Annotated in this window: 54 protein-coding genes and 2 tRNA genes (1 of these 56 running past the window's edge); 22 read left to right on the plus strand and 34 right to left on the minus strand. The window is 39.1% G+C overall.

Annotated features, from left to right (window positions below; all coding sequences use genetic code 11):
• Positions 1 to 632: 632 nt before the first annotated feature.
• The 3 genes from AAFN64_RS11945 to ffh all read right to left on the minus strand — a co-directional run bounded on the left by AAFN64_RS11945 (position 633) and on the right by ffh (position 3416).
• Positions 633 to 1127: a GNAT family N-acetyltransferase gene (locus AAFN64_RS11945; RefSeq protein ID WP_347760608.1), complete on the minus strand. Its 495-nt coding sequence runs from the start codon at positions 1125 to 1127 to the stop codon at positions 633 to 635.
• 1 nt (position 1128) lies between these two features.
• Complete coding sequence (locus AAFN64_RS11950) at positions 1129 to 2016, minus strand: tetrahydrofolate dehydrogenase/cyclohydrolase catalytic domain-containing protein (protein WP_300486204.1); 888 nt, start codon at positions 2014 to 2016, stop codon at positions 1129 to 1131.
• Between the two features lie 62 nt (positions 2017 to 2078).
• Positions 2079 to 3416 (minus strand): signal recognition particle protein, encoded by a 1338-nt coding sequence (gene ffh, locus AAFN64_RS11955; protein ID WP_300486202.1) that lies wholly within the window; start codon positions 3414 to 3416, stop codon positions 2079 to 2081.
• A 396-nt stretch (positions 3417 to 3812) separates the two neighbouring features.
• Between ffh and AAFN64_RS11960 the strand changes: the two genes are divergently transcribed.
• Both AAFN64_RS11960 and AAFN64_RS11965 read left to right on the plus strand, forming a co-directional pair.
• Entirely contained in the window at positions 3813 to 5084 is a 1272-nt protein-coding gene (locus tag AAFN64_RS11960) for an NAD(P)/FAD-dependent oxidoreductase (protein ID WP_347760609.1), read from the plus strand.
• 178 nt (positions 5085 to 5262) lie between these two features.
• Positions 5263 to 5712: a GNAT family N-acetyltransferase gene (locus tag AAFN64_RS11965; RefSeq protein WP_300486196.1), complete on the plus strand. Its 450-nt coding sequence runs from the start codon at positions 5263 to 5265 to the stop codon at positions 5710 to 5712.
• Between the two features lie 104 nt (positions 5713 to 5816).
• Here AAFN64_RS11965 and AAFN64_RS11970 read toward each other — a convergent pair whose 3' ends face one another.
• Entirely contained in the window at positions 5817 to 6689 is an 873-nt protein-coding gene (locus AAFN64_RS11970; protein ID WP_300486194.1) for a Dam family site-specific DNA-(adenine-N6)-methyltransferase, read from the minus strand.
• Positions 6690 to 7010: 321 nt separating this feature from the next.
• Here AAFN64_RS11970 and AAFN64_RS11975 point away from each other — a divergent pair, with 321 nt between their 5' ends.
• Positions 7011 to 7907 (plus strand): hypothetical protein, encoded by an 897-nt coding sequence (locus tag AAFN64_RS11975; RefSeq protein WP_300486192.1) that lies wholly within the window; start codon positions 7011 to 7013, stop codon positions 7905 to 7907.
• A gap of 93 nt (positions 7908 to 8000) precedes the next feature.
• On the opposite strand, the gene AAFN64_RS11980 is transcribed toward AAFN64_RS11975, so the two are convergent.
• From AAFN64_RS11980 to argS, 5 genes are all read right to left on the minus strand, one after another.
• The gene (locus AAFN64_RS11980) at positions 8001 to 8207 is read right to left on the minus strand and encodes a hypothetical protein (protein ID WP_300486190.1); all 207 of its coding nucleotides are present in this window, start codon (positions 8205 to 8207) and stop codon (positions 8001 to 8003) included.
• Between the two features lie 123 nt (positions 8208 to 8330).
• A complete protein-coding gene (locus tag AAFN64_RS11985; protein WP_347760610.1) occupies positions 8331 to 10016 on the minus strand; it encodes an MBOAT family O-acyltransferase in 1686 nt (561 codons plus the stop codon).
• 14 nt (positions 10017 to 10030) lie between these two features.
• Positions 10031 to 11452: a GDSL-type esterase/lipase family protein gene (locus AAFN64_RS11990; RefSeq protein WP_347760611.1), complete on the minus strand. Its 1422-nt coding sequence runs from the start codon at positions 11450 to 11452 to the stop codon at positions 10031 to 10033.
• Complete coding sequence (locus AAFN64_RS11995; RefSeq protein WP_300486186.1) at positions 11442 to 12905, minus strand: hypothetical protein; 1464 nt, start codon at positions 12903 to 12905, stop codon at positions 11442 to 11444. The genes AAFN64_RS11990 and AAFN64_RS11995 overlap by 11 nt, the downstream gene beginning before the upstream one ends.
• A gap of 29 nt (positions 12906 to 12934) precedes the next feature.
• A complete protein-coding gene (gene argS / locus AAFN64_RS12000) occupies positions 12935 to 14710 on the minus strand; it encodes an arginine--tRNA ligase (RefSeq protein ID WP_347760612.1) in 1776 nt (591 codons plus the stop codon).
• Positions 14711 to 15010: 300 nt separating this feature from the next.
• Here argS and AAFN64_RS12005 point away from each other — a divergent pair, with 300 nt between their 5' ends.
• Positions 15011 to 17401 (plus strand): TonB-dependent receptor, encoded by a 2391-nt coding sequence (locus tag AAFN64_RS12005; RefSeq protein ID WP_347760613.1) that lies wholly within the window; start codon positions 15011 to 15013, stop codon positions 17399 to 17401.
• A gap of 67 nt (positions 17402 to 17468) precedes the next feature.
• On the opposite strand, the gene AAFN64_RS12010 is transcribed toward AAFN64_RS12005, so the two are convergent.
• Both AAFN64_RS12010 and AAFN64_RS12015 read right to left on the minus strand, forming a co-directional pair.
• A complete protein-coding gene (locus AAFN64_RS12010) occupies positions 17469 to 18143 on the minus strand; it encodes a sterol desaturase family protein (protein WP_347760614.1) in 675 nt (224 codons plus the stop codon).
• Positions 18144 to 18227: 84 nt separating this feature from the next.
• Complete coding sequence (locus AAFN64_RS12015; RefSeq protein ID WP_300486181.1) at positions 18228 to 19235, minus strand: beta-ketoacyl-ACP synthase III; 1008 nt, start codon at positions 19233 to 19235, stop codon at positions 18228 to 18230.
• Positions 19236 to 19457: 222 nt separating this feature from the next.
• Here AAFN64_RS12015 and AAFN64_RS12020 point away from each other — a divergent pair, with 222 nt between their 5' ends.
• Positions 19458 to 21875, plus strand: coding sequence for a prolyl oligopeptidase family serine peptidase (locus AAFN64_RS12020; RefSeq protein WP_347760615.1), 2418 nt, complete (start codon positions 19458 to 19460; stop codon positions 21873 to 21875).
• A gap of 55 nt (positions 21876 to 21930) precedes the next feature.
• On the opposite strand, the gene AAFN64_RS12025 is transcribed toward AAFN64_RS12020, so the two are convergent.
• From AAFN64_RS12025 to AAFN64_RS12055, 7 genes are all read right to left on the minus strand, one after another.
• Positions 21931 to 22413 carry a hypothetical protein gene (locus AAFN64_RS12025; protein ID WP_347760616.1) on the minus strand — a complete coding sequence of 161 codons (483 nt, stop codon included), beginning with the start codon at positions 22411 to 22413 and terminating at the stop codon, positions 21931 to 21933.
• A complete protein-coding gene (locus AAFN64_RS12030; RefSeq protein WP_347760617.1) occupies positions 22397 to 22618 on the minus strand; it encodes a hypothetical protein in 222 nt (73 codons plus the stop codon). The genes AAFN64_RS12025 and AAFN64_RS12030 overlap by 17 nt, the downstream gene beginning before the upstream one ends.
• Before the next feature lie 154 nt (positions 22619 to 22772).
• Positions 22773 to 23174, minus strand: coding sequence for a hypothetical protein (locus AAFN64_RS12035; protein ID WP_347760618.1), 402 nt, complete (start codon positions 23172 to 23174; stop codon positions 22773 to 22775).
• A 10-nt stretch (positions 23175 to 23184) separates the two neighbouring features.
• The gene (locus AAFN64_RS12040) at positions 23185 to 24129 is read right to left on the minus strand and encodes an ABC transporter ATP-binding protein (RefSeq protein WP_347760619.1); all 945 of its coding nucleotides are present in this window, start codon (positions 24127 to 24129) and stop codon (positions 23185 to 23187) included.
• A 69-nt stretch (positions 24130 to 24198) separates the two neighbouring features.
• Positions 24199 to 25512 carry an AarF/UbiB family protein gene (locus AAFN64_RS12045; RefSeq protein WP_300486169.1) on the minus strand — a complete coding sequence of 438 codons (1314 nt, stop codon included), beginning with the start codon at positions 25510 to 25512 and terminating at the stop codon, positions 24199 to 24201.
• Positions 25513 to 25538: 26 nt separating this feature from the next.
• Positions 25539 to 26210, minus strand: a complete 672-nt coding sequence (locus tag AAFN64_RS12050) for a TetR family transcriptional regulator C-terminal domain-containing protein (RefSeq protein WP_300486167.1) — start codon at positions 26208 to 26210, stop codon at positions 25539 to 25541.
• Positions 26211 to 26385: 175 nt separating this feature from the next.
• On the minus strand, positions 26386 to 27264 hold the full coding sequence (locus AAFN64_RS12055) for an NAD(P)H-binding protein (protein ID WP_347760620.1): 879 nt from the start codon (positions 27262 to 27264) through the stop codon (positions 26386 to 26388).
• Positions 27265 to 27344: 80 nt separating this feature from the next.
• Here AAFN64_RS12055 and AAFN64_RS12060 point away from each other — a divergent pair, with 80 nt between their 5' ends.
• Together AAFN64_RS12060 and AAFN64_RS12065 are read left to right on the plus strand one after the other, a co-directional pair.
• Complete coding sequence (locus AAFN64_RS12060) at positions 27345 to 27704, plus strand: helix-turn-helix domain-containing protein (RefSeq protein WP_347760621.1); 360 nt, start codon at positions 27345 to 27347, stop codon at positions 27702 to 27704.
• Between the two features lie 25 nt (positions 27705 to 27729).
• Entirely contained in the window at positions 27730 to 28509 is a 780-nt protein-coding gene (locus tag AAFN64_RS12065; protein WP_347760622.1) for an alpha/beta hydrolase, read from the plus strand.
• A 65-nt stretch (positions 28510 to 28574) separates the two neighbouring features.
• Here the strand turns inward: AAFN64_RS12065 and AAFN64_RS12070 are convergent, their stop codons facing one another.
• The gene (locus AAFN64_RS12070; protein ID WP_136403155.1) at positions 28575 to 29270 is read right to left on the minus strand and encodes an OmpA family protein; all 696 of its coding nucleotides are present in this window, start codon (positions 29268 to 29270) and stop codon (positions 28575 to 28577) included.
• Positions 29271 to 29291: 21 nt separating this feature from the next.
• Positions 29292 to 29768 carry a lipocalin family protein gene (locus AAFN64_RS12075; RefSeq protein ID WP_136403154.1) on the minus strand — a complete coding sequence of 159 codons (477 nt, stop codon included), beginning with the start codon at positions 29766 to 29768 and terminating at the stop codon, positions 29292 to 29294.
• Between the two features lie 177 nt (positions 29769 to 29945).
• Here AAFN64_RS12075 and htpG point away from each other — a divergent pair, with 177 nt between their 5' ends.
• On the plus strand, positions 29946 to 31826 hold the full coding sequence (htpG, locus tag AAFN64_RS12080; RefSeq protein WP_347760623.1) for a molecular chaperone HtpG: 1881 nt from the start codon (positions 29946 to 29948) through the stop codon (positions 31824 to 31826).
• A 69-nt stretch (positions 31827 to 31895) separates the two neighbouring features.
• Here the strand turns inward: htpG and AAFN64_RS12085 are convergent, their stop codons facing one another.
• Both AAFN64_RS12085 and AAFN64_RS12090 read right to left on the minus strand, forming a co-directional pair.
• Positions 31896 to 32681: a hypothetical protein gene (locus AAFN64_RS12085; RefSeq protein WP_300486153.1), complete on the minus strand. Its 786-nt coding sequence runs from the start codon at positions 32679 to 32681 to the stop codon at positions 31896 to 31898.
• A gap of 4 nt (positions 32682 to 32685) precedes the next feature.
• Entirely contained in the window at positions 32686 to 32847 is a 162-nt protein-coding gene (locus AAFN64_RS12090; protein ID WP_300486152.1) for a hypothetical protein, read from the minus strand.
• 299 nt (positions 32848 to 33146) lie between these two features.
• On the opposite strand from AAFN64_RS12090, the gene AAFN64_RS12095 reads away from it, so the two are divergent.
• From AAFN64_RS12095 to AAFN64_RS12125, 7 genes are all read left to right on the plus strand, one after another.
• Complete coding sequence (locus AAFN64_RS12095) at positions 33147 to 33935, plus strand: hypothetical protein (RefSeq protein WP_347760624.1); 789 nt, start codon at positions 33147 to 33149, stop codon at positions 33933 to 33935.
• Between the two features lie 174 nt (positions 33936 to 34109).
• Positions 34110 to 35006 carry a DMT family transporter gene (locus tag AAFN64_RS12100; protein ID WP_300486146.1) on the plus strand — a complete coding sequence of 299 codons (897 nt, stop codon included), beginning with the start codon at positions 34110 to 34112 and terminating at the stop codon, positions 35004 to 35006.
• 381 nt (positions 35007 to 35387) lie between these two features.
• Positions 35388 to 36068 (plus strand): aquaporin Z, encoded by a 681-nt coding sequence (gene aqpZ / locus AAFN64_RS12105; protein ID WP_300486144.1) that lies wholly within the window; start codon positions 35388 to 35390, stop codon positions 36066 to 36068.
• 432 nt (positions 36069 to 36500) lie between these two features.
• A complete protein-coding gene (locus AAFN64_RS12110; RefSeq protein ID WP_300486143.1) occupies positions 36501 to 36782 on the plus strand; it encodes a TIGR03643 family protein in 282 nt (93 codons plus the stop codon).
• A 58-nt stretch (positions 36783 to 36840) separates the two neighbouring features.
• Positions 36841 to 37788 (plus strand): alpha/beta hydrolase, encoded by a 948-nt coding sequence (locus AAFN64_RS12115; protein ID WP_347760625.1) that lies wholly within the window; start codon positions 36841 to 36843, stop codon positions 37786 to 37788.
• 45 nt (positions 37789 to 37833) lie between these two features.
• Complete coding sequence (locus AAFN64_RS12120) at positions 37834 to 39678, plus strand: peptidase M61 (protein ID WP_347760626.1); 1845 nt, start codon at positions 37834 to 37836, stop codon at positions 39676 to 39678.
• A 153-nt stretch (positions 39679 to 39831) separates the two neighbouring features.
• Positions 39832 to 40569: a DUF4369 domain-containing protein gene (locus tag AAFN64_RS12125; RefSeq protein WP_347760627.1), complete on the plus strand. Its 738-nt coding sequence runs from the start codon at positions 39832 to 39834 to the stop codon at positions 40567 to 40569.
• Positions 40570 to 40688: 119 nt separating this feature from the next.
• On the opposite strand, the gene AAFN64_RS12130 is transcribed toward AAFN64_RS12125, so the two are convergent.
• The 9 genes from AAFN64_RS12130 to idi form a co-directional block, all read right to left on the minus strand.
• Entirely contained in the window at positions 40689 to 43181 is a 2493-nt protein-coding gene (locus tag AAFN64_RS12130) for a M43 family zinc metalloprotease (RefSeq protein WP_347760628.1), read from the minus strand.
• A 4-nt stretch (positions 43182 to 43185) separates the two neighbouring features.
• Entirely contained in the window at positions 43186 to 44493 is a 1308-nt protein-coding gene (locus AAFN64_RS12135; protein WP_347760629.1) for a hypothetical protein, read from the minus strand.
• A 577-nt stretch (positions 44494 to 45070) separates the two neighbouring features.
• Positions 45071 to 45144, minus strand: a tRNA-Thr gene (locus AAFN64_RS12140).
• Positions 45145 to 45232: 88 nt separating this feature from the next.
• Positions 45233 to 45306 (minus strand) — tRNA-Thr (locus tag AAFN64_RS12145).
• 79 nt (positions 45307 to 45385) lie between these two features.
• On the minus strand, positions 45386 to 45652 hold the full coding sequence (locus AAFN64_RS12150) for a hypothetical protein (protein WP_300486244.1): 267 nt from the start codon (positions 45650 to 45652) through the stop codon (positions 45386 to 45388).
• Positions 45653 to 45708: 56 nt separating this feature from the next.
• Positions 45709 to 46677: a type I phosphomannose isomerase catalytic subunit gene (locus AAFN64_RS12155; RefSeq protein ID WP_347760630.1), complete on the minus strand. Its 969-nt coding sequence runs from the start codon at positions 46675 to 46677 to the stop codon at positions 45709 to 45711.
• 92 nt (positions 46678 to 46769) lie between these two features.
• Positions 46770 to 47225 carry a peroxiredoxin gene (locus AAFN64_RS12160; protein WP_347760631.1) on the minus strand — a complete coding sequence of 152 codons (456 nt, stop codon included), beginning with the start codon at positions 47223 to 47225 and terminating at the stop codon, positions 46770 to 46772.
• 1 nt (position 47226) lies between these two features.
• Positions 47227 to 47637: a 6-carboxytetrahydropterin synthase gene (locus AAFN64_RS12165; RefSeq protein WP_300486249.1), complete on the minus strand. Its 411-nt coding sequence runs from the start codon at positions 47635 to 47637 to the stop codon at positions 47227 to 47229.
• 9 nt (positions 47638 to 47646) lie between these two features.
• On the minus strand, positions 47647 to 48174 hold the full coding sequence (idi, locus tag AAFN64_RS12170; RefSeq protein WP_347760632.1) for an isopentenyl-diphosphate Delta-isomerase: 528 nt from the start codon (positions 48172 to 48174) through the stop codon (positions 47647 to 47649).
• 149 nt (positions 48175 to 48323) lie between these two features.
• Here idi and AAFN64_RS12175 point away from each other — a divergent pair, with 149 nt between their 5' ends.
• Complete coding sequence (locus AAFN64_RS12175) at positions 48324 to 48803, plus strand: GNAT family N-acetyltransferase (RefSeq protein WP_347760633.1); 480 nt, start codon at positions 48324 to 48326, stop codon at positions 48801 to 48803.
• Positions 48804 to 48868: 65 nt separating this feature from the next.
• Positions 48869 to 49807: a S41 family peptidase gene (locus AAFN64_RS12180; protein ID WP_347760634.1), complete on the plus strand. Its 939-nt coding sequence runs from the start codon at positions 48869 to 48871 to the stop codon at positions 49805 to 49807.
• 3 nt (positions 49808 to 49810) lie between these two features.
• Here the strand turns inward: AAFN64_RS12180 and AAFN64_RS12185 are convergent, their stop codons facing one another.
• The gene (locus AAFN64_RS12185; RefSeq protein ID WP_347760635.1) at positions 49811 to 51373 is read right to left on the minus strand and encodes an FAD-dependent protein; all 1563 of its coding nucleotides are present in this window, start codon (positions 51371 to 51373) and stop codon (positions 49811 to 49813) included.
• Between the two features lie 129 nt (positions 51374 to 51502).
• Between AAFN64_RS12185 and AAFN64_RS12190 the strand changes: the two genes are divergently transcribed.
• Entirely contained in the window at positions 51503 to 51742 is a 240-nt protein-coding gene (locus AAFN64_RS12190) for a hypothetical protein (protein ID WP_300486259.1), read from the plus strand.
• A gap of 81 nt (positions 51743 to 51823) precedes the next feature.
• Here the strand turns inward: AAFN64_RS12190 and recQ are convergent, their stop codons facing one another.
• Positions 51824 to 54019 (minus strand): DNA helicase RecQ, encoded by a 2196-nt coding sequence (gene recQ / locus AAFN64_RS12195; RefSeq protein WP_347760636.1) that lies wholly within the window; start codon positions 54017 to 54019, stop codon positions 51824 to 51826.
• Positions 54020 to 54106: 87 nt separating this feature from the next.
• Between recQ and AAFN64_RS12200 the strand changes: the two genes are divergently transcribed.
• From AAFN64_RS12200 to lptB, 4 genes are all read left to right on the plus strand, one after another.
• A complete protein-coding gene (locus AAFN64_RS12200; protein ID WP_347760637.1) occupies positions 54107 to 55072 on the plus strand; it encodes a KpsF/GutQ family sugar-phosphate isomerase in 966 nt (321 codons plus the stop codon).
• Positions 55072 to 55890, plus strand: a complete 819-nt coding sequence (gene tatC, locus AAFN64_RS12205) for a twin-arginine translocase subunit TatC (protein WP_300486266.1) — start codon at positions 55072 to 55074, stop codon at positions 55888 to 55890. Before AAFN64_RS12200 ends, tatC begins: the two co-directional genes overlap by 1 nt.
• A gap of 2 nt (positions 55891 to 55892) precedes the next feature.
• Positions 55893 to 56237 (plus strand): carboxymuconolactone decarboxylase family protein, encoded by a 345-nt coding sequence (locus tag AAFN64_RS12210; protein WP_300486268.1) that lies wholly within the window; start codon positions 55893 to 55895, stop codon positions 56235 to 56237.
• A 98-nt stretch (positions 56238 to 56335) separates the two neighbouring features.
• Positions 56336 to 57076, plus strand: coding sequence for an LPS export ABC transporter ATP-binding protein (lptB, locus tag AAFN64_RS12215; protein WP_300486270.1), 741 nt, complete (start codon positions 56336 to 56338; stop codon positions 57074 to 57076).
• A 36-nt stretch (positions 57077 to 57112) separates the two neighbouring features.
• Here the strand turns inward: lptB and AAFN64_RS12220 are convergent, their stop codons facing one another.
• Positions 57113 to 57671 carry the 3' portion of a glycoside hydrolase family 25 protein gene (locus AAFN64_RS12220; protein WP_347760638.1) on the minus strand. The gene runs 326 nt beyond the window's last position, so 559 of the gene's 885 nt are visible here — the last part of the coding sequence; its start codon lies off the right edge, out of view — the gene reads right to left on this strand; it ends in the stop codon at positions 57113 to 57115.

Below are 57671 nucleotides of genomic sequence, written 5' to 3' on the forward strand. Positions count from 1 at the left end.
AAGTTTTTTTTGAAAAAATTTTCTTCGTTTTTCTTACTCAATAACTCAAGGAACTTCCCTGTTTTGCGGGTGGCAAAGGTAAATCACTTTTTTATTTCTCGCAAATCTTTTTTGACTTTTTTTTCTAACCTTAGTCAATCCCAATCTGCTGTACTTTACATTCAATGAACTCCCTTATTGCGGCTGCAAAACTAGAACCTTTTTCCGGTTTCGCAAACTTTATATAACCTTTTTTTAAATCTTTTTCTTAATGCTCTCATTACAAAGACTTAACAATACCGATTTTTTTAGCTTTATTTGGTGTCTTTGGTGTGATTACGCGGTTTTAGCGGGGTTTGGACTTTTTTTATTCCTGAAATACCAGACCTGACAGGTTGCAAAAACCTGTCAGGTCATCACAAATTAGTATAATCACCACTTATATATAGGTGCATTTTCTAAAAATAATATCTGATCCGTTGTGAAAAATCGGTTATCTGTAAATAAAAAAGCTACTACTATATATAGGTAGTGCTAAATCCCAACCAAAAATTCTTTTGATCAAGATACTCTATATAATAAAAATACCAGACAGCTTTCGGAAACCTGTCTGGTATAAAAACAAAAAACCGCAGGAAATCCTGCGGCTTGTTTTATTTTATTTTCTTCTCCATTATATAATCTTCCATCAGATAACCTTCACCGATAGCAATATCCTCTTCACCAATCACCTCGAACCCCTGTTTTTTGTAAAAATCGATCGCTTTATTAAAACGGTTTACATTTAACAACAAGGAGGAATTGTTATTTTGATTAACTGCAGCCTCTACATAGTGCAAAAGGGACTTTCCAACACCCTTACCCTGTGTTTGCGGTAGTACATATATTTTATGCAATTTGGTTTTCCCTTCCTTATAATTAATCTGAAAAGAAGCAAATCCATAATATACTCCCTCTTCTTCCGCCAAAACAAATTGTTGTCCGTTTTGCTGTTGCTGTTCCAATGCCGGAATCGCATATATTTTATCGAGCATATACTCCAATTGCGTTTCCGATAAAATAGCACCGTAAGCATCCGGCCAAATGGTATAGGCCAAAGACTTTACAATTTCCAATTGATTTTGTGAAGTTACCTCGGTAATGATCATTTTATTCTGCTTTTAATCTTTTTTGTTCTCTTGCCAATAATGTGTTTTTCATCAGCATGGCGATAGTCATCGGACCAACACCTCCCGGTACCGGTGTAATAAAGGATGCTTTTTTGCTCACATTATCAAAATCCACATCTCCGGTAATCACATATCCTTTTTCCGATTTTTCATCTGCCACACGGGTAATCCCAACATCAATGATCACTACATCATCCTTAACCATTTCGGCCTTCAGATAATTTGGAACTCCCAATGCTGTGATAATAATATCCGCCTGACTTGTAATCTGCGTAATATTCTTTGTATGACTATGCGTTAAAGTAACTGTTGAGTTTCCTGGAAAACCTTTTCTTCCCATCAAAATACTCATCGGACGTCCAACAATATGACTTCTTCCGATTACTACCGTGTGCTTTCCTTTTGTTTCCACATTGTAGCGCTCTAACAATTCCAGGATTCCAAATGGTGTTGCCGGAATAAACGTTGACATATCCAATGCCATTTTTCCAAAATTTTCCGGATGGAAACCATCCACATCTTTACTCGGATCAATCGCCATTAATACTTTTTGCGTGTCAATCTGATCCGGTAACGGCAATTGCACGATAAAACCATCGATAGCATCGTCTTCGTTTAATTCTTTGATTTTTTTCAGTAATTCCGTTTCCGAAGTCGTACTTGGCAATTTTACCAAAGTCGATTCGAAGCCTACTCTTTCGCAAGCCTTTACTTTACTACCTACATAAGTAAGACTCGCACCGTCGTTTCCAACGATTACGGCTGCCAGGTGTGGTACCTTTTCTCCGTTTTCTTTCATTTTCTGCACTTCGGCAGCAATTTCATTTTTGATTTCCTCCGAAATCTTTTTTCCGTCTAGTAGTTGCATTCGTGTGTATTTGTGTGTTGTTTTTATCTAAAAAAGAAGACGCGACTAATCGCGTCTTTATTTTATCTCATTCCTTTCATTCCTCCCATCATTCGCATCAGGTTTTTTCCGCCTGCTCCCTGCATCATCTTCATCATTTTGCTCATCTGGTCGAATTGTTTCAGCAATTGATTTACCTGCTGAATATTGGTTCCGGATCCTTTCGCAACCCTTGCTTTACGTTTCGCATCCAATAGCGCCGGTTTTTTTCGTTCGTCCGGTGTCATCGAATGAATAATCGCTTCAATATGTTTAAACGCATCGTCTTCGATTTCTACGTCTTTCAACGCTTTTCCGGCTCCGGGAATCATTCCGACAAGGTCTTTCATGTTACCCATTTTCTTAACCTGCTGAATTTGCGTCAGGAAGTCGTCAAATCCGAATTCGTTTTTCGCGATTTTCTTTTGTAATTTTCGCGCTTCTTCTTCGTCATATTGTTCCTGAGCTCTTTCTACTAAGGACACTACGTCTCCCATACCTAAAATACGGTCGGCCATACGTGACGGATAGAAAACGTCAATCGCTTCCATCTTTTCTCCGGTTCCGATAAATTTAATCGGTTTGTTCACCACCGATTTAATCGAAATCGCCGCTCCACCACGGGTATCCCCGTCTAATTTTGTCAGAACAACTCCATCAAAATTCAAACGATCGTTAAACGCTTTTGCCGTATTTACCGCATCCTGACCCGTCATGGAATCCACTACAAAAAGGGTTTCCTGTGGCTCGATTGCTTTGTGAACATTGGCAATTTCGGTCATCATCTCTTCATCAACTGCCAAACGTCCGGCCGTATCGACAATCACCACATTATAACCGTTGGCTTTCGCGTGTTTAATTGCATTTTGTGCAATTTCAACCGGGTTTTTATTTTCCGGTTCGGAATATACTTCCACACCGATTTGATCACCAACTACGTGCAACTGATTGATCGCTGCCGGTCGGTAAATATCACAGGCTACCAATAAAGGTTTTTTGTTTTTCTTTGTTTTCAGGAAATTCGCCAGCTTTCCGGAGAAAGTGGTTTTACCAGATCCCTGTAAACCGGACATCAAAATCACAGATGGATTTCCAGACAAATTCACTCCGGCTACATCCCCACCCATCAACTCGGTTAATTCATCTTTAACGATTTTCACCATTAATTGCCCCGGTTGTAAGGTTGTTAATACATCCTCACCGATGGCTTTTTCTTTTACACGTGTGGTAAAATCTTTGGCAATTTTAAAGTTAACGTCGGCATCCAGTAACGCTCTACGCACTTCCTTTAAGGTATCGGCAACGTTTACTTCCGTAATTTTTCCATGACCTTTTAATATATGAAAGGCTTTATCGAGTTTATCACTTAAATTATCAAACATGATTCTGTGTTTCGTTTAATGAGGTGCAAATTTAAGAATTTGATTTTGAAGTTCCACAGAATCGTTCCACAAAAAAACAGGAATTGCAGCCGCAAGTCAATCCTTTTGCGAATTACGCAGCATTATAGTCGATTCTGATCCAAAAAACGATGCTTTCAGGTCGGTTCTGTTTTATTTTTTCAAAAAACATAGGATCTGATTTTGGCGACTCAATTTTATTTTATCGCTTTTTTTATTGTATCGATGAAAATAGTGTTTAAAAGTTAATGCTTTGTTATATTTTATATGAAATAGTGTTTTCCAATTGGTTATCCGTTTATAAATGGGTAAATTTATAGTGTTGATTTAACACGAATACTACTGTAAAAACACTCCGTTTTTTAAAACACTACGCGTATGAAAATAGTCATAATAGGAGGTGGTTTTGCTGGTATCAATCTGGCAAAAGCGTTGGGTAACAATCCCGATTTTCAGGTGACACTGGTAGACAAAAACAATTATAATTTTTTCCCTCCGCTCATCTATCAGGTAGCGACCGCTTTTCTGGAACCTTCCAGTATTAGCTATCCGTTCCGGAAGTTATTTTCGGGCAAAAAAAACATTACATTCCGATTGGCAGAACTACTTCGGGTAGATGCTAAAAATAATAAAGTGATACTTTCGAATGGCGAATTAAAATATGATCAACTGGTATTTGCTACCGGTGCCGAAAGCAATTATTTCGGAATGGATAATGTTCGCAAAAATGCCATTCCGATGAAAACGTTAAACGATGCTGTCGAAATGCGAAACCGTTTATTGCAACAAATGGAAAAAGCGGCTATTTGCGAAGATCCGCGCAGAAGACGTCAGTTGCTAACCATAGTCGTTGCCGGCGGCGGACCAACCGGAGTGGAATTATCCGGGATGTTTGCCGAAATGCGCAACGGAATTATGCGAAAAGAATATCCCGAGCTTGCCAATACCTTAAGCGACATTTATCTGGTTGATGGCGGAAAGGCCGTTTTGGCCCCGATGAGTGTCAATTCACAACAAAACACCTATAAAGCGTTAACGAAACTTGGTGTTAAAGTGCGTTTAAATTCACAGGTTAAAGATTATGTAGATGGTACGGTTTATTTTGCCGATGGAAAAACCATTAAAACGGAAACCCTGATCTGGGCAGCCGGAGTCAGTGCCAAACTATTTGACGGAATACCGGAAACCGTTTACGGTCGTGGGAAACGAATGCAGGTGGACGAACACAACAAACTTAAAGATTTCCCGAATATCTATGCCGTAGGCGATACCTGTATACAGGTTACCGATCCGAAATTTCCGAACGGACATCCACAGTTGGCACAGGTTGCCATACAACAGGCACGTCATCTGGCGAAAAACTTTAAGGCCATGGTGGCCCAAAAACCGCTAACACCTTTTAGTTATAACGACAAAGGTTCGATGGCCATTATAGGAAAAAACAAGGCCGTTGTTGATCTGGAAAAACCAAAAGTCCATTTTAACGGATTCTTTGCCTGGTTGGTTTGGTTGTTTATTCACCTGATGTCGTTGGTTACCTATCGCAATCGATTACAGACTTTATATAACTGGACGGTTGCCTATTTTTCGAAAGACCAGCCATTGCGAATGATCATTCGACCAGGTAAAAATGATGATACGTCATCTTAAATCAATATCATAAACAGCTTCGGCTGTTTTTTTTATGATCATAATTATAATTTCGACGTTACTCTTGTTTTGTTTTACTATTATATTTCCTTAATTTGTAAGATTAATCATAAATTAGTTTACCGGAATATTTCGTTTATCTATTCCTAATTATAAATTCCTTTTATATATAATCGCAATGAAAATACTATCCGTTCGGGAAAACCCGGAATATAAAGACACCGCAATACGCTATTTACAACAAAGCTGGCCCGAAGTTCCGGCTATCATTTATGAAGATTGCATCCGTAATTGTATCGATGCGCCGCAACCTTTGCCACAATGGTATCTTTTGGAAAAAGACTCCGAAATCATCGGATGCGCCGGTTTGATCACTAATGACTTTATCAGTCGGATGGATCTCTATCCGTGGGTTTGTGCCATGTATATTGCCGAAGCACACCGCGGTCATGCCTATGGCTCCCTGTTATTGGATCGGGCAAAAAAAGACACCCGGGCGGCCGGTTTTAAACACCTGAACCTTTGTACGGATCATATCGGTTATTACGAAAAATACGGTTTCCAATATATCGGAGACGGGTATCATCCGTGGGAAGAGACTTCCCGAATTTATCAGATTGAAGTGTAATGTGCTATACATTTACCAACCGGATACTTTATTCACGATTCTTCCAAAGTCAATAAAATACAAATACCGGACAAACTTGTCGGGAATCGTAAATCCCGACCGGTTTAATAGGTTAGCAATAGCCTGTCTTTTATGATTCGCTCCTTCTCCAGATTCAATCCTTCCATATGAAATCGTTTTAACATTGAATTTCCCAACGGAAGCGAAATATCTTCCTTAAATAAATCGCTTGTAGCCGATATAGCCTGCAAATAGCTCCCCGATTTTGAGAATCCGTTTAAACTTAATGCCACGCGTACTCCTTTTTGTTTTGCTGATTCAATACAATCGAATAATTCCGTTAGTTTAAAACTATGCGCCCCATACAGAATATTCTGACTATTTGGATAGGGAGGATCACAATAAATCAGATCGCCTTTTCTGGCCTGATCAAAGATTACCCTATAGTCACATTGTCGGAATTCGACATGCTTCAAGCGATTGTACCATTCGTAAACCCGCTTTTGGAATGTTTCCGTTGTAATAGGATTATGCACGCCGCAAGGTGTACTCATCCAACCATCTGCTTTTCGGAACCGAATCACACCGCCATAACAAACTCGTATCAGAAAAATAAAATCCGCCGGGTTGTTATATCGATTAAAAGATTCGCGGATTTGATTATACACGGTAACTTTATCTGAAACCTTAATGCGGTCAATTCTCTCCCTATACCAGTCAATTAATTTCTCCGGATCTTCTTTGAGTGCTTCCCAAAGTGCTATTAAAGGCGAATAGATATCCGATCCGACACCCTTTTTAGGACACAAAGTTGCCATTATTGCACCACTCCCAAAGAAAGGTTCATAAAAAGTATTATACTTCACCGGGAAATACTGTATGATCTGTCCTGCGATTCGCTGTTTGTTTCCTATCCATTTCAGCAATTGGAACTGAGGAGGCTGCTTTTTTACAGCATTCTTATTTTCAATTGACATAGCTATTTTATTTGCTCAAATATAATCTGTACATATTGGTATCCTGATTTGGGATATGCCCTGACAATAAATACCTTAGTTTAATGAATAAAAGCCTTTATAGCAAAGAATATCGAATTTTACGGGAAATTCTATATAATTCGAGAGTTAGTAATAATATGCGACAACATGATCTGGCAACTCGGCTATGTGTTCCTCAATCATTAGTCAGTAAAGTAGAAAACGGTGAAAGAAGAATTGATCTTATCGAATTAAAATCTTTTGTCGAAGTAATGGATATGACATTAATAGAATTTATAACAAAATTTGAACAGAAATTAAATGAAACCAAACGATAGATTTAAAAACCAGCCGCTGGAATTCTGGGCCAATATTAAAATATTAAATCAAAGGCTTGGTTTTACAAAAAAACCGAGTGCGTCCAATCCACAGACCAATTTGGTCGTTCCAACCGTTCAGCAGATCATTGAAGCCTTTAAAAATGATCACTTTAACTATAATAAGTTAATCAACGAAGATGGCTTAACAGAACTCGGCTTAAAAATCATTTCTTATATGAAATACCGAAGGGAACTATTAACGGATTCTATTTTACCACTTTTGATGAATCGGGATCAGGCACAGGAATTATTTTATTCTCTAAAAAAGGAGTTAAATCCCGATTGCCCGTTACCGCTTAACAAACAAAAAAAAGAAAAAAAGGATTATGCCTATTTAAAGGGAATTGTTAATATGCTTATTTCGAAATATAAAGGAGATTATAGTTGTGATTTTGCTCCAAAAGAATTAACAGTCATAACGGAAAACAATTTTCCTGTACGAGTGTTACCACGCAGAGCAAACGGAGTTTTCCCATCGGCTACAAACCCAAGGGCAATATGGGAAATCAAAGAATACTATTATACCACTACTTTTGGCAGCCGTGTTTCCGATAGTGTTTATGCGGCACAACTGGACGGCTGGGAACTATGTGAAGCACAATATCAAACCGGAAAATTGGTTAAAAACTATCTGATCATAGATGATTATTATACATGGTGGGCTAAAGGAAAATCATACTTATGTCGACTGGTCGACCTGATGCATATTGGCTTGGTCGATGAAGTGATCTTTGGTCGTGAGGTTATAACCCGTATTCCTGAATTAGTGGAAGAATGGAAAAAAGACATGGAATCGGATCACAAGCAACCCGGAAAAACAAGTATTATGATGAAATAAACTATAAAAAACTTTTTAGATATTCTATGTTTATCTCTTATCAACATAAAAAAAGCCGCTTCTATAAAGCGGCTTTTGTATTGTGTGATATCCTTATGCTTTTTTAGCATCTTTAGAACAACATGCTTTTTTTTCAGTGCTTGCTGTTGCTTTATCAGCTGAACAACATGCTTTTTTAGCTTCCGTTTTTCCTTTTGCTGAGCAGCACTCTTTTTTATCTTTTGGTTTTTGCTCCTGTGCATTAACATTCATCGATACTGTGAAAAGCGCTACCGCTGCAATTGCCATTAATTTTTTCATTGTCTTCTTATTTTTGATTAATTATTAGATTGTTTTTCAAACTTCTGTTTTAGCAGAATCATTCCAAAATTAGCAAAAAAACAAAATGATCCTTATAATATCTTCTTAATATTTCCTTATATTTTAAAATTGGAAATAAATAAACGGTTGTGGTCCTGCCGATGCGGTGGCATAAACCAGCCAATATGCCAATCCCAAAATAATCGCTTTCCCTACAATTGGCAAAGCGCGGAAACTTCCCTGCATGGCATTTACAATTCTTTCCGGTAGGAAATGCCAGATAAAACCTATCGTCATTAGTATAAATACATTTTTATATCCCATGGCGATTACTTTCCATTGTTCCAGATCAAAGGTTAGGTTACCGATATTATGAATCAGTTCTAATGCCGTAGTAAAATCTTTAGCCCGGAAAAAGATCCAACAAAAGGTTACAAAATGAAACGTCAGAATTATAGCAAATACATGCCATATTGTTCCGCCAAAACCTTTCTTCTCTTCTTTTTTGGAAGGGAAATATTCGATAACAATTTTGTGAACCGCCAAAGCCACACCGTGTAAAGCGCCCCAAATAATAAATCGAAGACTCGCTCCATGCCATAGCCCGCCCAACAACATCGTTGTTAACAGGTTCACATTGGTAAACATGGTACGCTCTTTATCACGTGATAACAGGAAAGTCAATGAAAACACAACCAGTGAACTCACCGCCAGAATTAACGGAATATTGCTGGTTGGTGCATAATTGATTCCCCAAACAATTAATCCGAAGAAAAACAACGCCGGGAATAAAAATCCTGCAAAAGATCCGCTACGATTTCCTCCGACAGATATATATAAAAAGTCTTTTAACCAGGTTGATAATGAAATATGCCATCTTCTCCAGAACTCCGTAATCGAAGCCGATTGGTAAGGTGTACGGAAGTTGGTTGGCAATTTGAATCCTAATAATAGCGCAACCCCGATAGCCATATCGGAATATCCGGAGAAATCACAATAGATCTGAATGGCATATCCATAGGACGCCATCAGATTTTCAAATGCGGTATAACTCGATGGTGCATCAAATACCCGATCGACAAAGTTGATTGAAATATAATCGGAGATTACTGTTTTTTTAATCAATCCTCCAATGATCAACAACAATGCCCGGTTTACATCGTCTTTCGTGATGTTTAGTTTTTGGTAAATCTGAGGCAAAAAGTCTTTAGCCCGTACGATCGGACCCGCCACTAATTGCGGGAAAAACGACACGAAAAACAGATAATCAACATAACTTTTGGTCGGCTCAATCTCTTTTCGGTATACTTCTATGATATAACTAATCGATTGGAACGTATAAAAGGAAATTCCAACCGGAAGGATGATCTTCTGGAAATCGAAATGTTCCCCGGAAAGGGCATTATAGTTTTCGATTATAAAGTTGGTATATTTAAAATAACCCAGGAAACTCAGGTTTAACACCACACTAAAAGCCAGATAGATTTTTTTTACAGTCGCCCGACTTTCCCGATGCAATACATTCCCCAAATTATAATCGACCACCGACGATGCCAGTAGTAACAGGAAATAGATTCCGCTGGATTTATAATAGAAAAATAATGAGAAGCAGATCACATAGACCAATCTCAGGTGGAACGTTTTTCGGGTAAGAATATAGACCGAATAAAAAACGAGAAATAATCCCAGGAATAATCCGGTATTAAACAACAACGGCTCTTTCGGATTGTATAAAAACCAATTCTTTACTGTTTCTTCAGTAATTCCGGTAAAAAGCGACGTTATATTATGGGCAAACCAATCTTGCATATTCAAAAACGTAATCAATTTTTCAAATTTGTTTTATAATTCTCGTAGGCTTGTAAAAGGGCTTCCGTAAACAGTGTTCCTTGTTTTTCATAACCCGCCTTAGAATAATGTACTTTATCGCCAGACATTAATCCCTGACGATAATTCCTGTTCACACCGTATAATCCTCCAAAAATGGAAAACATATCCCAAACCGCATGTTGCTTACTTTCGGATTGTGTATTAATCTCACGGGTATAGTCGGCTGCAAAAGTATTCAGAGAGCGACGGTATAACAACGACGGTGGTGGTGTCATTACTAATATTTCGGCTTCCGGATTTTTCTGTTTGATCGTTTCTACAAATTGGTTTAGTTGCGCCATATAAGCTGTAACATCCATTTTATCAAACGTTTCATTCGTTCCCAGTGAAACAATCACCAAATCGGGATGCAATGCCGGAACCTGATCAAAAAATAATGGGTATTTATTATAATCCGAAAACTTAGCTCCGTTAACACCAATGCTGTTGTAAACAATACCCGGGTTGTCTTTTTCAAACACCAACCCGTTTAAGGCAAACTTTGATGCATTTTTGTTAGGTAACAGGTATATTTTTTTAATCGTTTCGGCATTATAATAACTGTAAACACCATCCTGCTGTTCAAGTGATAATGGGATAAACTCCGAACGTTTAATACTTTTCTTTTGCATTTCATTCGTTGGAATACGCAATGTTTTTCCGGCACGAATGTTATTGTTTTTTAAGCCGTTGGCTTTTTTAAGTTCGGCTACCGAGACATTGTATTTTTCGGCAATGATCGAGATAACCTCTCCCTTTTTAATTTTATGATTGATTTTCTTCGGCACATTCGATTCCAATACAATTGTTTTGGAACTGGTTGCCACATCAAAAAGATTTTGACCTTGTGGCGTCAGGATCTTCAGGGTATTAAATTCGTATGCCGGATCTTTTACGTTGATTTCTACGGCAAAATCTTTGGCATTGGTTGTTAAAGCAATTCCGCTTAATCCAACCGGATTTCCGTTTACCGGATTTATATTCCGATAACTGCTCCAGGATTCGTTTGACGAATAACGGACGTAATAACTTCCGTTGGTTTTCGCCAAATTATATGGAAAGGAAAAACCAAGGCCGGCATTTCCAAATTTATATTGTAGGTTTTTACGAATAACCCCGGTGAATAAATCTGCCTGAATATGCGAGTCGCCCACATGAAGAATGTTGACTTTGCCTTTACCGGTAACTTCCAACGTATACAGTTTTTCGAAAAACTTTTGCAAAGCAGCGGTATTCGCGATTTTGTTATCGCCATAAACAACAGGTTGTTCTTCAATCTCCAACGTATCAACTACCGTTTCAAGGGAGTCGACCTGGGAAAAAGCAGGTCCGCCATAAAAGGCATATAGCAGTATAAAAAGGAATTTATTGCACATGAGTAGTGTCTTTTTTAACGGTCACACTGTCTTTTTTAACTACGGGTTTGGCTACTGCCGGTGCTTTTCTGGCTGCACGTAGTTTTTTGTACTGCTCATAACCCTGACTGATCTGGTTATAGATCAGGTCTGATATTTTTTTAGCGCCTCTATGGTTAAAGTGTGTATAGTCTTTATTTGCCGATGCCGGTGCTTCTTCCACCCATTTCACCATCGATCCGTCGCCACCCATAAGAGTATACAGGTTGATATATCCGGATTGAGATTGGATGGCATATTTTTTCTGCGCATTGGTTAATGGTACAACAGCCGAATCGGTTTTCATTTCCAAATCGTATTTTGTAGACTTATCTGCTGTAGACACAATTAAAATCGCAACACCTGGAAAACACTCTCTTAGGTGATTTACCACATTGGTCATTTTGCGTTCATACCAACCATAATTATACGAACCGTAGTTTAATACGTTGGTTCCATAGTGTAAAACGATCAGATCGTATCCCAACTTTTCCTGGAATTGACGCATTACATCGGTATTGAATGTTGTGATTGGCAAACCGGAATTTCCTCTGTTGGAAAAATTATCCACGTGTACACCTTTACCATCGTCAAAATTAAAACCGTAAACCGGGATAGAATCCGCTTTGATAAAATCAACTTTTAGGTTTTTAACGGTATTACCCAATGAAATACTGTTTACCAGTCGGGACGGGTTTAGTTTTTTATAAATCGTATCGTTACCGATTTTATAGGCAATTTTAGCTTCTTTATTACCCGATTTCCCGTAGAACAGGGTCGGATTGTACAATTCGCTAAGATGTTGCAGGTTCGATGCTTTGTATTTTACCCATTCCACATGCGCGGTATCATTCGCAAAAAACACATGTCCGTTAATTCCAAACGGTTTTCTTGGGTGTTTCACATTCAGATACGATTGTGTTTTCCAATTGGTCGAAAACTCGTGTTTTATCGATCCACGGGATGCGGCCGATTCTGAAGTAATATTTACAAAACCGACTCCATTTCCGCCAAAACGGTTTTGAAAATTCGATCGGAAATCCTGTACAATCATATCGCCATCGGTCATCGAATCGCCAAAGTAAGCGATACGCACTTTACCTTCCTGATTCGTTTCCAATTGAAAAAGCTTTTCAAAAAAACCAACCAAATGCTGGAATCCTTTGTAATCCTGAAAGGTTTCCGTCGGGAAAACAATACCATCCACTGCCTTAAATTTGATAGGCTCTTTGGAAATAGTATCCTCTTCGTCTTTATTGATCGTATCTTTTTCGATAGCTTCCAAAAGCAAACTGTCGATTACAACATTTTTGGAATTCCCTCCTGTTTCCGTAAACAGTTTTTTAGGAAGGAAAGATTTAAAAACAATAAAAGCTACAATCGAAATGGCAATAATGGCAAGTGATTGAAAAAAATATGATTTTGGCTGATTCACCGTCTTATTATTTAATCGTTTATCCTGAATTACATTCGTTCCGGCACCTGAATACCAAGAAGTTTGAATGCCGATTCGATGATTTCTCCTACTTTTTTAGATAATTGTACTCGGAATACTTTTTTCTCGTTGTCTTCTTCTCCAAGAATTAAAACCGATTGATAAAACGAATTGTACTCTCTTACCAGATCATAGATATAATTTGCAATTAACGCCGGACTATGATGCGAAGCCGCATTTTGGATCACTTCCGGATATAACGCGATCTGTTTTACAAGTTCTCTTTCTTTTTCGTGTAATTCAATACTTACTGTTTCGTCCAGATTAAAAGTTGCTTTTCTCAAAATGGATTGAATACGGGCATAAGCGTACTGAATAAAAGGACCTGTGTTTCCGGCAAAATCCACAGATTCTTTCGGATTAAACAACATGCTCTTTTTCGGATCCACTTTTAGCATAAAATATTTTAACGCCCCCATTCCGATCACTTTATAAAGTGCTGCTTTTTCAGCATCGGTATAACCATCCAGTTTTCCTAATTCTTCCGAGATGGATTGTGCCGTTGTGGTCATTTCTTCCATTAAATCATCCGCATCCACTACTGTTCCTTCACGGGATTTCATTTTTCCGGAAGGCAATTCAACCATTCCATAGGACAAATGATATAGACTTTCAGCCCAATCAAAGCCTAATTTTTTCAGGATCAGAAATAATACTTTAAAGTGGTAATCCTGTTCGTTTCCTACGGTATATACCATTCCGCCTACATCCGGGAAATCTTTTACACGCTGAATCGCGGTTCCGATATCCTGTGTCATATAAACGGCTGTACCATCCGAACGCAATACCAGTTTTTCATCCAGTCCGTCGGCAGTAAGATCGATCCAAACCGATCCGTCATCTTTTTTATAGAAAACGCCTTTTTCCAAGCCCATTTGTACCACATCTTTTCCAAGCAGGTACGTATTGCTTTCAAAATATTCTTTATCGAAATTAACACCCAGATTTTTGTACGTCACCGCAAATCCGTCGTACACCCATTGGTTCATTTTTTTCCAAAGTGCTACAACTTCAGCATCACCAGCTTCCCATTTGCGCAGCATGTCCTGAGCTTCCAGAATTATCGGAGCCTGTTTTTTGGCTTCTTCTTCTGTTTTGCCTTCAGCCATTAACGCCGCAATCTGTTGTTTATATTCTTTATCAAACGTCACATAAAAATTCCCTACCAGTTTGTCGCCTTTTAATCCGGTACTTTCCGGAGTTTGATCCTGACCAAATTTTTGCCAGGCCAACATCGACTTACAGATATGGATTCCTCTATCGTTGATGATTTGTGTTTTATATACTTTTTTACCGGATGCTTTTAGGATTTCGGCAACCGAATACCCTAACAGGTTATTACGAACGTGCCCTAAATGCAACGGTTTGTTTGTATTTGGCGATGAATATTCTACCATTATGGCTTTATCGCCTTCTTTTGGTGAGCAAAAACCATACTGTTCATCATTTTTTATCGTGTTGAAAAAATTCAAATAGTAAACATCGTCAATCACGATATTCAGAAATCCTGAAACCACGTTAAAACGCACTACCTCTTCGGTATTATCTACCAGGTATTGTCCTATTTTCGTCCCCAGTTCTACCGGGTTACTTTTCACTAATTTTAAAAGCGGAAAAATTACCATTGTAATATCGCCTTCAAACTCCTTGCGTGTTACCTGAAATTCAACTTTTTCGAGTGTAACATCAAATAAAGCCTGAATCGCTTTTTGTATAGGAGGCGTAAGAATTTGTGATAATGTCATGGTGATTTTATTTTTAAGCGTGCAAAGATACGTTTAATTCAGTAATTTGTAAATTTGAAAATAACAAAAATAACTATTGATTTTCAAGTCTTTATATTTCCCTTCGCTTATTTCTATATTTTTTACGTTTTTTTTGTAACAAAACCTGTTTTTTTCTGTCTATTGATTGTATCCATTTCCGGGTTTTGTGGCAACTCCTATTTAAACCTGTTATAAATAGTACTTTGCTATACAAACAACCAGAATATTGCGATACATTTGCCCCCGGAAAATAGTCATCAATTAGAAAAACAATCAAACATGAAACTAAAACTATTCTTAATCTGTATGCTTGCCGCTATCGGTAATCTTTACGCCCAAACCCAGGGATCTGTCACGGGTAAGGTGGTTGATAAGGCTTCAAAAGAACCGATATCGTATGCCACCATTGCCATTAAAGAAAACAACAAAGTGGTTACCGGAGGTATTACAGAAGACAACGGTTCGTTCACTATTGGCGGACTGGCGCCAAAATCGTATGTTTTGGAAATTCAGTATATGGGTTACAAAACCCTGACACGATCGATAACCATTACACCGGAAAATAAAACCGTTGCATTGGGTACTATTGCCTTTGAACCGGAAGCCAAACAACTGGAAGGCGTTACCGTAGTAGCCGAACGCTCTACCATCGAACAGAAAATTGACCGAAAAGTCGTGAACGTGGGCCGTGATCTTACTACTGCCGGCGCTACTGCATCGGATATCATGAACAATATCCCATCGGTAAACGTAGATCAGGACGGAAAAATTTCCCTGCGCGGAAACGAAAACGTACGTGTATTGGTTGATGGAAAACCGACCAATATGGATGCTTCTCAGTTATTAAAGCAAATTCCGTCTACTTCAATTAAAAAAATTGAGTTGATCACTAATCCATCGGCAAAATACAATCCGGAAGGAATGTCCGGTATCATCAATATCGTATTGCACAAAAACTCCAACAATGGTTTCAACGGAAACTTTAATACCGGTATCACTTTTGGTGACGTACCTAAGTACAACAATACGCTGGACATGAACTACCGCAGTGGAAAAGTGAACTTTTTCGGAACCTATGGCAATACTTTGGGAGAACGTTTAAATGAAGGTGAAATCAAACAATTTGACGACAACTCCCTACAACTTTTTGACATCAGTAACGATAACAAAACCCATATGTTTAAAGCGGGAATGGATTTTTATATCAACGATAAAAACACCATTTCAGCCTATACCAACCAAAGCTTTACAAGCGGTTTAGGCAATGTACGCACTGACTTAATATTCCCGAATTCGGCCAATAATATCACACAGAAAGACATTTATGACACGGATAATGTCAACAGTACGTATAACCTGGCTTTCAAACACCTATTCGCAAAAGAAGGACATACTTTGGATGTGGAAGCAAACTACAATCACACCAAAAGTAACCAGGATGCTTCTTTTAACCCTATGGGTGGTGGTTTAAGTCCCTATGCCGATTATGTAAAAGACAACCGTAACAGTACGATTATCAACGTGGATTATGTGAACCCGTTAAACGCGAAATCGACTTTGGAAATGGGAGCTGAAGCGCGTTTAATGCGTACGGACAATAATTACCTGACGTCCCGTTTAAACACACCAAATGCGAACTTTAATTATGATGTGGATATTTACTCCTTCTACACCACTTTTGGTCAGAAGTTTAAAAAATTCAGCTACCAGTTAGGTGCGCGTTTGGAGAGTTATAAAGTTCAGGCGGATTATTTTCAAAACGGAGAGAATGCACCGTTTAAAAACGACTATATCACCGTTTATCCATCGGCTTACTTTACGTATTCACCAACTGATACAAATCAATTCCAGATTAGTATGAGCCGTAGAGTGGATCGTCCGAGTGTGGAACAAACCAAGCCAATCCGTGAATTCAGTACTCCAAGGGTAACGTCAATTGGTAACCCGGAATTGGTTCCACAATTTACGAACTCGGTAGAATTAAACTATACCCGAATGCTGAAAAACGGTTCGGTAACAGCCGGAGTATATTACCGTGATATTCACGATGAGATTACCCGTACATTCTATCCGGATCCCAATGCCGACCCGAGTACCAAAAAAATCATCATGAGCTATACCAACTTTGACAAAAACTTAGCGTACGGTTTTGAGGTTTCGGCCAACTATAAATTCAATTCATGGTGGGATGTTCAGCCAAGTATCGACTTCTCAAACATTCGTCAGAAAGGTGTTGTAGCGATTAAAAATGACGTAACCGGAGATTTCGATTACACCTTAAAACAGATTGATGCGGCAGCTTTTAATGCCCGTTTAAACAACAACTTTAAAGCTTCAAAAAGTCTGCGTTTTTCGCTATTCGGATTCTACAGAGGACCGGTAGATGGTGTTCAGGCAAACAGCAAAGCCATGTATAAAATCGATGCGGGAACCCGTTACAGTTTCTGGGAAAACAAAGCATCTTTAAGCATCCGTTTCAACGATATCTTTAAAACGATGAAATACGGATTCGAAAGCCAGAACCCTTATCCGGGTGAAGGAGAATTCCGTTGGGAAAGTCAATCATTGTTCGTAGGATTTAACTATATGTTCGGTGGTGGAAAAAACAGAGCGTTACAGCGTAAACAACGTGAGGACAACACCAAACAAAGTAGTGGTGGTATGTTCTAATAACCCTAAAGTTTTAGATTTTTATTATAATTTGTTTGAGGAACCCCGAAGTATATTCGGGGTTTTTTCATTCTATTTTTTTCTTCTCAAATTGCAGCGCTTTTGTTTTTTCCGGATCCTCGGCATTTTTTGTCAGATCGAACATGGTTCCGAAAAGGCGATCCCAAAACGTATTGCTCACCCCAAAACCCAAATGTTCATCTTTATAATGATGCAAATGATGATTGCGCCATAGCGGTTTCATAAACTTAAAAGGCGGTGCATAGGCATGAATCGCATAATGCATGGAGGCATATAACAAATAGCCAAACATAAACCCCGGAAAAAAAGCCCAGGTATAATCCCATAGAAAAAGATAATGCAGTAAAAACAATGCCGTTGCCAGAATCAGACTGGGTACCGGCGGCATAAACAGGCGTTCCCGGTCGCGCGGATATTCGTGGTGATTGCCGTGTAATACATAGGAAACCCGTTTCATCCGCGGATTGTCGGAAATAAAATGAAACAGGTATCGGTGTGCGATATATTCAAAAAAAGTCCAGAACAGCATTCCCCCGAAAAAAAGGAAAATGACATTCCGGACTTCTATATGATACCGCTGATTTGCTATCAACAACAATCCTGTTAGGATCGGGATATACATACCCCAAATTACAGCCGGATGCGTTTTAGTGAGCATCTCCAGGTATTTATTTTTAAAAAGCTGTGCCTGCCCTTTATTATAAATGGTCTTGTGCTTCATTGTACAATGGTGTTAAGTAAAACATTGTTCGAAACCGTTGTATAATTTACACTATTTTATTGAAAATTAAAAGTTTATCTCCAATTACCATTTAATAATTGCACTTGCCCAGGTAAATCCGCTACCAAAAGCTGCCAATACTACCGTATCGCCGTCTTTGATTTTCCCTTGTTCCCAGGCTTCGGTTAAAGCGATCGGAATCGAGGCAGCGGTTGTATTTCCATATTTCTGGATGTTGTTATGAACCTGATCGTCGGTGAGTTTGAATTTTTGTTGAATAAACTGTGAAATTCTCAGGTTTGCCTGATGCGGAATCAACATATCGATATCGGATACCTGTAGGTTGTTGGCCTGTAATCCTTCCATGATCACTTCGCTAAAACGAACCACTGCATTTTTAAACACAAATTGTCCATTCATATACGGATAGTAACTTTCGTCGTTCGGATCGTTATCCGCCAAAATATCCGTTACCCAACGTTGTCCCATACCCGGTGCTTTTAACACCAATTCGTCGGCGTGCTCGCCTTCAGAATGCAAATGAGTTGACAATACACCTTTGCCCGGCGTTTCGCTTCGGCTTAAAACCGCAGCTCCGGCACCATCACCAAAAATCACCGATACTCCGCGACCTCTGGTGGTCATGTCCAATCCGGTAGAATGTACTTCAGAACCAATGATCAATATATTTTTATACATACCGGTTTTGATAAACTGATCGGCTACCGAAAGTGCGTATACAAATCCGGAACATTGATTTCGCACATCCAAAGCACCTACCGTGCGCAATCCAAGATCTCTTTGTACGGCAACACCCGGTCCCGGAAAATAATAATCCGGACTTAAGGTTGCGAAAACTACAAAATCAATATCTTCTTTAGCCACACCGGAACGTTCGATTGCAATTTTAGCGGCTTTAACGCCCATCGTTGTGGTGGTATCTTCTCCTCTAATTACATGGCGTCGCTCCTGAATACCGGTTCGTTCCTGGATCCACTCATCGTTGGTATCCATAATTTTTGACAAATCATCATTCGTTACCACATTATCGGGAACGTAATAGCCTAATCCTGAAATTCTTGACTGATACATTTTTTTATTTTTTTATTAAAAACAGGGATGCAAATTTACAAATTATAAAAAAACATGTCACCTTATCCTTTTATTTTTTGCACAATCTCAGACCGTTAGCATCAACAACCTTCTTTTTTCTTAAAACTTACAGCACTTTTGTAACAAGAGTGGTTCATCGTAGACCAATCTTTTAGACGAAATCTTCGTAAGTTATAAATCACTATTAATCGTAACACGAATATGAAATTAATGTACAAATCGGTTTTATTTGTGCTATTGGGAATCACTCCCCTATTCGCACAGGAAAACACCACCTACCAAAAGCCGCCAGCCAGTATCTTACAGTTGGCCGATTTTGAAAGAGCGCCATCCGTTATCATGGATACCAAAAAAGAATGGATGCTACTCACCTATCGCAACACCTACAAAAGTCTGGACGACCTCAACCAGGAAGAACTACGTCTGGGCGGTTTGCGTATCAACCCGGTAACCAATATTTCGAGTACGGTTACCTATATGAACAACATTAAAGTGCGCCGTATTAAGGATAAAAACATAATACAGGTACAAGGTTTACCGCAAAATCCGAAAATCAGCAACCTTTCCTGGTCGCCGGATGAGAAAAAAATGACTTTTACTCATACCACTGACAAGGGAGTAGAATTATGGATTCTGGATATTGCAACGGCTAAAGCTACAAAACTAACCGAAGCCAATCTGAATGCCAATCTTGGAAATCCAGTGAATTGGTTCCGCGACGGACAAAGTCTTTTGGTAAAAATGTTACCGAAAAACAGACCGGCTTTAATCGATGCTAAAAAAGACTTACCAAACGGTCCGATTGTATCGACCAGTGAAGGAAAAGTTTCTCAAAACAGAACGTATCAGGATTTGTTGAAAAACAGAACCGATGAAGCCAACTTCGAAAACATCACTACTTCGGAATTATACCGTATCGGACTGGATGGCAAAAGCAGTCTTTTTAAAGCCGCCGATATGTATGCCGGAGAAACGTTTTCACCGGACGGAAATTACCTATTGGTAACAGTCCTTCAAAAACCGTTTTCGTATATCGTACCCCTAAACCGTTTCCCGCAAAAAACAACCGTTTATGATGCAACTGGAAAAGAAGTTAAAGTGGTAAATGAAGTTCCGTTAACGGAGATCATGCCAAAAGGTTTTATGGCCGTGCGTAAAGGAAAAAGAAGTATGAACTGGAGAAACGATGCTCCGGCGACACTTTTCTTTGCCGAAGCATTGGATGAAGGAAATCCGGAAAACAAGGTCGATTTCCGCGATCAGTTGTATTTATGGTCGGCACCTTTTACATCCAATCCGACACCATTAGTAAAAACACAACAGCGTTTTAGCGATATCATTTGGGGTAACGACAAAATCGCAATTGTATCCGACAGCTGGTATGATACGCGTAATACCAAAACCTACCTGATCAACCCATCGAGTCCATCAGAAACACCAAAAGTAATCTGGGATCGAAACGAGCAGGATATTTATTCCGATCCGGGGAATTTTGAAACCGTTAAAAACAATTACGGCAAACGCGTTTTGGCACTGGAAAACGACAATGCCTTTTTAATCGGTGCCGGTTACACCAAAAACGGACAGTTTCCTTTTATCGACGAGTTTAACATCAAAACCTTAAAGACAAAACGTTTGTACCAATCGGCTTATACCGATAAAATGGAGAGCATTTTTTCTATAGAAGACTTTAAAAAAGGGGATGTTTTGGTACAAATCCAATCCAAAAGTGAATTCCCGAACTATTACTTCCGCAACATCAAAAAGAAAAACCAGTTAACACAGGTAACCGATTTTGCCAACCCGTTTGAAAGTATTAAAAACGTCTATAAAGAAGTGATCAAATACAAACGTAAAGACGGAGTGGAATTATCCGGTACGCTATACTTACCGGCAGGTTATGACCGTACGGCTAAAAAAGACAAACTACCGTTACTGATTTGGGCGTATCCAACCGAATACAAAGACAAAAACAGCGCCGGACAAAGTTCGTCCAACCCGAATGAGTTTACCTTCCCATACTACGGATCGTTTATTTATTGGGTAACCCGAGGATATGCCGTTTTGGATGATGCCGCTTTCCCGATTGTTGGAGAAGGAAAAACCGAACCGAACGATACTTTTATTCCGCAATTGGTAGCCAATGCCGAAGCAGCAATTGATGCCGTGGACAAATTGGGATATATCAACCGTAAAAAAGTTGCCGTTGGCGGACATTCTTATGGTGCCTTTATGACGGCGAACTTATTAACGCATTCCAACTTGTTTGCTTGTGGTATCGCCCGTAGTGGTGCCTACAACCGAACACTAACTCCTTTTGGGTTCCAAAGCGAGCAACGTAACTATTGGGAAGTACCAAACATTTATAACGAGATGTCTCCGTTTATGAATGCCGAAAAAATGAAAACACCTCTTTTATTGGTTCACGGTGAAGCCGATAACAACCCGGGAACATTTACGTTACAAACGGAACGTTATTTCCAGGCATTAAAAGGTTTGGGAGCACCGGCAAGAATGGTAATTCTACCGAAAGAATCTCATGGTTATGTAGCCAAAGAAAATATTTTCCATTTGTTATGGGAACAGGATCAATTCCTAGAAAAATATCTTAAAAATTAATCCTAAAAATCCCTCCTGTAACAAGGAGGGATTTTTTTATTGTACCGAAGTATTGTTATTTTTCGCTCTGAATTTTAGTTTGTGTTTTTACAACATTAATAGTAACGACATTATTCCCATATTCTGCAATTACTGCAAAAATGACGATTAAAAGGGCAAATGCAAAAGAACTGATTACTCCAATTGCAATAGTATTCCAAAAGGAAGGTACAAGCGGCTTTATAATGTCTTTCAATATTTCCGTTTGCCGACTTGCAACCTGTCCGTCATAATTTTTTAGTTCTTCTTGAAGTAGATTATCAATAAACCCTTGGAGCGTACACTCTGCTTTCGCTCTATAACTTTGAATAGCACAATCGGAAGATGAAAAATCATTAAATGCTATTAAATCCGTATCGGTAAGACAATTTCCTATCTGTTCCTGTTTTTCAATATATTCAACTTTACCCTTCTTATAGAATGAATAAGCAATATGTCCAATAAGATCGGTATCTCCTTCTACCAGTTTGGAATAAATGTAATTATAATTTCGCTGCATATTCCTTTAGAGATTTCCCATATGCTTCATTAATTTCCGCTCTACTGATCTCTCTAATCCTGACAATCCCATTTATAATGGTTTTGACAGTAATCACACCTTTATAATTTCCGGTATTTTCCAAACAAACATCATTATTAGCAATAAGCATACGATTGACTTTCCGTATTGTTCCCGGTGATATTTTAAATTTTAACTCTTGCATAACTCCTTCATTTTAAAATTCTGTCTTTATCAAAAATACGAAAAAAATATTTTTATAACAATATTTTAAAAACAAGATTGTTTTTTAACATCGCTTAAAAAACGACGTCCGCTACTTTTTATCATAAAAAAAAGCCTAACAAATTAGGCTTTCTTTATTTTAATTTCGATCGAATCGCTTGTATTTTATTTTGTCGTTCCATCGAAAAAGTAGCGGTAGCTTTATTCACATAGTCATAGATGACAACAGCTTTCCGATAGAGATTTTCCTGATAGTCTTTTCCCTGGCCAATTTGCGTTAGATAATCGGCAAAAAGTTCCAGATTGTCCGCCGAAAATCCCGGGTTTTCCAATAAGAAGGAAATGATATTTTCCGGTGCTACCTGTAATAATGTATCCCGTCCAAAACCCATTTCTTCCGTCAGTGCGTTATCGACCGGATCCGAATCCAACGTAAGTCCGCCACCGAATCCTCCGCCTTTCATTCGTTCCATCAATCGTTTTAAAGCAAATCCGAGTTCACTAATTTGCCGCATTAAGCTATCTTCTCTTGGCATCGTATATTATTTAGCTGATCATTAAGGTTACTTCCTCATTGTTTTCCAGTGCTGTATCGTGTTCAAAAAAGATCACTTTCCGGTCAAAAATACCTTTAATCAGATAGTGACTTCCTTTATAATACGATTGCTTGGCCAGTACTTTCATTTTTCCGCTTTCCACAACCCGCAATTGATGCGGATACAACAATACCACCTCATCTTCACCTTCGACTTCTACGATATCCGACAACTTCAGTTCGTTAACCTCGCCAAAAAGTGAAGCGGTATATTTATTTACCGGATTATTATAAATGATCGTCGAAGGCCCGCGGTCTACAATTTCACCGTCGAATAACACAAAAGTTTCATCGGCGAAAGACAAGGCATCCGTACTATCGTGCGTTGCCACGATACAGGTAATTTTTTTGGCTTTCAGATAGGCAAACAAATTGCGTCGCAGTGCATTTTTTCTAAAATTATCAATATGACTAAACGGCTCATCCAGCAACATCACCTCCGGTTCCAACGCCAATACCCGTGCCAGCGCGATACGTTGCTGCTGACCGCCACTCAGGTATTTTGCCTTTACATTGGCATATTCTGTCATTTCCACAATTTCCAACAACTCCTGAATGCGCTGTTTCTTTTCCTCCGGGTAGAAATTCGATAAAAACTTCCCGACATTTTCGGCCACCGTTACATACGGCATCAGATCAAAATCCTGAGCCAGGTATTTGATAAACGGCATACCGGCTACCAGATTGTATTTCGGTCCGAGTACCTGGGTTTCGCCCCAGAAAATCTGACCTTCATCCAGATCGTATAACCCGTAAATCAGTTTTAAAAGGGTACTCTTTCCACATCCGCTTTCACCAATAACCGCAATATGCTGTCCCTTTTCTATGGTAAAATCGATATTCTTAATTATCGTTTTTTCGTTATAACCGAACGAAATATTTTTTACGTGTAGCATTCTTATTTTTTAGAGGCACAAAATTACAAAGTTTCCTTATCCAACAACAGGAAGACAGCGGTAATCCTTTTAGGAGATTTGATATTTTTCAAAATTTCGGGTATCAATCCGTGCTTTAAGGTCGTGCAACAGGTTGTACAGTCCAAAAAAAGTACGGTTGATATACAAGAAGTGTTTCGATCCGCGGTTACCGTTCATTTTCCGTAATTGGGTATCTTTCGAAAAAGCTTCCCCCATTTTGGCGATATTTTCAAAAAATTCCGCATTGGAAAAATCGAAATAATCTCCGTGAAAAGGTTGCGTGAACAGACTTAGCAACTGGTGAAACAATTCTGAGAAATAAGCAATTTCTTCAGGTGTATCATCCGGGCGGAGGATTTCAAGTTCAAATAATTTTTCGCGGAATAGCACCGGATGGTTGATCACTTCAGGTCGGGCCAGTTCAAAATATGGGATATAAAAATCTTCCGGTACTTGCTTGATACAACCGAAGTCGATAGCAATCAGATTCGCTTCGGCATCCACCAGAAAATTCCCGGGATGCGGATCGGCATGTACCTGTTTTAAAGTATGCATCTGAAACATATAGAAATCCCACAAGGCCTGTCCGATGCGATCTCCTTGTTGTGGATCGCTATTACTGACAGCGAACTCCGACAAATGTTGTCCTTCCATCCAATCCATCGTAATGATTTTTTCGGATGACCATTCCGGATAATAGCCCGGAAATTTCAGATTTTCTATAGCCGAACAGGCTTTGGCAATCGCCATTCCCTGTTTTAATTCCAGTTTATAGTCGGTTTCTTCCAGCAGTTTTTGTTCTACTTCCTTAAAATATTTATCCGAATCCTTTCCCTGTAGGTTAAACATTTTAATGGCAAACGGCTTTACAATAGCCAGATCCGAACTAATACTATCGGCTACACCGGGATACTGAATTTTTACGGCCAGTTTTTTTCCGTTTTTTGTCGCCTTATGCACCTGACCGATGCTTGCCGCATTGACCGAATCGGGTGTAAAGGTATCGTATAAGGTTTCCGGGTATTCGCCCTGGTATTTTTTAAACGTTTTGCGAACCAACGGCGCCGATAATGGCGGAACGGAAAATTGTGCCAGTGAAAATTTTTCAACATACGCTTTCGGCATGATGTTTTTTTCCATACTGAGCATCTGCGCTACTTTTAACGCACTACCTTTCAGATTTTTCAATCCATCGTAGATATCCTCCGCATTATTTTCGTTGAGTTTGTCTTTGGAAAGTGTCGGATTTACCATTTTTTCGCCATAATAGGCCAGGTAATTTCCGCCCACTTTTAAACCTGTTTTCACGAGCGCTCCTGCCCGTTCCATTTTGTTTGTCGGGATTTTATTGAGTGTTTTCATAAGGTCAAACGATTTTGAGGGAGGATCTAGTTAAATCTTTCTTTCCAGACAAACTTGCCGAGGTCGAAAAGGCTTTCCAACGGGGTTGTATCCAATACATCGAATGCTGCTTTTACCGCTTTTTCGATCATGATATCCGTTTTTTCGAAACCAACCGATGTATCGTCTATCCAAAACTTCAGAATAAACAGGAATTGTACCCAGGCGGCTTCCGTCAATATCGGTTTGGCCACCTTATCGATTTTTTCATGTTTATCGGCAAACTGCGCCTGTATTTCTTCTTTAAGGAACTTTTTAAATCGATTGCGGAGTTTGCGCAGTTGTTTCAGATTATGTAAACCCTTTTCGTTTTCCTTTAGTACAAAGTAGACGTAACTTCTGTTTAAAGTCAGGATTTCAAAAAAAGTAAAATACAAGGCCAGTAATTTATTCCGATTGGAATAGGTTGCAAAGGCCTCGTCATTTTTAAGGCTTATCACTGCATTTTCGAACAACTTGATCCAAATGGTTTCCCGGATTCCGTCCAGTGACGGAAAGAAACTGTAAAATGCAGTTTCATCAATTTTGTTTTCCTTGCAAAAGTGAAACACACTCACCGGTTCCTGATGTTTTTCCAGAACCTGGTTCATATAATTGGTAATAATCGTATCTTCTGTAACGGATTCTTTTTTTCCGTTGGTTCTTTTCGTCACCGCCATAATCAAATTATATTTAAGGTTTTGTAAAGTTACAAAGCGATTGATGCGGTAATCCAAAAAATAAACAAAATATTTGTTAAATATCTTTCATAAAAATTGAACAACAGAATCCTAAAAACAAGACCTGACCGGTTATGAAAACGGGTCAGGTCTGTTCATTCCGATTTCGTTATTCTTAAAAACCGGCAGCAAAAATCGTCGCAAAATCTTCCAGTTTCGTTTGCCCGTCTACCGGCGAACCATTGCGTTCGAAATCGGCCGGAATCGTTCCATTTCGGAAACCGGAACCCATTTCAGTATACAATTGCGCCACCTCTTCCGGAAGTCCGGCCTGTTGCATTCCTTGTAAAGCCTGTTCGTCTGTAAATTCAACCCAAGGCAATTCCGGATTTCCGATCGCCGTTCCTAATATCCGAGCTGCTTCATTTGGCGTACGGACATCACTCACAATATAGCGGACATTTTTACCGGTACTGCTTTTTTGCAATTCTTCGGCAGCAGCGGTTGCGATATCGCCCGGATATACAAACGGCACACGAATAGCACCCGGATAATTCGCACCCATAATTCCCATTCCTTTGATCAACGGTACATCGTTATAAAAATTGGTGAAGAATAAACCGGCACGTAGAAAGGTTACGGAAACCGATTCCAATTCGCTATATATTTTCTCGATGTTATGCAATCCGGCGATCGGCCCGTTTCCGGTTGGCAAATCCCCACCGATACTGCTCAACATAACCACGCGTTTTACACCCGATGCAATGATCGCGGAAGCAAACGCTTTTCCGGCTTCGGTAGTATTTGCGATAATATTGGCACCGCCCATATTAGGTGGTGTCATGACAAAAACGGCATCTGCTCCGGTAAACGCTTCTTTTAAGAAATTGGCATCACTTACCGATCCGATCGCTGCATTTGCTCCTAATTTTTCGATCGCTTCTTTTCGATCTGCTGCGCTACTGATAACTGTTACATCATGTCCGGCTGCTACTAATTTTGTGGTTAAGGGTTTTCCGATGTTCCCTAAAGAACCAGAGATTGTTATTTTCATGTGAATTGTTTTTTAATTTGACAATACAAAGGTATATTTGCACTTACTTTTACACAAGTACTTACCCTAAAGTATGTATTATGACAGCGATTAAAGAAACATCAACGATACAGGAAAATAAACGTTATGCTCTGGAACAATGTCCGGTGAGTTATGTGATGGAACGCATTGGCGGTTACTGGAAACCGATTATTCTGTATCATCTTTCCAAAGGCGACAAACGTTATAGTGAATTAAAGAGGGCTATTCCGGCCATTACCGAAAAAATGCTCATCCAGCATTTAAAACAACTGGAAGGAGACAATCTGGTAATCCGCGAAGCCAAACCGGTTGTTCCTCCTTTTGTCACCTACCGACTGAGTAATGCAGGCGTTGGCTTATTACCGGTGATTGAGGCGATGGCGCAATGGGCTTTTCAGGATATGGAAGGAAAATTTTAATTTAAACGATTTCAGCTTACTTTTTATGTATCAGAATACTATTGAAACACAACTTTCCATAAACGGAAAAACACTTTACATTCATTTTCAAAACAATCATCCGGGCAAACCAACACTGGTCTTTTTACACGACTCTCTGGGCTGTATACAACTTTGGCGGGATTTTCCGGAAAAACTGGCTGAAGTCACGCAATGCAACGTATTGGTGTACGATCGGCTTGGGTATGGCAAATCGGCTCCGATGTCCACATACGAAAGACCCGTTGATTATCTGACAGAAGAAGCCACTGTCTTAAACGAATTACTTGTTCATCTAGAAATTGATCAAGCTATTTTATTCGGACATAGCGATGGTGGTTCGATTGCACTGATTACCGCCAGTAACTATCCGGAACGCATCAAAGCCGTGATTTGTGAAGCGGCTCATATTTTTGTAGAAGAAGTTACCTTAAAAGGAATCCGCGAAGCTATGGAAGCCTATACCACTACTGACTTAGCGGTTCGTTTGCAGAAATACCACGGCGATAAGGTGGACACGCTGTTTAAAGCCTGGACATTAACCTGGACTCGTGACGATTTTAGAAGTTGGAACATCGAAAAATTAGTATCCGCAATACGTTGTCCGCTCTTGTTTATTCAGGGAGAAGCCGATGAATACGGTACACTGGATCAGGTTGCCAAAACCATCAGTCTGGTTTCCGGACGATCGGAACAGTATCTTATTCCGAATATTGGTCATACCCCGCATAAGGAAGCTCCGGAACTGACATTAAATGCAGCAAAGCAATTTATCGAAACACTTTGATCCTAGCATAAACTAAAAAAGACTGTCGTTTCGACAGTCTTTTTATCTTTTATATCATTTGGAAATTAATTTCCGCCTTGTTTTTTAGCATCCTGAACCATTTTCTCATTTGCTGTGATAGCAAATTCAACACGACGGTTTTTGCTACGTCCTTCCGGAGTATCGTTTGTTGCAATCGGATCGGCAATACCCATTCCGGATACTTTAAAACGATTGGAAGACAAACCTTTTCCAGCCAGGTAACTTTTTACAGAAGCCGCTCTTTGCTCAGACAACGACTGGTTGTACTCTACTTTACCGGTATTATCGGTATATCCGTAAATTACGATATCCGTATCGGCATAGCTTTGAAAAACCGGAACCAATTTATCAAGGTTTGCTTTGGCAGAAGCTGTCAGGGTAGATTTGTTAGTATCAAAACGAACAGCATTTTCGCCCAATACCAATTTAATACCTTCTCCAACTCTCTCTACTTCAGCACCGGGTACAGCCTGTTCGATTTCACGAGCCTGTTTGTCCATTTTGTTTCCGATAACACCACCGGCAACACCACCAACAACACCACCAAGAACCGCACCTAAAGCACCATTTCCGCCTTTACCGATATTGTTTCCAAGTACACCACCTAAAACCGCACCGGCTACAGCACCAATACCAGCACCTTTTTGGGTATTATTTGCGTTTTTAACCGAATCGCAACTTGTAAAAACGGATCCGATCATGAATACCGCTGCTATTGTATAAATTGTTATCTTTTTCATATTCCTGATTTTATTTTTTAATTAGTTCAATTTTTCAAACTGGTATACTACATCTGTCAGTTTACCTCCTACGTTGATTTTATCGATCAACTGGAATGATGTTTCCGACTGATTTGCTAATTTCAACACATAACCTTCTTTCACTTTTTTGGCTTTTTCGCCCGCATCCAGAAGTTTTAAAACAAACTCACCTTCTTTATTTACAAACCAGGTAAAAGCAGAAGCGAAAGCCGGACAATTGGCTTTTTCCAAGGCCATATTCCCTTTGTTGTTGTTTGAAATAAATTTCCAGCTGCTTCCTTCAAAGCACTTTGAGTCGGCGATCTGAAACGAATTCACCTTAATGTATTCTGAACCCGGGTAACTAACAGAGCTTAAAACCCAGTTACCTTTAATTGCAACCTGTGAAGTTCGATCTAACTTCGTGTTGGTTACCGATGTTGACTTACATGAAAACAGCATCATGGTAAGTACACTTAAGAAAATTAATTTTTTCATATAGAGCGCTTTAAAATAACTAACACAAATATACTACCTACAGCATTAATTTGTTAAATTTTGAGTAAGAATTTTTCCACTATAAGCTGCATTTCGGTCATTTTGTCACATTTTTTTGGTTTGGTACTTAATTTGCATAAATCAGAAAAAGTTTAACAAAAAAAATACAGCTTATATATGACTACAGGAAAAATCAATGTATCGGTAGAAAACATCTTTCCTCTAATCAAGAAGTTTTTATACAGTGACCACGAAATTTTCCTTCGTGAACTTGTATCAAACGCGACGGATGCCACGCTAAAGTTAAAACATTTAACCAGTATTGGTGAGGCAAAAGTGGATTATGGAAATCCGGTTATCGAAGTAAAGATCGACAAAGACAATAAAAAAATACATATTATCGACCAGGGATTGGGTATGACGGCCGAAGAGGTTGAAAAATACATCAATCAGGTTGCTTTTTCCGGAGCGGAAGAGTTTTTGGAAAAATACAAAGACTCCGCTAAAGACTCGGGCATCATCGGGCATTTCGGACTTGGTTTTTACTCGGCCTTTATGGTTGCCGAAAAAGTGGAAATCATCACCAAATCCCACAAAGACGAACCGGCTGCACACTGGACTTGCGACGGAAGCCCGGAATTTACATTAGTAGCGTCTGATAAAACCGACCGAGGAACGGAAATCATTCTTCATATTGCCGAAGATTCACTGGAATTCCTGGAAGAAGGAAAAATCCGTGAGTTATTGATCAAATACAATAAATTTATGCCGGTGCCGATCAAATTCGGAACGCGCACCGAAAAAGTAACTACCGGCGAAGGTGATGATGCAACGGAAGAAACGATCACCGTAGACAATATCATCAACAACCCGAACCCGGCTTGGACCAAACAACCGAGCGATCTTAGCGATGTTGATTACAAAAACTTCTACCGCGAGTTGTATCCGATGCAATTCGAAGAACCGTTATTCAACATCCACTTAAACGTTGATTATCCGTTTAACCTGACCGGTATTTTGTATTTCCCGAAAATGTCGGCCGATTTACAAATCCAAAAAGACAAAATCCAGTTGTATCAAAACCAGGTTTTTGTTACGGATAACGTAGAAGGAATCGTTCCGGAATTTTTAACCATGTTAAAAGGAGTTATCGACTCTCCGGATATCCCGTTAAACGTATCGCGTTCGTACTTACAGGCGGATGGAAACGTAAAGAAAATTTCAAATTATATTACCCGTAAGGTAGCCGACAAATTAAAATCGTTGTTTACTGAGAACCGTGAGGATTTCGAACAGAAATGGAACGACATTAAAATCGTTTTGGAATACGGAATGTTATCCGAACCGAAATTCTATGAAAAAGCGGGTGCTTTCGTTTTATATCCTTCCGTAGATGGAAAATACTATACGCTGGAAGAATTAAAGGAAGCCATAAAAGACAAACAAACAGACAAAGACGACAAACTGGTTGTTCTGTACGCTTCGAATAAAGATGTACAACACAGCTATATCGAATCGGCTAAAGAAAAAGGTTATGAAGTACTATTATTGGACAGCCCGATCGTGTCACACCTGATTCAGAAACTGGAAGCCGACAATGAAAAACTAACGTTCACCCGTGTGGATTCGGATCATATTGACAATCTGATTAAAAAAGATGACAACCCGATTTCGAAACTATCGGAAGACGAGCAAAACAACCTGAAAACGGTGTTGGAAGAAATCGTACCGAAGACGTCGTACACGGTTCAGTTGGAAGCGATGGACAGTAAAGCGGCTCCATTTATGATCACGCAACCGGAGTTTATGCGCCGAATGAAAGAAATGAGTCAGTCCGGTGGCGGTGGTATGTTTGGTATGGGCAATTTCCCGGAAATGTACAACCTGATTATCAATACCAATTCCGATCTGGCCACTACCATTCTAAACACAACCGATAAACCGGTACAGGAAGGTCTTGTAAAACAGGCTTTGGATTTAGCGAAGCTATCTCAAAATCTTTTAAAAGGAGAAGAGCTAACCGCTTTTGTAAAACGTAATTTCGAGTTAATCAAATAACTCCAATTATTATATTCGATTATTTAGGAAAAGCAGCAGGGACCACCTGTTGCTTTTTTTATATCTGAATTATTCCGACAACTGTATCGCATTGTCCTTTTCTTCCTCCGATAATTCCGCTTCATCAACTTCTTCAAAATTAATATACTTAAAATTGATATTGATGATATCTGAATTTGGAATCATCAGATAACGACTGGAGATCACATAATAATCTTCGTCACCGGCTTTATCATTTTCCAGATACCTCCGAATCGGATACTTTAAATGTACCGCTTCCAAATCGCCTTTACCATCTACATAATAATTAAAATATTCGCCGGTGTACAATACCGTACGACCATTTACCTTACAAAGTACATTGATAATTTTATTGGTAATTTCTTCGTATTCATCCGGAACATCTGGAAAATCCAGGCATTCCCCGGAAAAGATATAATGCCATTTATTTGAAAAACGAAAATAACGGAACTTTCGGTCTAGTTTAAAAAAGCGCACCATTTTTCGCAGTAGATAACCCGCGACAAAAGAGGTTTTAAAAAGAATAAGATTATAAAAAAATATGGCGTATTTATAATCGTTTAATTGGGCGAAACTCGCATCTGCTTTTTGGGAAGTCCCCAAAACCAAGTTACCCAATTGCACAAAATCGACAGAATATCGGGTAGCATTCTGTATGATCGCAACAAAAATGATGTGTAGTGTAAGTGCCGGAATGATCGACCAGGTTAATTCGTTAACCAGATTTCTATTGGAATCTGCAACACTTAATTTAGAAGAATTATAAGCGATTCGGGCCAAAAACCCCGGAGCAAGGATGATAAACAATAATACTGTTGTAAAAGCAATATTCATCCGGTTATCCCAATTCCCTTACTCTAAAATAGCGTCCTCCGATTTTTACTAACTGGCTTTCTCCGCTAACGGCACTTATTTTGTGCGCAATACGAACCAGTCCGCTTCCAATTTCGGGATTGGAAGTAACCGAAGCTTTTCCGCTTTTATTTATAAACTTTAGCATTACAATAAAGTATTAGTTCCTACAAATATACAAATTATTTCCACTTGAAAAATCGGTAAATGGATAACAATCAAAAATATAAGTCAATTCCTGCCATTGTTACAGCAAAAAACAGTTTTTTATAATAGCAATTCCGCGTTCAACGCCACACTATTAAGATCACAAAACAAACACCAACAAAACAACAAAACACGCAAAATGTCTAAATAATATTTTATTAATACAATAATAATACTCAATACGTAATAATTTTAATACATTTTAATACATTTGGCGTACAAAACCTTAAATCTATTTCTATGAAGAAAATTACTTTTTATGCTATGACCTTGTTTGTAGCATTGGTAGGCAGCTCTGTTTTCGCACAAACTGCACAACAAAATTTAGACTACGCAATCCAGTCAGCCGAAAACATCCAACAGGATACACCAGCTGCTAAAACGGCAGCGGTACAATTGGCAAAACAAATCGTATTATTAAATGCACCAAATGCACAACAATTTTACGATGCCATGTTTGTTCAGGTAAACTCCATCCAAAACAATTCTGATGATGTGGATTATTTTGCCAGCCTAGCGCGTACAGCGTCTCAAAATGCCTTTTCTACAGCTAGCATTAACGCTATCACTGCCGAATTGGTAAACTTAAACGATATTCTTATCGGATTAACGTTCCAAATCAACGATGCTTTGGCTGCAAATGATAACGCTACCGCTTTAAACCTGATTCCAAATGTAAAAAGCGTATTGGATCAGCAATACACTACAACTACTAGCCTTATCAACGAAATTAATTCAATTGCTACTGCTATCAAAACCTACAACGTTTGTATGAAACTGGTAGATCACCTGGGAAATCCAGTTACCTACAACGACTTACACGGTTATTATGCGTATAACGATGCGAATGTATATTTCTACCCTGAAAATTACGAAGACTGTTATAGCAATTTAGCTCCGGGTACTTACACATTCCGTGCTTATAACGGTTATTTCAGCGGTGCTTCTGCAACTACTGTAACCTTATCGGATAGCCTTGTAAATGCTAACGGTGTTATCGAAGTAACTTTAGTATACTGGTCGGAATAATCACGGATCAACAATGCTATTTTAAAAAGGATTGACCATAGTGCCAATCCTTTTTTTTATCCATTTCACTCAAAATCAGCACCTATTTTATCAAAACATTATTTTTTTTCCGATTGATTATTCTAACTAAACGGGATAGCTTATCTTTGCAGGCTGTTTTAAAATCAAATAATAATGTCAGGAAACAAAGTTTTAAAAGGAGTTTTTTTAGTAGGTTTAGGTGCTACCAGTTATGGAATGCTGGCAACATTTGTTAAACTAGCCTATCAGGAAAACTACACCACTGCCGAGGTTACGTCGTCCCAGTTTATTTTGGGTATCATCGGAATCCTAATCATCAATGCTTTTCAGAAATCCAAAAATAAAGGTACTGTCGTAAAAGCCACTAAAAAGAATATCGCTCAGTTAATGCTGGCCGGAACATCATTGGGAATGACCAGTGTTTTCTATTATCTAGCCGTAAAATACATTCCCGTATCCATTGGTATCGTTTTATTGATGCAAACGGTATGGATGGGTGTTTTACTGGAAATGTTTATCGACAAAAAACTACCATCATTACAAAAAGTAATATCGGTGATCATCGTTTTAGGAGGTACCGCACTGGCAACTAACATCTTTAAAAACGAAATTCAACTGGACTGGCGCGGATTAATGTGGGGAATGCTTGCAGCCGCTTCCTTCACAACAACCATGTTTACCGCCAACAGTGTTGCTACCGGAATATCGCCGGCACAACGAAGCTTATACATGCTATTGGGTGGTGCTGTGATTGTATTCGGGTTTGGAATTTTCACACAAACGACTCCGTATAACTTTGAAATCTTCTTAAAATGGGGAATTGTACTATCCCTATTCGGAACCATCATTCCACCGATGTTGATGAATGCCGGATTTCCACATACCGGAATCGGATTAGGTAGTATCGTTTCGTCGTTGGAATTACCCGTTTCGGTTATGATGGCCTTTGTGATTCTCAATGAAACCGTAGTCCTAACACAATGGATGGGAATTTTACTAATCATTCTCGCCATTATCATTATGAACATTTCGTTCAAAAAAAAGAATTAATATAGAATTTTCTGGTAAAAATGATTATATTCGTAATACGGATATAATCATTTAACTACCTGAAAATGAGTTTAACCTGGCAATCCCTCTTACCCCTTTCGCTTTGCAGCACATCGGTTGCCGGTTTCTACAGAAGTAGTGCATTATATACGCAAAGCCCCTCTTTTACGGTCCCGGATTTTCACCCGAATAAAGCTTTTATTTCAATTCCGGTTCTACAATCCCTAATTTCCTTTTCCGCCTTTTTACCGATTTACCTGTGGCAACAGTATGCTTTACTGTTCGACCGCACTACTTTTCTATGCCTTCAATATTTTGATCAAGCCTTACATTTTCCCTGAAATACATTTATTACAATTGTTTAACTAATCCCTTTATTTTATGAAAAAACTTATCGCAGAATTCATTGGAACATTTTGGTTGGTTTTAGGAGGTTGTGGTAGCGCAGTGCTGGCCTGTAACTTTCCCGACGCAGGAATTGGTTTTGTTGGAGTCGCTTTGGCTTTCGGACTTACCGTACTGACAATTGCTTATTCGCTTGGGCATATTTCCGGCGCACATCTCAACCCGGCGGTTTCTATCGGATTATGGGTAGGCGGTCGTTTTGATGCCAAAGAGCTTATCCCCTATATCGTGGCTCAGGTTTTGGGCGGTATTGCCGCAGCAGCCATATTATATGTAATCGCAACGGGTAACGGTAGTGATATTGGCGGGTTTGCTTCCAATGGTTATGGCGAACTTTCGCCGGGCAAATACAGTATGAATGCCGCTTTTCTCACCGAAGTCGTAATGACTTTTATCTTCCTGATTGTGATTCTGGGCGCTACAGACGATAGAGCACCAAAAGGATTTGCCGGATTAGCCATCGGATTGGCGTTAACCCTGATTCATTTGATCAGTATTCCGGTTACCAACACCTCTGTAAATCCAGCCCGAAGTATAAGTCAGGCGGTTTTTGTAGGTGGCGAAGCGTTAAGCCAGTTATGGTTGTTTATCGTGGCACCAATTATTGGCGCACTGATTGCCGGTATTGTCTATAAATCAATTTTTAGTAAAGAATAGTGAATCAAAAAATACATTTTAGAAAAACGGCCTTATCGATAAGGCCGTTTTTTTATCCTCTTTTTTTTACTTTTCTTCTGGCTACACAAAAACTACATTTCGTCCTACATCTATCACAACCGTTTCCGAACAATCTCAATAAGGCTACTATTTCCGTATTACCATCCGAATTACCTCCTTTTTAATTCCAATAACAAATAAAAAGTTCGCTATACATCGATTAAAAATTGTAAAAAAATTGACGGATACGCTAGATAAATACCGCTGAGACACTATTTTTTTGCTCATTTTTCAAAAGGAAAAAACATTTTGGTCTGATTTTTGAAAAATCAAAAAAAATAACAGCACCCATATTGCTCAATTCATTTTTTTAGTAATATTGAGTGTGTAAATAAACCATTAAAAACATTTATTTGATTAATTTTTCATCTGATGAAAAAAAGCAAAGTTTTAGAATTCGACAAGGAAACAATTGATAGAATTGTCACTATGGCTCAGGAGGAAAAAAGACCTTTTGAAGTAATAAAAGAAGAATTTGGAATTTCCGAAAGCGAAGTTACCGAAATGGTTCGCAAAAAGTTATCAAAAGACAATTTTGAACTTTGGAAAAAAAAGGTTACTGCCAATAAACCAAAACCAAAGCCACAACGTTATAACGATCTGGAAGATGATGATCTGGACAGTAAATACTACTTTAAAAATAAATTCGATTAAATCTACTGAGGCCTGTTAAAACGGGCCTTTTTTATATACTTAGACACTCTTAACAACCATGATCAAAAAAATAGTACTATCGCTTTTCCTTTGTATTTCCATACCTGCGATCGCACAGGAAACACCGTTTAAAATAACCGAAATACAGGTCAATCCTTTATTAAAAGGCGATCTGTATACACCGATTCCGGAAGTCAAAAAACCAACATTGATCATCCTAATTGCCGGTTCCGGACCCACCAATCGGAACGGAAATCAGATTGGTCTGCAAAACAATTCACTAAAATACCTGGCCGAAGATCTGGCTAAGGAACATCGGGCTGTTTTTACCTACGACAAACGAGTGATTGCACAAATCATTGCCGGAACAGTTAACGAAAAAGACATGCGTTTTGAGGATATGATTACCGATGCCGCAACCGTTTTTGATCATTTTAAAAAAACCGGAAACTACAGTAAAATCGTATTTGCAGGCCATAGCGAAGGTTCTCAAATCGGTATGATTGCAGCACAACAAACCAAAGCCGACGGATTTATATCGATCGCCGGACCGGGAAGACCGATAGACGAAATTTTAATCGATCAGATCACCAAACAGGCGCCCGGCGTAAAAGAAGAACTAATAACCACTTTAGAAAAAATAAAAAAAGGTGAAGTGGCGACTGTAAAAAGTCCGCTGTTGAGTTCTATGTTTCGGGAAAGCGTTCAACCCTATATGACGTCATGGATACAATACAAGCCGCAACAGGAAATTCAGAAATTAAAAATTCCGGTACTACTTCTTAACGGAACCAAAGACTTACAAGTAGCCGAATCGGAAGCAGAACAATTAAAAAAGGCAAAACCGGACGCTTCACTGACAATAATTCCAAACATGAATCATGTCTTGAAAACCATAACCGGAGACGATGCTGAAAACCGGGCTTCCTATAGTAAACCGGAAACCCGCAATACACCGGAACTGGCACAAGCGATAAATCTTTTCTTAAAAAAGCATAAATTGTAACAAAAAAACAATTCCGAATACCTATATACAACTAAAAATATTACAATGAAAAGACTTATCTGTACATTGGCAATGGCTGCGATGGTAATGAGCTGTAAAACAGCACAACAACCACAGACAGTTGCAGTAAACGATGTAAAAGTTGCTATTGATCTGAAAAATGTAAAAGACGATAAAGTAATGGTTACCATTATGGCTCCATCGTTTACTACTGAAACCGCAACCTTTCATATCCCGAAAATTATTCCGGGAACCTATTCCGAGGACGATTACGGTAAATTCATCGATGATTTTAAAGCGTATGATGCCAAAGGAAATCTCCTTCCGGTCAATAAATCAGATGCTAATTCCTGGCAGATTTCCAATGCCAAAACCTTAAGCAAAGTAACCTATTGGGTAAACGACACCTATGACGTGGAAGGCACACATGATATTTTTTCGCCGGCCGGAACCAATATCGCCGCAAATGAAAACTTTATGCTGAATACACACGGATTTGTGGGGTATTTCCAGGGGAAAGGTGAAATTCCATATACCGTAACCGTATCCCATCCGGCAACACTTTGGGGCGCGACTTCTTTAACCGATACCGATCCGAGTAACGAATCGGACACTTTTACCACTTCCCGTTATGCCGAACTGGTAGATAATCCGATTATGTATTCCAAACCCGATTATACCACTTTTACGGTAGACGGAATGGAAATCCTGATCAGCGTATACTCGCCAAACGGAACCTACACGGCCAAAGACATCACTCCGGAAATGGAAACGATGATGCGTGCTCAGAAAAAATTCTTAGGTCCGTTTAACACCACTAAAAAATACAGTGTGTTATTATACCTTTCGGATATGAAAAAACCGGATGCCAAAGGATTCGGTGCTTTAGAACACACGACTTCCACAACAGTGGTTATGCCGGAAATGATGCCAAAAGCACAGTTGGTTGAACAATTAAAAGACGTGGTTTCCCATGAGTTTTTCCATATTGTAACACCGTTGAGCATCCACTCGAACGAAATTCAGTATTTCGATTACAATACTCCTAAAATGTCCGAGCACTTATGGATGTATGAAGGTGTAACAGAATATTTCGCCAACCTGTTCCAGGTAAATCAGGGCTTGATTTCGGAAGATGATTTTTACGGTAGAATGTCCGAAAAAATAGCAACCTCAAAACGTTTCGACGACAAAATGCCGTTTACAAAAATGAGTAAAAACATTTTAGATAAGGAGTATAAAGATTCGTATTACAACGTATACCAAAAAGGAGCTTTGATTGCCATGTGTATCGACATTCAGATGCGTGAAAGCAGCAACGGTCAACGTGGTATTTTAAGTCTGATGCAAGCTTTATCCAAAGAATACGGAAATAGCCGACCGTTTAACGACAATGAATTATTTGCTAAAATTACGGCCTTAACCTACCCGGAAGTGGGCGAATTCCTGACAAAATATGTAGCGGGTGACACGCCAATTCCATACGATGTCTATTTTGCGAAAGTTGGTGTAAAAGAAGGAGCTGTTAAAAAACCAGCCAATCCGTTCTTAAAAGGCGAAATGCCATATATCACGGTAAATCCGTCGACGAAAGAGATTGTTGTACTTCCGGAGATCGAGCTAAATGCTTTTATGAAAAAAATTGGTTTGAAAAATGGCGATACCATCCTTTCTATCAACGGAACGGCGTATAACCTTGACAACATCTACGAAATGATCATGTCGAGCATGGATTGGAAAGAAAACGATCCGATCACCATGCAGATCAAGCGCAATAACAAGGAACTAACCTTAAAAGGAAAAGTAACCTTAAGCATGGAAGATGTGGAAGGATTACACTTTACCGATACTTCTAAAACCAAGCTTAAAGATGCCTGGTTAAAAGGATAATCCAAAACATAACTGGCTTTCAGCCTCAATAAAAAACCTGTTCTAACCAACAGGTTTTTTTATACTCCGAGGTGAAAAACACTATTTGTATCACATCCCTAGTAACTCACTATTTTTTTCTTTACTTTGCACTCTTTAAAAATCGCTTTTATAATGAAAAAAACACTGATAACCTTATGTGCTGTCGCTTTACTCGCTATAGCCTGTAAAAAAGAAAACGAAGTAGCCGGTAATAGCCTTCACCTTACAGGATCGGTAGACGGACTCAAACAAGGTAAACTATATTTAAAGAAAATAGTTGACACTTCTTTTGTTACGATCGACAGTTTTACGATTAAAGGGAATTCCAATTTTGAAAGCACTATAAAAATTGATCATCCGGAAATGTACTACCTGTTTTTAGACCGTGGTACTTCCAAGTCGCTTGACAACAGTCTGATGTTTTTTGCAGAACCCGGAAATATGACTATCCAAACCACCTTAAAAGAATTTTACGCAAAAACGAAGGTTACAGGCTCTAAAAACAACGAGTTGTATGAAGATTACAAAAAAATAAAATCGCGTTATACAGACGAGGAAAATCAGGCGTTAAGTATGATGCTATTTGCTCAGAAGATGCGTGACACCAAAATGCTGGACAGTCTTAAAGATCGCAATGAAAAACTGGTGATTCGTCGCTATCTGAGTGCGGTTAATTTTGCCGTAAACAATGCGAAATACGACGTAGCTCCTTATATTGCGTTAACCGATATCTACGATGCCAATATCAAATACCTGGATACGATTCAGAAATCGTTAACTCCGGAAGTATCGCATTCCTATTACGGAAAATTACTACAGGAGTTTGTTGCAAAACGCAAACAACAGGAAGCTTCGGCACCGACGAAATAAAAACAATAAAGCGGCTTATTTCTAAGCCGCTTTTATATTTATAGCATTTTTTGTTACACCAATTGCAGAGCCAATCGGATCGTTTTTTCCAAGAACTTTTTATATAAGCTATTTATTTCTTATTGAGATCCCAGGAATTTTATTTTCTCCGTTCTACCTTCATCATTGATATAGGTTACTAAATAGAGTCCTCCTTTTTTAAAAAACCGGGATTTAATCGGAAAATAGTTCAAGCCATTTTTTATTGAATAATAGGCTTTGTATAACAACGTTGAATGAATATCGAATATTTGAACCGTGGCGTTTTGGGGTAAATCAGAAAAGATTTCTAAATTATAGTAGTTCTTTTGAGAAGTAGGATACAGCATTCTCAATCTCATAGAAAACTGATTGTCCTTCAACTCTCTTTTTCTTATAATTTGGGAATGATCTCTTTGATCATTTACCGTAATGTTTACCTCATGTGGATCCGCACTTATGTCACTAATCCACATACTATTATATAAACTTTGTTTTGTTTTTATTCTTCTCATCATTCGTTCTTCCTGTCCTTTGGTAAAAAACCATCTACAAGGTCCATAATCCATAATATTTTCGATCTGCCTTCTTTGATTGTGACACGTTGGAGGATTCTCACAAGGATTTTCGATGCCTCTTTCATTTGGACCTCCAGGGTCTTTTAAATACCAAAAGGCACCTTCAGCCGGAGGGGTATCCGAAATATTATCACCTCCCCCCGACTCGTGACATCCGCCCTGGAATGGGTGGTCCAGATCAAAATAGTGCCCAAATTCATGCGCCAGAGTACTTCCAGGGGTTCCATATACATCGGGGTCATCATCAAACATTCTACTATATGAAAAAACCGTGTAATCCGAATTAGAAATTGTTGCACCTCCATTCTTCGACATTCCCCGGATAACTCTTTCAGCTGGTGCTCGGGGATAATATTTTGTCAGAGAATGCACATAGACTAACTGCATTGTTTCATCGTTATTATTCTTTATATTGGCCTCAGACTCAAAAAGTTTTTCTTGAGCTACTATATTATAATTATATCTGCTAGTAGTTGCTTTTTTTAAAATTAAATCAACACTATTAAATAAAATTCTTGGGTTACCGATTTCTGCACTAATCGCAGCATTTTTTACATTCCCGGTTTTTGCAGTATAATACCTGTTTGCTTCAGTTATGTAACCCATTATTCTTGCCTTATAAAAAGTAGCCTCTCTGAAATCCTCAGGAGACTCTAAAATGGTAACTACTAATCTTTTTATGACTTTATATTCACTGCTTCCTTTATCCTCAACAAAATTAACGATACTACCACCAGTTACTCCTGGTATTTTAAAATCATATAAAGTAGCATCTTTAATTGTAATCTTTACCACTACAGGTTGTCTTCCTGATTGTAAATGCGTTATAATCTTCTCACACGGAGCATTGGGTGAATTCGGTTTGTCCATATTATAAAGCCCTCCGGTCATCCATCCGAACCACATCAGACCTCTTAAAAAAGAATAACTACACGCTCCTTTTTCCCAACCACTTTTAGAATTTGCTGCCAATAACTTTATATCATTGGAATCGGTTTCTCCCAATACTTCAAAACTCTCACCTTTTTCACTAACAATAAATCCATATGGTATTTTTTTTGTTAGTCCTACATACTCATTAACGTTGCTAGTATCAGTATAAACACCATATATTAACTTATCTCTCGAAAACGATTTCAATGCAACCAGTTTTTGAATTCCATCCTGACCATCGTTATCATACGGATAAACCTCAATAGAAATTTTCCCTCCAGACTTATCTATTGTTCCTTTAATACCTCCACTTAAATCCGCCCCCATCTTTAATAAACTGGTAAAATCAAGAGTCATCATTTCTTCCTGAGTAACACCATGGTCTAGTTTTGGATTTAACGACCAAAAAACTTTCTCTCCAACGATACTAATTTTTTTGCTTTTATACACTCTTGGAGCATGTGGAAAGCCACTGATTTCATCAAAAGGAGGCTCCAAAAAGTTATGTTCAACACGCTGAAAGTTTATTTTTTTCAATTCTTTTTCCAATATGACAACCCCTGAGTCACGATCGCCAAAACCATAGATAATAATTTTCCCTTTTCCGTCTTTCCGGATCATTCGGGCCATTTCCTGCGCTGTGTTTTGCAGGATAGGTGCTCCCATTAAAGTAATATTACTTACTCTATCACTGGCAACGTAACTAGAGAGCTGTAAATCTCCATAGTAATTAGGAACCGGTATTCTATTCGGTATTCTATGCCCCCGATCAGGTCCGTTACTTACCAATTGATATTCGTGATTAATATTATAGGCATCTTTAAAACCTGAAACCAAATTATGATCTACTATTCTACCTTCTCCATAAAAATCGATTAAATGAATATACGAATTATCCATTGGTATCGAGATTATACTATTCCCAAATAATACACACTCGTTATTAGAATACGCATAATTTAAATTTTTATTGGCATCATAATTCGGTGCCCCACTTCTCAACCATGCCTCTCGAGTTCCACCCTGCGAAAAAAGCAGCGTTATTTTCAGGAATAGCACTATAAAAAATAAATGTTTTTTCATATACTTATTCTTTATTATTGACACGTTCTTTTTTCATTTCTTCTATTTCTTCCTTTAAAGAAATAGTGTACAGGGTAAGTTCTTCGATTTTTTGCATAAAAATCATGTTCATTTGATGCGCTGTATAGCCATTCTCTTTTATACTTTTTTCGGAAGGCACATTTGGCAAATGTTTATTCTGATCGATATAAGACTTAACTTGTTCTAAGGGTAGCAAATCGTAATCGGCATTAAAAACACCATCTTGCCATCTATCTACACCCGCAAATGCAAAATCTTCTGATACAATACCTTTTTCTACCCAAAGACTATATTTGGCTAAATATTTAGGATTAAACTTTGATAATCTTCCATCAGCAGCTAAATCCGCTTTGGGACCTATATAAGTAGCTCCGGCAACTGTTAACGTAGCATGCTCAACTTGTCTCACCGTATTAATCGACATGAATACATTATCGGTCGATGTATTGTTACTACAGATAATATTATTTGCACTTATTATAACATCATCATCAAAATCTCCAATAGTTATTTTATTACCTGTTTTCGATTCCAAAAACATTCCTTCATCTTCACCAGTGCTAGTCAAAACTACTCTTGAGCTGCTTACATTAACTTTAAAACTATTTTTTACCCACTCGTTTTCAACAGATTCAATCATAAATCCGCCTTTAACATGCAAACGACAAGCAGGTTTTGAGGTTCCAATACCTACCAATCCATTCTTAGTAATTCGCATCAATTCTCTTCCGTATGAATCCGGATTGTTAACGATATCGGCACCTTGAGAATCCAAAAAACGAAAGCCATCGGCATATGAAAAAGTACTACTATTCGTTGGCACTTTAGGGTTTAATGTAAAATTCATAAAATGATCTTTTCCATAAAAGATACCCGTTCGGGCATCGCCGGTTTGAAAGAACATAAAGGGATAAACCCTGTTCTCATGTAGCGTCATTCGGGAATCATTTGCAATAAGAGATAAAATAGAATTATGATCCGGAGAAGGAACTTCAAGAGAATATCCCCAAGGTTGAGTTACCATTTGCATCACTAGGTCACTCACAGTATTCCCACCATTATTCCACCATTTAAACCCTGCTATTCCATTGTAGTCATTATTATCGTTATCAACGGTCCACGACCAGCACGGCGCATTGGTGACGTCATCTTTGCAGCCATTAGTAGTTGCGTTATAAGATTTATTACTTGTCGCTCTCCCTTGAGGTGAAACTTGAGCCATTACATTTAAAGATACCCCCAAAAATAGAGTGGATGCTAAAAATAGAAACTTTAATTGCTGTGTTTTCATTTTATATTTATTTTAAATTATACTAAAAAGAAGATATTGTCAGAATTAGAGCCCTATAAGAACCCTTGATTAATACTTGACGTGCAAGACTTTCTATAAATTAAAAATCTCTAACGTTAGAGAAAAATGAGGCACAGTATTCGAATACTTTGCTTCAATTAAAAGTCACAGGGGAATATGCTTATTATTCAATTTATACTACCACTATTCGGAAAGGCTAAACAGTAAAAAACACATAGAAGAATTATAATAAGGTGGGAATTCTTAAAATGGAAGTGCTGTGTTTTAGGAATACTGTATTGGCAATATTTTTTTTAAAGTTAAGACTAAATTAAAGACGGTAAAAGGCAATATGAAGACAGAAATAAGACTATTAATACTCGTCTGAATACCAGAAATATAATTTTGTTTATATTGATCAGTTAAAACAAAAAGGAGGTCTACCGAATTACGATCCGACATGTGCTTTATTCTGTTTCTGTTTGTAAAAACAAAAGGGATCACCTTTTACGGTAATCCCTTAAACCTTTATAAATAAAAAAACCACTCTCTTCAAGTGGCTTAAAGTAGATGATTGAGCCGATGGAGGGACTCGAACCCACGACCTGCTGATTACAAATCAGCTGCTCTAGCCAGCTGAGCTACACCGGCGTCTCAAATCAGTTTAAATACAAGTTTATTTAAAAAATAGACTGTATTTTATTTTTCAGTAAAACCACAAAATGTGGCAAAAAAATTGAGCCGATGGAGGGACTCGAACCCACGACCTGCTGATTACAAATCAGCTGCTCTAGCCAGCTGAGCTACACCGGCGTCTCAATTCGGTTGCAAATATAAGGCTGTTTTTGAAACTTCCAAATATTTTTTGTGCACTTTTTATTGATTTTTCAGACTACAGCGCGTTAACTTTATCAACCAACTGATTTGCAGCCTCTTCTAATTCTTTATTAATTTGCTTAAAATGCGCTTTTTTATTTTCAACATTTTTCTGATTCACTTTAGTAACCAAATTATCGAATGTTGCGATCGCTTCCGTTACCAAGGCGTCTGAAGCTTCTGTTGGTTTACCAGTGGTCGTCATCTCCCAAATGTAAACTGCCTCGATAATATCACCTAAAACGTAATTGATGTCTTTTTTTAAATTTCTAACGCTTGCCATTTTTCTAATGTTTAAAATTTCGATGGCAAAATTACAACTATTCTTTTGATTACATATTAAGAAATGAATATTTCTAATAATGAAGCGGTTCCACTAAGTTCAAAATCGGTTATTACAGCCGGAATTAACACTGTATCGCCTTTTTGAAAAGCGGTTTCCTTTCCATTGGTCCGGATGGAAAAAGTTCCTTCCGTACAAACCAGGACGGTAAATGAATCGGATGTTTTTTGAAAAGCAAGTTCGCCATCCAACGGAATAAAATTAGTTGTAAAATACGGACAGTTGATTACCGGGTTGGACGTATTCACCTGTTTAGAATAGTCACATTTTGTATTCGAAACGGAATAATCGATTGCATCCAATGCCAGATCGATATGCAATTCTCGCGATTTTCCTTCGGCATCAACGCGATCCCAATCGTATACGCGATAGGTAATATCGGAAGTCTGTTGTATTTCTGCGATAACGATTCCGGCGCCAATTGCGTGAATGGTTCCTGTTTCCAGAAAAAAAACATCGCCCGGTGCCACTTTTATCTCTTTCAGTATCTTGGTAAGCGTTTTGTTTTCCAGATGGTGCAGGTATTCTTCAGGAGACGCTTCTTTTTCGAATCCTACGATAATCCGCGAATCCGGATCGGCCTGCATGACATACCACATTTCAGTTTTTCCAAACGAATTATGGCGCTTACGTGCCAGCTCATCATTAGGATGTAACTGAATCGACAAATCTTCTTTGGCATCCAAAAACTTAAATAATAATGGAAATGCAGTTCCAAACGCTGCATGGACTTTTTTCCCTAACAAAGCCTCCGGATCCATATCCAGAAGTTCTTCCAAAGATTTACCAGTCAGTTTTCCATTTTTGACAACACTAATATCGCCGGAAACAGTAGATATTTCCCAACTTTCACCTGTAGTTTGTGATACGATGTCTTTATGAAGTAAGGACGATAATTTGGTACCACCCCAAATTCTGTCTTTTAAAATGGGGGAAAATAATAACGGATACCAATCTATTGCCATAAATCTATTAATTCATTTTATTAGATCAGCAAAAATGCAAAAAAGTTTTGTAATTAACCAATACAAACTTTTATTAGTTACGTTAAAAAAACTTATTCCATCGATCGGATTGCTTCAAGTGCTTTAGGCATATGCTGACTTGCATTCATACTATTAAACACCAAACGAACAATTCCGGCACGATCTACAATATAAGTTACCCGTCCCGGTAGCAATCCCAACAGATTAGTTGGAACACCAAATTGCTTTCGAATGGTATTCCCTTTGTCGGCCAGCAAAACAAAAGGCAGTTTATACCGACTGGCAAATTCCTGATGCGAAGCGCTACTATCGCCGCTTATCCCGATTATTTCGGCTCCCAAATCGGAAAAATCTTCATAGCTATCGCGGAAAGCACAGGCTTCTTTCGTACAACCGGGCGTATCGTCTTTAGGATAAAAATAGATTACCAACGGTTTTTTACCCAAAAGTGAAGTTATCGAAAAGACCGCGCCATTAGCATCTGTCGTTTCAAATTCCGGAATACGGTCGCCAACTTTTATACTCATCTTATTTTCCGTTATAGGTTACAAAATTTCTCGGTGTTTCATAAAGCACCACTTCTAAATCCTTATCGGTTGCTATTTCTTTTCGGAGCTTATCCCATATCACAACAGCGATATGCTCGGCAGTGGGATTCAGGTTTTCAAATTCCGGCACATCAAGATTCAGATTTTTATGATCCAATCGTTCTTCCACTTCCCGTTGAATAATAGCAGCCAATTCGCCAAGATCCATAACATAACCGGTTTCCGGATCGATTTCACCGGTAACACTTACAATAAGTTCATAGTTATGCCCGTGGTAATTGGGATTATTGCATTTTCCAAAAACGGCCTGGTTTTTTTCGAATGTCCAATCTTTACGATACAATCGGTGGGCGGCATTAAAATGGGCTTTACGGCTAACAGTTACTCTCATGTTTCTATTTTAAACTTTATGTGCTTCCAGATAATGGTAAAACTTATCGAAGATGATTTTAAACCAGACCGTATAGATTTCCGGGTGTAATTCCATATCTTCTTTAACGGCCTCAATGCTCATCCATTTCCAGCTTTCCACTTCATCCGGGTTAATTTCCGGTACTTCATTATAATACCCAATCATCACGTGATCCAGTTCATGTTCCGTCAATCCGTTATCAAAAGGCGCTTTATAGATAAAAGAGAAAAGCTCTTTTAACTCGGTTGTAAACCCCATTTCTTCCTGTAATCGACGTGATCCGGCCTGTATATTATTTTCCCCTTCCCGCTGATGACTGCAACAGGTATTGGTCCATAATAACGGGGAGTGGTATTTATGATGCGCCCGTTGCTGTAACATGATTTCGTTTTTATCGTTCAGCACAAAAACCGAAAAGGCACGATGCAATACTGCTTTTTCATGCGCCTCCATTTTCGGCATCAATCCTATGGGTTCGTCTTTTTCGTTTACTAATATTACTTTCTCTTCTGTCATAGCTTCAGATTACCTGCCAAAAATACAAAAAAGAAACGGTTTATATCGCTTTCGATCACCGTTGCCGGCACTAAAAAAACAGTCGCATTTTCCGATAATTTAACAGTATTTTTGAGTACCTTCACCGTACAACGTCAAATTAAAAACAAATGAATATTCAGATCCGCCCTTATCAGGACAGCGACAAACCGCAACTTATGGCACTTTTAAAACGAAACATTCCCGATTATTTTGCACCGAGCGAAGAAGCCGATTTTGCAGAATATCTGGAACGACATCTGGAATATTATTTTGTAGTTGAAGTTGACGGCATCGTATTGGGTTCCGGTGGTGTTAACTTGACCGAAGACCGCAAAACAGCCAAGATATCCTGGGATCTTTTTCATCCCGATAGTCAGGGCAAAGGATTGGGATCGGCATTAACCCGATTCCGAATTCAACAAATCCAGGCGATCAACGGAATCGAGCTGATATCGGTACGCACCTCACAACTGGTCTATCCATTTTACCAGAAATTTGGTTTTGAAACCAAAGCTGTCGTAAAAGACTATTGGGATATCGGTTTTGATCTGGTTCAGATGGAACGTCCGTTACATCATGCCATCGACAACCCGCAACAATCTGAATAAAGCGTTAAAGCCTGTTATTCCCGATACGAGTTATAGTATCTTTACCGGTAATTTAAAATTCTGTCATGCGGTCGTTATTTATTTTAGTACTTATTGCCACATTATTTTCCGGTTGCCGGGAGAAAGAGCAAAGCATTTCTCCGGAAGCAAAGACCTATCTAAATGAAGTGATCACCCTTCTGGAAACCAAATCCGTCAATCGGAAACACATCGACTGGACAAAATTCAGAACCGATGTATTGGCGCATGCCGGAAAAGCAGTAACGTTACACGAAGCTCATGCATCGGTTAGCTATGCCTTACAATTATTAAAAGACCGTCATAGCTCCTTTAATACACCGCAACCGGAAAACGCCGACAATGCCATAATCCCGGAAATACCATCGGGTACAATTCCAAAAGACATTGGTTATTTATATCTGGGTAATTGTCCGAAAGACGAAGACGAGATCGAAATGTACCGCCAGCAAATAATCCAACAGATTACCGAACAGGACAAACATCCAACAAAAGGCTGGATTATAGATTTAAGAGGAAACAACTACGGATCAATCAGTCCGATGCTTGCTGCAATTGCGCCGATATTGGGCAACGGAACCGTTGGTTATTTTATAAACGACACCAATGAAGAACCGTGGATTAGTGAAAACGGAAAAATATTTTATGGGAATACACTTGTTGAAGACCTGCATGAATTTTACAAACTAAAAAACAACGGGCCACCAGTAGCCGTATTAACCGATGGTACTACCCGAAATTCAGGTGAAGCAGTTGCGGTCGCTTTTAAAGGAAGGCCAAAAACCCAAAGCTTCGGAGCCAAAACCTATGGTGCTTCCGTCCTTAATGAAACCTATATACTTTCGGACGGCGCTACGATTTCGATCACGACGGGTTATTTTGCCGATCGCAATAAAACGCTATATAAAAATGGTATCGTTCCCGATACGGAAGCTTCGCCCGATCAGGTCGTATCAAAAGCCATAGAATGGCTTAAAAAGCAGTAAAAATTATCGCGCTATACTTTCCGCAGCTTTCAAGGCGCATTTTTCACCATCGATCGCGGCAGAAATAATCCCACCGGCATATCCGGCACCTTCGCCGCAAGGATACAATCCTTTGATCTGTAAATGCTCTAAACTTTCATGATCGCGCGGAATACGAACCGGTGAAGAAGTACGGCTTTCCGGCGCGTGTAAAATCGCTTCATTCGTCAGATAGCCTTTCATCGATTTTCCAAAGTCGACAAAACCTTCGCGCATAATCTGCGTTAAAAATCCCGGGAATACCTGTCCTAATTCTACCGAAGTCGTTCCCGGAACATACGACGTTTTTGGAATAGACGTTGATACTTTATGTTGTGTAAAATCGACCATACGTTGCGCCGGTACTTTTTGGGTTTCTCCGGCCAAATGCCATGCTTTTTGCTCGATGGCTTTTTGAAATTCCATTCCGGCCAAAGCACCGAATTTTGCAAACGGCTTAAAATCTTCCAACTTTAACTCGACTACAATACCGGAATTTGCGGTTTCCTGATCCCTTTTTGAAGGCGACCATCCATTGGTCACCACTTCGCCTGGACTCGTAGCACAAGGCGCAATAACACCACCCGGACACATACAAAAAGAATACATGCCACGGCCGTTTACCTGCTTTACGATTGAATACGGCGCCGGAGGCAAAAATTCCCCTCTAAAATCACAGGAATACTGAATACTATCAATTAAGGATTGCGGATGCTCTGCCCGAACGCCCAAAGCAAACGGCTTGGCTTCGATCAGGATTTTTTTCCGATCCAGCAATTCAAAAATATCGCGAGCCGAATGTCCCGTAGCCAATATAATCTTTTGTGCCAACAGCTGTTCTCCGGTATGGATTTCCACACCGTACACTTCATTATTTTTTACCAGAATATCGGTAACACGGGTTTCGAATAATACTTTTCCACCGCATTCAATGATCTTTTCCCGTATATCCTGAATAATTTTTGGCAATTTATTGGTTCCGATATGCGGATGCGCTTCAACCAAAATATCCGATGAAGCACCATAGGCCACCAACAATTCCAGAATACGGTTCACATCCCCTCTTTTTTTCGAACGGGTATATAATTTCCCATCCGAATAGGTTCCGGCACCACCTTCTCCAAAACAATAATTGGAATCTTCATCTACAATATGATCCCGGTTGATCGCTTTTAAATCTCTGCGTCGACCACGAACATCTTTTCCTCTTTCGATAAGAACCGGACACAATCCCAGTTCGATTAATTGCAAAGCGGCAAAAAGTCCGGCAGGACCTGCGCCAATTACAATTACTTCCTGAGCATTGGTTACATTTTTATAATCCGGTAAATCGATTTTGATTTCCGTAAATTTTTCATCCGTAAAATACACCGCTACTTTCAGGTTGATTTTTACCGAACGCTGACGCGCATCGATAGAACGTTTTACTATCGAAACATGCTGAATATCCGAAACATTGCTTTGTACCAACTTGGCAATATGTTGCTGCAATAATTCCTGATTTGCTGCTACATCCGGAGCAACCTGTATTTGTAATTCTCTTGGCATTTTATGGATTTGATTTTAAATCAGACTGCAAAAATAGTGATTTGCAACAGAAATGATTCCACCCGATTCATTTTTCGGTTTTACAGCTGAATTATCCTTTGTAATTTTGTTGTTTAAATATAAAAAACAATGTCCAGACAAATAAAACTGATTTGGGATTTTCGCGGACCGGCTGCAGCCAAAACGGCCGAGCACCACGAGATTCATTTAAAAGAATATATCGCGATGGAAAAATTACCGTTATCCATTACCGGGTTTGAAATCCTTAACGAAATGTATGCAATTGCCTATATGGTCGTAACCGACGAAAATATGATTCCGGTTCGCGACGCACTAAAACCACACCGCGGTGAATTGTATTCCGAATAAAAAATACTTCTCCGTTAAAAAAAAAAACACCTGACAGGCTTAAGAAACCTGTCAGGTGTATATACAAAAATATATTTTTTTTTAATTTGCTACCTCACTGATAAACTTAATTCGCATCAGTCGCAACTCTTCGGTATCATAATCGCCGTCGAATTCTTTTAAGGCATCCTTAATATTATCGGATTCGGATTCCATAAAATATTCGTGAATCTCTTCTTGTTGATCATCATCTAATATATCGTCGATCCAATATTTGATATTCAATTTGGTTCCGGAATATACGATCTGCTCCATTTCTTTTAACAGCGCATCCATATCCAGTCCTTTTGACGAAGCGATATCATTTAGCGACAATTTCCGGTCGATATTCTGAATGATATACAGTTTTAAGGCCGAATTGGCTCCCGTTGATTTTACAACAAGATCGTCCGGACGAACGATATCGTTGTCTTCCACATAACGGGCGATCAACTCTACAAATTCTTTTCCGTATTTTTTGGCTTTTCCTTCACCAACACCGTGAACATTACTCAGTTCATCCAGGCTGATCGGATATTTTAACGACATATCTTCCAGCGAAGGATCCTGAAATACCACAAATGGTGGCACTCCGATTTTTTTAGCTACTTTTTTACGCAGGTCTTTCAGCATTCCCATCAGGGTTTCATCTGCCGTACCTGAAGATTTGGAAGCCGTAACTACGGTTTCATCATCCGACTCGTTATATTCATGGTCTTCCGACATCAAAAACGAATTTGGATTTTTAATAAAACCCTCTCCTTTTAGCGTCAGTTTTAAAACACCGTAGGTTTCAATATCTTTCGACAAAAGTCCGTCGACCAAAACCTGACGAATAAGTGCCATCCAGTATTTTTCCTCAAAGTCTCTCCCTTTTCCGAAAAACAACTGTGCATCGGTTTTATGCGCTTTGATCGTCGCGTTGATCTTACCGATCAGCGTAAATATAATTTCTTTGGATTTGTATAACTGCTTGGTGTCACGAACCGTTTCCAGCAATGTCACCACCTGATCCTGTGCTTCGATTTTCTTTTTCGGATTGCGAACATTGTCATCCATATCGGCACCTTCTCCGTTTACTTCGTCGAATTCTTCTCCGAAATAATGCAACAGGAATTTACGACGCGACATCGATGTTTCCGCATAGGCCACAACTTCCTGCAGCAAAGCAAAACCAATTTCCTGTTCGGCTACCGGTTTACCCGACATGAATTTTTCGAGTTTCTCGATATCTTTATACGAATAATACGCGACACAATGTCCTTCGCCACCGTCACGTCCGGCTCTACCGGTTTCCTGATAGTAACTCTCAAGTGATTTCGGAATATCGTGATGGATCACATAGCGCACATCCGGCTTATCGATTCCCATACCGAAAGCAATGGTTGCCACAACCACTTCCACGTCCTCCATCAGGAACATGTCCTGATGTTTGGCTCTGGTTTTGGCATCCAGTCCGGCATGATATGGTACGGCACTGACGCCGTTTACCTGTAATACCTGAGCAATTTCCTCAACTTTTTTTCGGCTAAGGCAATAGATAACCCCCGATTTCCCTTTATGTTGTTTGATAAAACGAATGATATCGGATTCGACATTTTTCGTTTTGGTACGCACTTCATAAAACAGATTCGGACGGTTAAAAGACGCTTTAAAAGTATTGGCATCAGTCATGTCCAGGTTTTTTAGAATATCTTCCTGAACTTTAGGAGTTGCCGTAGCGGTTAAACCGATCACCGGCACATCACCGAGTTGTTTGATGATATTGCGAAGATTCCGGTATTCCGGTCGGAAATCATGTCCCCATTCGGAAATACAGTGGGCTTCATCAATCGCTACAAACGACAAGGGAACTTCCCGTAAAAAGTGGACATATTCTTCTTTGGTCAACGATTCGGGGGCCACATACAGCAGCTTCGTCAATCCGGAAGTAATGTCTTTTTTTACCTGATTAATTTCTGTTTTTGTCAGTGAAGAATTCAATACGTGCGCGACACCTGCTTCTGAGGACAAGCTTCGAATGGCATCGACTTGATTCTTCATTAAGGCAATCAACGGTGAAACGACGATTGCAGTTCCTTCTAACACCAATGCCGGCAACTGGTAACATAGGGATTTTCCACCACCGGTAGGCATGATAACAAAAGTGTTATTACCTGTAATAATACTTCGAACAACGTCCTCCTGTAAACCTTTGAATTGGTTAAAACCAAAATACTTTTTTAACTCTTTGTGTAAGTCAATTTCGGTTAGTTTCATTATTTATTATACAGTATTTTACATAAATTTGCAGAATATAAAGATACAAAAATCTTTCATACACACAAATTTTATAAAACTTCTGATTTGAGCACTATCGAAAGCATTTTGGCCACAGCCAAAAAAACCATACAATCTGAAAGTGAGAGCATTGCAAATCTGATCAACTACCTGGACGACGATTTTGCAAAAGCCGTAAACCTGATCTACAACAGCACCGGACGCCTGGTAGTAACCGGCATCGGAAAAAGCGCGATTATCGCTACCAAAATAGTAGCCACACTAAACTCAACCGGCACCCCATCGATGTTCCTGCATGCCGCCGAAGCCATCCATGGCGATTTGGGAATGGTACAACCCGGCGATGTGGTGATTTGCATTTCCAAAAGCGGAAACAGCCCGGAAATAAAAGTCCTGGTTCCGTTGTTAAAACGCTTCGGAAATCCTTTGATCGGAATGACCGCCAGTAAGTCGTCTTTCCTGGCAAAAGAATCCGATTATGTTTTAAACGCCTATGTTGAAGCCGAAGCCTGCCCGAATAATCTGGCACCAACCAACAGTACCACCGCACAGTTGGTTTTGGGTGATGCATTGGCCGTATGTTTGATGGAACTCCGCAATTTTAAAAGTGAGGATTTTGCCAAATACCATCCCGGTGGTGCCTTGGGTAAAAAATTACTACTTCGCGTAAGCGATATGCTGGACGCGACTCATAAACCGGTGGTTAGTCCGGACGCCAGCATCAAAACCGTAATCATGGAAATCTCCGAAAAACGATTGGGCGTAACCGCCGTAGTCGAAAACAGCAAAATCATCGGTATTATCACTGACGGTGACATCCGAAGAATGCTAAACAACCGGGATTCTTTTGGCGATCTAACCGCAAAAGACATTATGACCCAAAACCCGAAAATGATCAAACCTACCGATATGGTTGTTGATGCTTTTAACATCATGGAAAACAATTCCATCACGCAACTGGTTGTTGCAAACGAAGGTCACTATATCGGCATCATACATATTCACGACATCTTAAAAGAAGGGATTATCTAATGGCAAAGAAAAAAAGCATGAAAGAAATGTCGTTTCTGGATCATTTGGAAGAACTCCGTTGGCTCCTGATACGAAGTACAATTGCCATTTTAGTAGGTGGATGCGTAGCCTATTATTACAGTGATTTTATTTTTGACTCCGTTATATTCGGCCCGAAAGACGGTAATTTCGTAACCTACCGCTTTTTCTGCGAACTGGCTCAGAAATACGATTTAGACAAAAGTTTTTGTTTGACGGAACTTCCGTTCGAACTGCAAAACCGTACGATGGAAGGTCAGTTTGCGATGTTGATCTGGACTTCGATAACGGTTGGATTTATCCTTGCCTTCCCGTTTATTTTATGGGAACTATGGAAATTTATCAGTCCGGCTTTATACGAAAAAGAAAAACGCAACGCCCGATACTTTATTTTCGTATCGTCACTACTTTTCTTCCTCGGGGTAATGTTCGGTTATTTTGTGATCACTCCACTGTCAATTAACTTCCTGGCCAATCTGACCATTAGTAAATTCGTAGTCAACTCCATCGACATCCAGTCGTATATCGGATTGGTAAAATCCACGTCGCTATCGACCGGATTGGTTTTCGAATTACCAATCGTAATTTATTTCCTATCCCGATTGGGCATTGTGACACCAAACTTTTTAAGAACCTACCGGAAATATGCCTACGTTGTCATTTTGATCATCGCGGCTATTGTAACACCGCCGGACGTAATCAGTCAGATTATCGTAACCATCCCATTGGTTATCTTATACGAACTGAGCATCTTTATCTCCAAATTTGTAACTAAGAAAGAAGAACTGAAAAACTCATAACCATGGCCAATTTAGTACAGGAATTCAACGATTACCGTTCTAAAATGAACGAGAAGTTGTTAAACGACAACAACAAGATCATCAAACGTATCTTTAACCTGGACACCAATGCCTATATGGAAGGTGCTTTGGATGTTAAAACAAAAGAATTATTGGGATTGGTCGCATCGGCCGTACTGCGTTGTGACGACTGCATCAAATACCATCTGGAAACGGCCTATAAAAACGGAATCACCCGTGAAGAAATGATGGAAGCCATGGGAATCGCCACGTTGGTTGGCGGAACCATTGTTATTCCACATTTGCGACGTGCGTACGAATTCTGGGAAGCTTTAGAAAATAATTAATTGTTAATTTATTCCGCATTTACGCCTTTATTTGTTTATTTGCAAGGCCTTTATAAGGCATAACACACGACCTTACGCAATTTTATACGACTATAAGAATGAAATTAAGAGCTGAAAACCTAATCAAAACCTACAAGAAAAGAAGCGTTGTAAAGGGCATTTCCGTAGAAGTGAACCAAGGGGAAATCGTAGGATTATTAGGTCCGAACGGTGCCGGAAAAACCACTTCTTTCTACATGATCGTAGGATTGGTAAAACCGAATAGCGGTAACATTTATCTGGACGACATGAACATTACCGACTTCCCGATGTACAAACGGGCACAAAACGGTATTGGTTATCTGGCGCAGGAAGCTTCCGTTTTCAGAAAGTTAAGTATCGAAGACAACATTATGAGCGTACTGCAACTAACCAAGTTATCCAAAATGGAACAGGAAGCTAAAATGGAATCGTTGATCGATGAATTCAGCTTACAACACATTCGTACCAACCGCGGGGATTTACTTTCCGGAGGAGAACGACGTCGTACTGAAATCGCACGTGCTTTGGCCACCGATCCGAAATTTATCCTGTTGGACGAACCCTTTGCCGGCGTTGACCCGGTAGCAGTAGAAGATATTCAGCGTATTGTAGCGCAGCTAAAAAATAAAAACATCGGAATCCTGATTACCGATCACAACGTACAGGAAACCCTTGCGATTACCGACAAAACCTATCTGATGTTTGAAGGTGGAATTCTAAAAGCCGGTGTACCGGAAGAATTGGCCGAAGACGAAATGGTACGAAAAGTATACCTCGGACAAAACTTCGAATTACGTCGTAAGAAATTAGAATTTTAAATATAAAAAAATAAAGGGTTATCAAATGATAACCCTTTATTTTTTGATCGTAATCGCCCGGAGATCTTCGCCGTTTCCATTAAAAACATTGATATCCACCAAGCCTTTTATACCGTCAACTTCGGCTTGTTCGGTAAACTGCCACAACAGCCATTCGTCTTTTATATTTTCGACAAAAAAGTTATAATTGGCAATCCAGAATTGATACCCTTTAAACTCGTCTTTTAAAAAATCTTTATAATAGCTTTCGCCGGAATAGATAATCGGTTTGACTTTATAATGGCGTTCCACTCGTTTTAGCCAACGTTTTAAGCCAACTTTTAAGCTATCCATCGACTGGCCTTCCGGAAGTTTTTCAATATCCAAAACCGGAGGAAAATCGCCTTTTTGCAGTTTTACTGTTTTGATAAACAATTCTGCCTGTTCCAGTGAATTTTCATTTGGTCGGTAATAGTGATACGCACCGCGGACAAAATGATTCTTTTTAGCTTCTTTCCAGTTTTCCTCAAACCGACCGTCGACATAGTTATTTCCAGCCGTGGAACGAATAAAAACAAAACTAAGCGGAAACTCCCCTTCCATTTTATCGATCGCT

This window comes from Flavobacterium sp. CAU 1735 (assembly GCF_039888695.1).
Taxonomy (GTDB): Bacteria; Bacteroidota; Bacteroidia; order Flavobacteriales; family Flavobacteriaceae; genus Flavobacterium.

What these genes read in the sequence shown, in the direction of transcription:
- AAFN64_RS12070 (WP_136403155.1), bottom strand. Translation starts at nt 29,270, where the DNA reads ATGAAAAAGATAACAATTTATACAATAGCAGCGGTATTCATGATCGGA.
- AAFN64_RS12025 (WP_347760616.1), bottom strand. Translation starts at nt 22,413, where the DNA reads ATGCAGCGAAATTATAATTACATTTATTCCAAACTGGTAGAAGGAGAT.
- AAFN64_RS12040 (WP_347760619.1), bottom strand. Translation starts at nt 24,129, where the DNA reads ATGCTACACGTAAAAAATATTTCGTTCGGTTATAACGAAAAAACGATA.
- AAFN64_RS12135 (WP_347760629.1), bottom strand. Translation starts at nt 44,493, where the DNA reads ATGAAAACACAGCAATTAAAGTTTCTATTTTTAGCATCCACTCTATTT.
- aqpZ (WP_300486144.1), top strand. Translation starts at nt 35,388, where the DNA reads ATGAAAAAACTTATCGCAGAATTCATTGGAACATTTTGGTTGGTTTTA.
- AAFN64_RS11950 (WP_300486204.1), bottom strand. Translation starts at nt 2,016, where the DNA reads ATGCAACTACTAGACGGAAAAAAGATTTCGGAGGAAATCAAAAATGAA.
- AAFN64_RS12125 (WP_347760627.1), top strand. Translation starts at nt 39,832, where the DNA reads ATGAAAAAAACACTGATAACCTTATGTGCTGTCGCTTTACTCGCTATA.
- AAFN64_RS12045 (WP_300486169.1), bottom strand. Translation starts at nt 25,512, where the DNA reads ATGAAAACACTCAATAAAATCCCGACAAACAAAATGGAACGGGCAGGA.
- AAFN64_RS12030 (WP_347760617.1), bottom strand. Translation starts at nt 22,618, where the DNA reads ATGCAAGAGTTAAAATTTAAAATATCACCGGGAACAATACGGAAAGTC.
- lptB (WP_300486270.1), top strand. Translation starts at nt 56,336, where the DNA reads ATGAAATTAAGAGCTGAAAACCTAATCAAAACCTACAAGAAAAGAAGC.
- AAFN64_RS11960 (WP_347760609.1), top strand. Translation starts at nt 3,813, where the DNA reads ATGAAAATAGTCATAATAGGAGGTGGTTTTGCTGGTATCAATCTGGCA.
- AAFN64_RS12165 (WP_300486249.1), bottom strand. Translation starts at nt 47,637, where the DNA reads ATGAGAGTAACTGTTAGCCGTAAAGCCCATTTTAATGCCGCCCACCGA.
- AAFN64_RS12065 (WP_347760622.1), top strand. Translation starts at nt 27,730, where the DNA reads ATGTATCAGAATACTATTGAAACACAACTTTCCATAAACGGAAAAACA.
- AAFN64_RS11990 (WP_347760611.1), bottom strand. Translation starts at nt 11,452, where the DNA reads ATGTGCAATAAATTCCTTTTTATACTGCTATATGCCTTTTATGGCGGA.
- AAFN64_RS11975 (WP_300486192.1), top strand. Translation starts at nt 7,011, where the DNA reads ATGAAACCAAACGATAGATTTAAAAACCAGCCGCTGGAATTCTGGGCC.
- AAFN64_RS12055 (WP_347760620.1), bottom strand. Translation starts at nt 27,264, where the DNA reads ATGAAAATAACAATCTCTGGTTCTTTAGGGAACATCGGAAAACCCTTA.
- argS (WP_347760612.1), bottom strand. Translation starts at nt 14,710, where the DNA reads ATGACATTATCACAAATTCTTACGCCTCCTATACAAAAAGCGATTCAG.
- idi (WP_347760632.1), bottom strand. Translation starts at nt 48,174, where the DNA reads ATGACAGAAGAGAAAGTAATATTAGTAAACGAAAAAGACGAACCCATA.
- recQ (WP_347760636.1), bottom strand. Translation starts at nt 54,019, where the DNA reads ATGAAACTAACCGAAATTGACTTACACAAAGAGTTAAAAAAGTATTTT.
- AAFN64_RS11945 (WP_347760608.1), bottom strand. Translation starts at nt 1,127, where the DNA reads ATGATCATTACCGAGGTAACTTCACAAAATCAATTGGAAATTGTAAAG.
- AAFN64_RS12015 (WP_300486181.1), bottom strand. Translation starts at nt 19,235, where the DNA reads ATGTATCAGTCAAGAATTTCAGGATTAGGCTATTACGTTCCCGATAAT.
- tatC (WP_300486266.1), top strand. Translation starts at nt 55,072, where the DNA reads ATGGCAAAGAAAAAAAGCATGAAAGAAATGTCGTTTCTGGATCATTTG.
- AAFN64_RS12035 (WP_347760618.1), bottom strand. Translation starts at nt 23,174, where the DNA reads ATGCCAAGAGAAGATAGCTTAATGCGGCAAATTAGTGAACTCGGATTT.
- AAFN64_RS12085 (WP_300486153.1), bottom strand. Translation starts at nt 32,681, where the DNA reads ATGAATATTGCTTTTACAACAGTATTATTGTTTATCATCCTTGCTCCG.
- AAFN64_RS12100 (WP_300486146.1), top strand. Translation starts at nt 34,110, where the DNA reads ATGTCAGGAAACAAAGTTTTAAAAGGAGTTTTTTTAGTAGGTTTAGGT.
- AAFN64_RS12110 (WP_300486143.1), top strand. Translation starts at nt 36,501, where the DNA reads ATGAAAAAAAGCAAAGTTTTAGAATTCGACAAGGAAACAATTGATAGA.
- AAFN64_RS11965 (WP_300486196.1), top strand. Translation starts at nt 5,263, where the DNA reads ATGAAAATACTATCCGTTCGGGAAAACCCGGAATATAAAGACACCGCA.
- AAFN64_RS12175 (WP_347760633.1), top strand. Translation starts at nt 48,324, where the DNA reads ATGAATATTCAGATCCGCCCTTATCAGGACAGCGACAAACCGCAACTT.
- AAFN64_RS12115 (WP_347760625.1), top strand. Translation starts at nt 36,841, where the DNA reads ATGATCAAAAAAATAGTACTATCGCTTTTCCTTTGTATTTCCATACCT.
- AAFN64_RS12010 (WP_347760614.1), bottom strand. Translation starts at nt 18,143, where the DNA reads ATGAAGCACAAGACCATTTATAATAAAGGGCAGGCACAGCTTTTTAAA.
- AAFN64_RS12160 (WP_347760631.1), bottom strand. Translation starts at nt 47,225, where the DNA reads ATGAGTATAAAAGTTGGCGACCGTATTCCGGAATTTGAAACGACAGAT.
- AAFN64_RS12090 (WP_300486152.1), bottom strand. Translation starts at nt 32,847, where the DNA reads ATGCTAAAGTTTATAAATAAAAGCGGAAAAGCTTCGGTTACTTCCAAT.
- AAFN64_RS12050 (WP_300486167.1), bottom strand. Translation starts at nt 26,210, where the DNA reads ATGGCGGTGACGAAAAGAACCAACGGAAAAAAAGAATCCGTTACAGAA.
- AAFN64_RS12180 (WP_347760634.1), top strand. Translation starts at nt 48,869, where the DNA reads ATGCGGTCGTTATTTATTTTAGTACTTATTGCCACATTATTTTCCGGT.
- AAFN64_RS12120 (WP_347760626.1), top strand. Translation starts at nt 37,834, where the DNA reads ATGAAAAGACTTATCTGTACATTGGCAATGGCTGCGATGGTAATGAGC.
- AAFN64_RS12075 (WP_136403154.1), bottom strand. Translation starts at nt 29,768, where the DNA reads ATGAAAAAATTAATTTTCTTAAGTGTACTTACCATGATGCTGTTTTCA.
- AAFN64_RS12210 (WP_300486268.1), top strand. Translation starts at nt 55,893, where the DNA reads ATGGCCAATTTAGTACAGGAATTCAACGATTACCGTTCTAAAATGAAC.
- AAFN64_RS12190 (WP_300486259.1), top strand. Translation starts at nt 51,503, where the DNA reads ATGTCCAGACAAATAAAACTGATTTGGGATTTTCGCGGACCGGCTGCA.
- AAFN64_RS12155 (WP_347760630.1), bottom strand. Translation starts at nt 46,677, where the DNA reads ATGGCAATAGATTGGTATCCGTTATTATTTTCCCCCATTTTAAAAGAC.
- AAFN64_RS12020 (WP_347760615.1), top strand. Translation starts at nt 19,458, where the DNA reads ATGAAATTAATGTACAAATCGGTTTTATTTGTGCTATTGGGAATCACT.
- AAFN64_RS12150 (WP_300486244.1), bottom strand. Translation starts at nt 45,652, where the DNA reads ATGGCAAGCGTTAGAAATTTAAAAAAAGACATCAATTACGTTTTAGGT.
- AAFN64_RS12005 (WP_347760613.1), top strand. Translation starts at nt 15,011, where the DNA reads ATGAAACTAAAACTATTCTTAATCTGTATGCTTGCCGCTATCGGTAAT.
- ffh (WP_300486202.1), bottom strand. Translation starts at nt 3,416, where the DNA reads ATGTTTGATAATTTAAGTGATAAACTCGATAAAGCCTTTCATATATTA.
- AAFN64_RS12095 (WP_347760624.1), top strand. Translation starts at nt 33,147, where the DNA reads ATGAAGAAAATTACTTTTTATGCTATGACCTTGTTTGTAGCATTGGTA.
- AAFN64_RS11985 (WP_347760610.1), bottom strand. Translation starts at nt 10,016, where the DNA reads ATGCAAGATTGGTTTGCCCATAATATAACGTCGCTTTTTACCGGAATT.
- AAFN64_RS12185 (WP_347760635.1), bottom strand. Translation starts at nt 51,373, where the DNA reads ATGCCAAGAGAATTACAAATACAGGTTGCTCCGGATGTAGCAGCAAAT.
- htpG (WP_347760623.1), top strand. Translation starts at nt 29,946, where the DNA reads ATGACTACAGGAAAAATCAATGTATCGGTAGAAAACATCTTTCCTCTA.
- AAFN64_RS12060 (WP_347760621.1), top strand. Translation starts at nt 27,345, where the DNA reads ATGACAGCGATTAAAGAAACATCAACGATACAGGAAAATAAACGTTAT.
- AAFN64_RS12130 (WP_347760628.1), bottom strand. Translation starts at nt 43,181, where the DNA reads ATGAAAAAACATTTATTTTTTATAGTGCTATTCCTGAAAATAACGCTG.
- AAFN64_RS11970 (WP_300486194.1), bottom strand. Translation starts at nt 6,689, where the DNA reads ATGTCAATTGAAAATAAGAATGCTGTAAAAAAGCAGCCTCCTCAGTTC.
- AAFN64_RS11980 (WP_300486190.1), bottom strand. Translation starts at nt 8,207, where the DNA reads ATGAAAAAATTAATGGCAATTGCAGCGGTAGCGCTTTTCACAGTATCG.